The organism is Niabella hirudinis, from assembly GCF_051201075.1.
Taxonomy (GTDB): Bacteria; Bacteroidota; Bacteroidia; order Chitinophagales; family Chitinophagaceae; genus Niabella; species Niabella hirudinis.
Window position 1 is genome coordinate 44,138 of record NZ_JBPEHJ010000001.1, and the last position, 57,671, is coordinate 101,808.

40 protein-coding genes, 2 tRNA genes and 1 CRISPR repeat array (1 of these 43 cut by a window edge) are annotated in these 57,671 nt (G+C 44.3%); of the genes, 19 read left to right on the plus strand and 23 right to left on the minus strand.

The window, feature by feature from the left end:
• Nucleotides 1-47: 47 nt before the first annotated feature.
• Nucleotides 48-5,250: direct repeats of the CRISPR family, unit length 47 nt; unit sequence GTTGTGAATTGCTTTCAACTTTCGGATTAACTTTGATCTTTGACAAC.
• A gap of 97 nt (nucleotides 5,251-5,347) precedes the next feature.
• From GGU45_RS00220 to GGU45_RS00240, 5 genes are all read right to left on the minus strand, one after another.
• Nucleotides 5,348-6,211: an HIRAN domain-containing protein gene (locus GGU45_RS00220; RefSeq protein WP_435220908.1), complete on the minus strand. Its 864-nt coding sequence runs from the start codon at nucleotides 6,209-6,211 to the stop codon at nucleotides 5,348-5,350.
• Nucleotides 6,212-6,550 (minus strand): CRISPR-associated endonuclease Cas2, encoded by a 339-nt coding sequence (cas2, locus tag GGU45_RS00225; protein WP_435220910.1) that lies wholly within the window; start codon nucleotides 6,548-6,550, stop codon nucleotides 6,212-6,214. It abuts the gene before it with no gap.
• Between the two features lies 1 nt (nucleotide 6,551).
• Complete coding sequence (cas1, locus tag GGU45_RS00230; RefSeq protein WP_435220912.1) at nucleotides 6,552-7,460, minus strand: type II CRISPR-associated endonuclease Cas1; 909 nt, start codon at nucleotides 7,458-7,460, stop codon at nucleotides 6,552-6,554.
• A 3-nt stretch (nucleotides 7,461-7,463) separates the two neighbouring features.
• On the minus strand, nucleotides 7,464-12,728 hold the full coding sequence (cas9, locus tag GGU45_RS00235; protein ID WP_435220914.1) for a type II CRISPR RNA-guided endonuclease Cas9: 5,265 nt from the start codon (nucleotides 12,726-12,728) through the stop codon (nucleotides 7,464-7,466).
• 617 nt (nucleotides 12,729-13,345) lie between these two features.
• Nucleotides 13,346-14,503: a proline dehydrogenase family protein gene (locus GGU45_RS00240; protein WP_435220916.1), complete on the minus strand. Its 1,158-nt coding sequence runs from the start codon at nucleotides 14,501-14,503 to the stop codon at nucleotides 13,346-13,348.
• A 207-nt stretch (nucleotides 14,504-14,710) separates the two neighbouring features.
• On the opposite strand from GGU45_RS00240, the gene GGU45_RS00245 reads away from it, so the two are divergent.
• Nucleotides 14,711-15,220, plus strand: coding sequence for an acyl-CoA thioesterase (locus tag GGU45_RS00245; protein ID WP_435220918.1), 510 nt, complete (start codon nucleotides 14,711-14,713; stop codon nucleotides 15,218-15,220).
• A 6-nt stretch (nucleotides 15,221-15,226) separates the two neighbouring features.
• On the opposite strand, the gene GGU45_RS00250 is transcribed toward GGU45_RS00245, so the two are convergent.
• Nucleotides 15,227-15,787: an NADPH-dependent FMN reductase gene (locus GGU45_RS00250; RefSeq protein WP_435220920.1), complete on the minus strand. Its 561-nt coding sequence runs from the start codon at nucleotides 15,785-15,787 to the stop codon at nucleotides 15,227-15,229.
• 548 nt (nucleotides 15,788-16,335) lie between these two features.
• Here GGU45_RS00250 and aroQ point away from each other — a divergent pair.
• From aroQ to GGU45_RS00275, 5 genes are all read left to right on the plus strand, one after another.
• On the plus strand, nucleotides 16,336-16,761 hold the full coding sequence (aroQ, locus tag GGU45_RS00255; RefSeq protein ID WP_435220922.1) for a type II 3-dehydroquinate dehydratase: 426 nt from the start codon (nucleotides 16,336-16,338) through the stop codon (nucleotides 16,759-16,761).
• A gap of 13 nt (nucleotides 16,762-16,774) precedes the next feature.
• A complete protein-coding gene (locus GGU45_RS00260) occupies nucleotides 16,775-18,007 on the plus strand; it encodes an MFS transporter (RefSeq protein ID WP_435220923.1) in 1,233 nt (410 codons plus the stop codon).
• Nucleotides 18,008-18,997: 990 nt separating this feature from the next.
• Nucleotides 18,998-19,606, plus strand: coding sequence for a DUF4254 domain-containing protein (locus GGU45_RS00265; RefSeq protein ID WP_435220925.1), 609 nt, complete (start codon nucleotides 18,998-19,000; stop codon nucleotides 19,604-19,606).
• Nucleotides 19,603-20,622 carry a glycosyltransferase family 9 protein gene (locus GGU45_RS00270; protein ID WP_435220927.1) on the plus strand — a complete coding sequence of 340 codons (1,020 nt, stop codon included), beginning with the start codon at nucleotides 19,603-19,605 and terminating at the stop codon, nucleotides 20,620-20,622. The genes GGU45_RS00265 and GGU45_RS00270 overlap by 4 nt, the downstream gene beginning before the upstream one ends.
• A gap of 37 nt (nucleotides 20,623-20,659) precedes the next feature.
• The gene (locus tag GGU45_RS00275) at nucleotides 20,660-22,333 is read left to right on the plus strand and encodes a S41 family peptidase (protein ID WP_435220929.1); all 1,674 of its coding nucleotides are present in this window, start codon (nucleotides 20,660-20,662) and stop codon (nucleotides 22,331-22,333) included.
• A gap of 6 nt (nucleotides 22,334-22,339) precedes the next feature.
• Here the strand turns inward: GGU45_RS00275 and GGU45_RS00280 are convergent, their stop codons facing one another.
• The 3 genes from GGU45_RS00280 to GGU45_RS00290 all read right to left on the minus strand — a co-directional run bounded on the left by GGU45_RS00280 (nucleotide 22,340) and on the right by GGU45_RS00290 (nucleotide 24,372).
• Complete coding sequence (locus GGU45_RS00280; protein WP_435220931.1) at nucleotides 22,340-22,636, minus strand: hypothetical protein; 297 nt, start codon at nucleotides 22,634-22,636, stop codon at nucleotides 22,340-22,342.
• 44 nt (nucleotides 22,637-22,680) lie between these two features.
• A complete protein-coding gene (locus GGU45_RS00285; protein ID WP_435220933.1) occupies nucleotides 22,681-23,865 on the minus strand; it encodes a M20 metallopeptidase family protein in 1,185 nt (394 codons plus the stop codon).
• Between the two features lie 78 nt (nucleotides 23,866-23,943).
• The gene (locus GGU45_RS00290) at nucleotides 23,944-24,372 is read right to left on the minus strand and encodes an SPOR domain-containing protein (RefSeq protein WP_435220935.1); all 429 of its coding nucleotides are present in this window, start codon (nucleotides 24,370-24,372) and stop codon (nucleotides 23,944-23,946) included.
• A gap of 145 nt (nucleotides 24,373-24,517) precedes the next feature.
• Here GGU45_RS00290 and GGU45_RS00295 point away from each other — a divergent pair, with 145 nt between their 5' ends.
• The 5 genes from GGU45_RS00295 to GGU45_RS00315 all read left to right on the plus strand — a co-directional run bounded on the left by GGU45_RS00295 (nucleotide 24,518) and on the right by GGU45_RS00315 (nucleotide 26,477).
• Nucleotides 24,518-24,760, plus strand: coding sequence for a uroporphyrinogen decarboxylase (locus GGU45_RS00295; RefSeq protein ID WP_435220937.1), 243 nt, complete (start codon nucleotides 24,518-24,520; stop codon nucleotides 24,758-24,760).
• A gap of 7 nt (nucleotides 24,761-24,767) precedes the next feature.
• Nucleotides 24,768-25,835, plus strand: a complete 1,068-nt coding sequence (locus GGU45_RS00300; RefSeq protein WP_435220939.1) for a glycosyltransferase family 2 protein — start codon at nucleotides 24,768-24,770, stop codon at nucleotides 25,833-25,835.
• A gap of 40 nt (nucleotides 25,836-25,875) precedes the next feature.
• Nucleotides 25,876-26,118 carry a hypothetical protein gene (locus GGU45_RS00305; protein ID WP_435220941.1) on the plus strand — a complete coding sequence of 81 codons (243 nt, stop codon included), beginning with the start codon at nucleotides 25,876-25,878 and terminating at the stop codon, nucleotides 26,116-26,118.
• Between the two features lie 107 nt (nucleotides 26,119-26,225).
• Nucleotides 26,226-26,298, plus strand: a tRNA-Gly gene (locus GGU45_RS00310).
• Between the two features lie 93 nt (nucleotides 26,299-26,391).
• Nucleotides 26,392-26,477: transfer RNA gene (locus tag GGU45_RS00315), tRNA-Leu, on the plus strand.
• A gap of 228 nt (nucleotides 26,478-26,705) precedes the next feature.
• Here GGU45_RS00315 and GGU45_RS00320 read toward each other — a convergent pair.
• On the minus strand, nucleotides 26,706-27,836 hold the full coding sequence (locus GGU45_RS00320) for a TlpA family protein disulfide reductase (RefSeq protein WP_435220943.1): 1,131 nt from the start codon (nucleotides 27,834-27,836) through the stop codon (nucleotides 26,706-26,708).
• A gap of 303 nt (nucleotides 27,837-28,139) precedes the next feature.
• On the opposite strand from GGU45_RS00320, the gene GGU45_RS00325 reads away from it, so the two are divergent.
• The 7 genes from GGU45_RS00325 to GGU45_RS00355 all read left to right on the plus strand — a co-directional run bounded on the left by GGU45_RS00325 (nucleotide 28,140) and on the right by GGU45_RS00355 (nucleotide 35,592).
• The gene (locus tag GGU45_RS00325; RefSeq protein WP_435222011.1) at nucleotides 28,140-28,466 is read left to right on the plus strand and encodes an FRG domain-containing protein; all 327 of its coding nucleotides are present in this window, start codon (nucleotides 28,140-28,142) and stop codon (nucleotides 28,464-28,466) included.
• 582 nt (nucleotides 28,467-29,048) lie between these two features.
• Nucleotides 29,049-29,183, plus strand: coding sequence for a hypothetical protein (locus GGU45_RS00330; RefSeq protein ID WP_435220945.1), 135 nt, complete (start codon nucleotides 29,049-29,051; stop codon nucleotides 29,181-29,183).
• Nucleotides 29,184-29,366: 183 nt separating this feature from the next.
• On the plus strand, nucleotides 29,367-31,508 hold the full coding sequence (locus tag GGU45_RS00335; RefSeq protein ID WP_435220947.1) for a tetratricopeptide repeat protein: 2,142 nt from the start codon (nucleotides 29,367-29,369) through the stop codon (nucleotides 31,506-31,508).
• 14 nt (nucleotides 31,509-31,522) lie between these two features.
• The gene (locus GGU45_RS00340) at nucleotides 31,523-32,965 is read left to right on the plus strand and encodes an outer membrane protein assembly factor BamB family protein (RefSeq protein WP_435220949.1); all 1,443 of its coding nucleotides are present in this window, start codon (nucleotides 31,523-31,525) and stop codon (nucleotides 32,963-32,965) included.
• Between the two features lie 155 nt (nucleotides 32,966-33,120).
• Nucleotides 33,121-33,750: a hypothetical protein gene (locus GGU45_RS00345; protein ID WP_435220951.1), complete on the plus strand. Its 630-nt coding sequence runs from the start codon at nucleotides 33,121-33,123 to the stop codon at nucleotides 33,748-33,750.
• A 21-nt stretch (nucleotides 33,751-33,771) separates the two neighbouring features.
• Complete coding sequence (locus tag GGU45_RS00350; protein WP_435220953.1) at nucleotides 33,772-34,500, plus strand: hypothetical protein; 729 nt, start codon at nucleotides 33,772-33,774, stop codon at nucleotides 34,498-34,500.
• A gap of 63 nt (nucleotides 34,501-34,563) precedes the next feature.
• Nucleotides 34,564-35,592: a hypothetical protein gene (locus tag GGU45_RS00355; RefSeq protein ID WP_435220955.1), complete on the plus strand. Its 1,029-nt coding sequence runs from the start codon at nucleotides 34,564-34,566 to the stop codon at nucleotides 35,590-35,592.
• A 198-nt stretch (nucleotides 35,593-35,790) separates the two neighbouring features.
• Here GGU45_RS00355 and GGU45_RS00360 read toward each other — a convergent pair whose 3' ends face one another.
• Nucleotides 35,791-36,843, minus strand: coding sequence for a flavin monoamine oxidase family protein (locus tag GGU45_RS00360; protein ID WP_435220957.1), 1,053 nt, complete (start codon nucleotides 36,841-36,843; stop codon nucleotides 35,791-35,793).
• A gap of 329 nt (nucleotides 36,844-37,172) precedes the next feature.
• Between GGU45_RS00360 and GGU45_RS00365 the strand changes: the two genes are divergently transcribed.
• Nucleotides 37,173-38,720 carry a sulfatase gene (locus GGU45_RS00365; protein WP_435220959.1) on the plus strand — a complete coding sequence of 516 codons (1,548 nt, stop codon included), beginning with the start codon at nucleotides 37,173-37,175 and terminating at the stop codon, nucleotides 38,718-38,720.
• A 128-nt stretch (nucleotides 38,721-38,848) separates the two neighbouring features.
• Here GGU45_RS00365 and GGU45_RS00370 read toward each other — a convergent pair whose 3' ends face one another.
• From GGU45_RS00370 to GGU45_RS00425, 12 genes are all read right to left on the minus strand, one after another.
• The gene (locus tag GGU45_RS00370) at nucleotides 38,849-40,390 is read right to left on the minus strand and encodes a sulfatase (protein ID WP_435220961.1); all 1,542 of its coding nucleotides are present in this window, start codon (nucleotides 40,388-40,390) and stop codon (nucleotides 38,849-38,851) included.
• 76 nt (nucleotides 40,391-40,466) lie between these two features.
• The gene (locus GGU45_RS00375; protein WP_435220963.1) at nucleotides 40,467-41,930 is read right to left on the minus strand and encodes a RagB/SusD family nutrient uptake outer membrane protein; all 1,464 of its coding nucleotides are present in this window, start codon (nucleotides 41,928-41,930) and stop codon (nucleotides 40,467-40,469) included.
• Nucleotides 41,931-41,950: 20 nt separating this feature from the next.
• A complete protein-coding gene (locus GGU45_RS00380; protein WP_435220965.1) occupies nucleotides 41,951-45,016 on the minus strand; it encodes a SusC/RagA family TonB-linked outer membrane protein in 3,066 nt (1,021 codons plus the stop codon).
• Between the two features lie 73 nt (nucleotides 45,017-45,089).
• The gene (locus tag GGU45_RS00385) at nucleotides 45,090-46,118 is read right to left on the minus strand and encodes a FecR family protein (protein WP_435220967.1); all 1,029 of its coding nucleotides are present in this window, start codon (nucleotides 46,116-46,118) and stop codon (nucleotides 45,090-45,092) included.
• Nucleotides 46,119-46,170: 52 nt separating this feature from the next.
• Nucleotides 46,171-46,689 (minus strand): RNA polymerase sigma factor, encoded by a 519-nt coding sequence (locus GGU45_RS00390; protein WP_435220969.1) that lies wholly within the window; start codon nucleotides 46,687-46,689, stop codon nucleotides 46,171-46,173.
• A gap of 105 nt (nucleotides 46,690-46,794) precedes the next feature.
• Nucleotides 46,795-48,264 carry a sulfatase family protein gene (locus GGU45_RS00395; protein ID WP_435220971.1) on the minus strand — a complete coding sequence of 490 codons (1,470 nt, stop codon included), beginning with the start codon at nucleotides 48,262-48,264 and terminating at the stop codon, nucleotides 46,795-46,797.
• A 49-nt stretch (nucleotides 48,265-48,313) separates the two neighbouring features.
• A complete protein-coding gene (locus GGU45_RS00400) occupies nucleotides 48,314-49,912 on the minus strand; it encodes a sulfatase-like hydrolase/transferase (protein WP_435220973.1) in 1,599 nt (532 codons plus the stop codon).
• Between the two features lie 43 nt (nucleotides 49,913-49,955).
• Nucleotides 49,956-51,767, minus strand: a complete 1,812-nt coding sequence (locus GGU45_RS00405) for a RagB/SusD family nutrient uptake outer membrane protein (protein WP_435220975.1) — start codon at nucleotides 51,765-51,767, stop codon at nucleotides 49,956-49,958.
• Nucleotides 51,768-51,819: 52 nt separating this feature from the next.
• Entirely contained in the window at nucleotides 51,820-55,188 is a 3,369-nt protein-coding gene (locus tag GGU45_RS00410) for a TonB-dependent receptor (protein ID WP_435220977.1), read from the minus strand.
• Between the two features lie 174 nt (nucleotides 55,189-55,362).
• Complete coding sequence (locus tag GGU45_RS00415) at nucleotides 55,363-56,388, minus strand: FecR family protein (RefSeq protein ID WP_435220979.1); 1,026 nt, start codon at nucleotides 56,386-56,388, stop codon at nucleotides 55,363-55,365.
• Nucleotides 56,389-56,442: 54 nt separating this feature from the next.
• On the minus strand, nucleotides 56,443-57,021 hold the full coding sequence (locus GGU45_RS00420) for an RNA polymerase sigma factor (RefSeq protein ID WP_435220981.1): 579 nt from the start codon (nucleotides 57,019-57,021) through the stop codon (nucleotides 56,443-56,445).
• A gap of 224 nt (nucleotides 57,022-57,245) precedes the next feature.
• Nucleotides 57,246-57,671, minus strand: the 3' portion of a protein-coding gene (locus GGU45_RS00425; protein ID WP_435220983.1) for a glycosyl hydrolase family 95 catalytic domain-containing protein. It continues 1,857 nt past the right edge of the window; 426 of the gene's 2,283 nt are visible here — the last part of the coding sequence; its start codon lies beyond the right edge, outside the window; the stop codon is at nucleotides 57,246-57,248.

A 57,671-nucleotide genomic window follows, 5' to 3' on the forward strand; every position in this document is an offset into this window, starting at 1 on the left:
CTTTGATCTTTGACAACATATGGTCGCACATCTCTCGTTCATTATTAGTTGTGAATTGCTTTCAACTTTCGGATTAACTTTGATCTTTGACAACATATGGTCGCACATCTCTCGTTCATTATTAGTTGTGAATTGCTTTCAACTTTCGGATTAACTTTGATCTTTGACAACAAGATCCTACACCGCTGTTTTTAAGGTCCTGTTGTGAATTGCTTTCAACTTTCGGATTAACTTTGATCTTTGACAACCGAAGATTTTTTGTTTGATTTCGTTGCTTAGTTGTGAATTGCTTTCAACTTTCGGATTAACTTTGATCTTTGACAACTACCTGTCATTTCAGGCTTCCCATCACTTTGTTGTGAATTGCTTTCAACTTTCGGATTAACTTTGATCTTTGACAACAAGATCCTACACCGCTGTTTTTAAGGTCCTGTTGTGAATTGCTTTCAACTTTCGGATTAACTTTGATCTTTGACAACCGAAGATTTTTTGTTTGATTTCGTTGCTTAGTTGTGAATTGCTTTCAACTTTCGGATTAACTTTGATCTTTGACAACTACCATTTTGACAATAACATACGCTCGCGAGTTGTGAATTGCTTTCAACTTTCGGATTAACTTTGATCTTTGACAACACGTAACGTTGTGCGTTTAGACCGCACAATGTTGTGAATTGCTTTCAACTTTCGGATTAACTTTGATCTTTGACAACGCAATCAGACAAACAAACACGTCAAAGTAGTTGTGAATTGCTTTCAACTTTCGGATTAACTTTGATCTTTGACAACCAAAAGCGTTCGCCAGCGGCATTAATCTTGGTTGTGAATTGCTTTCAACTTTCGGATTAACTTTGATCTTTGACAACAGGAGCTGATGAAGGCCATGCGAAGGATCGGTTGTGAATTGCTTTCAACTTTCGGATTAACTTTGATCTTTGACAACAATTTTGAAGTTCGTTTTGAGCAGACGGTAGTTGTGAATTGCTTTCAACTTTCGGATTAACTTTGATCTTTGACAACATTAAGCTCCGTGGCAACACCCAGGCGCGGGTTGTGAATTGCTTTCAACTTTCGGATTAACTTTGATCTTTGACAACCGCCAGCCCCTGGCGTATCTATAGAGGTGTGTTGTGAATTGCTTTCAACTTTCGGATTAACTTTGATCTTTGACAACCAGAAAAGCATGAGCTTGTTGCAGACGTAGTTGTGAATTGCTTTCAACTTTCGGATTAACTTTGATCTTTGACAACCAAAACAATTTCAATGACGATACCCTTGAAGTTGTGAATTGCTTTCAACTTTCGGATTAACTTTGATCTTTGACAACTGGATCCATCCACTGTAACGTCCGATCATAGTTGTGAATTGCTTTCAACTTTCGGATTAACTTTGATCTTTGACAACGCGGTAACGGCGTTTACTTTTCAGGGGAGTGTTGTGAATTGCTTTCAACTTTCGGATTAACTTTGATCTTTGACAACTATTGTTCAACAAGATCGTAGTCGAACTGAGTTGTGAATTGCTTTCAACTTTCGGATTAACTTTGATCTTTGACAACAAACGGACATTACAATCATTTTAAACCGAGGTTGTGAATTGCTTTCAACTTTCGGATTAACTTTGATCTTTGACAACAATGTCCTGATCATCCAATCCCTTAACAGCGTTGTGAATTGCTTTCAACTTTCGGATTAACTTTGATCTTTGACAACAAACGGACATTACAATCATTTTAAACCGAGGTTGTGAATTGCTTTCAACTTTCGGATTAACTTTGATCTTTGACAACAATGTCCTGATCATCCAATCCCTTAACAGCGTTGTGAATTGCTTTCAACTTTCGGATTAACTTTGATCTTTGACAACCAGGTTAAAAAAATAGATAGTATCATGTTAGTTGTGAATTGCTTTCAACTTTCGGATTAACTTTGATCTTTGACAACATCAATCAACAACGGTTGCTCAATATATTAGTTGTGAATTGCTTTCAACTTTCGGATTAACTTTGATCTTTGACAACTGGGAAGCCAAGTGCACATCAAACATAAATGTTGTGAATTGCTTTCAACTTTCGGATTAACTTTGATCTTTGACAACCGACAATCGCAGGAGATACGCCAGTCACAGTTGTGAATTGCTTTCAACTTTCGGATTAACTTTGATCTTTGACAACTATTCCAAACTTGTTGAAAAGAAAATACTAGTTGTGAATTGCTTTCAACTTTCGGATTAACTTTGATCTTTGACAACCCTGCACTTCCTGTTTCTTTACGCAGTCGTGTTGTGAATTGCTTTCAACTTTCGGATTAACTTTGATCTTTGACAACGCTATGTAAAAGAAATTGGATGTACGATAAGTTGTGAATTGCTTTCAACTTTCGGATTAACTTTGATCTTTGACAACTTAGCTTCATTTTCTGCGATCTTCACCTGGGTTGTGAATTGCTTTCAACTTTCGGATTAACTTTGATCTTTGACAACTATTCATGAAGCATACATTAATTGAAACAGGTTGTGAATTGCTTTCAACTTTCGGATTAACTTTGATCTTTGACAACAGCAAATTGCTGATTATTATAAGACGACACGTTGTGAATTGCTTTCAACTTTCGGATTAACTTTGATCTTTGACAACGAACTTTTTGAGGACAGCCTATTTACCAGGGTTGTGAATTGCTTTCAACTTTCGGATTAACTTTGATCTTTGACAACCTTTAATCTTGTTTGTGCTATACTTATCAAGTTGTGAATTGCTTTCAACTTTCGGATTAACTTTGATCTTTGACAACGCAGCCTCTTCATTATTGATGTTTTCCCTGGTTGTGAATTGCTTTCAACTTTCGGATTAACTTTGATCTTTGACAACTTGCCGTCAAACGCCCAGTCACCGATATGGGTTGTGAATTGCTTTCAACTTTCGGATTAACTTTGATCTTTGACAACCGGGGCCACGGATTGTATATTTTCGACCGTGTTGTGAATTGCTTTCAACTTTCGGATTAACTTTGATCTTTGACAACCAGTGTATGACTGGAACATGGAACGCCTGAGTTGTGAATTGCTTTCAACTTTCGGATTAACTTTGATCTTTGACAACCAACAACATCGCCACGCTCATTGTAGTCATGTTGTGAATTGCTTTCAACTTTCGGATTAACTTTGATCTTTGACAACACCAATAATATAGATACTCATAATATAGAGGTTGTGAATTGCTTTCAACTTTCGGATTAACTTTGATCTTTGACAACCCTCTAAGATAACGGCGGTTACCGATAAGAGTTGTGAATTGCTTTCAACTTTCGGATTAACTTTGATCTTTGACAACAATATACGGTCTTTTCGTATAATAAAACAAGTTGTGAATTGCTTTCAACTTTCGGATTAACTTTGATCTTTGACAACATGCTATCGGCAATCTCTGCCGGAGCCATAGTTGTGAATTGCTTTCAACTTTCGGATTAACTTTGATCTTTGACAACAAAAACAAAGTAAAGCTGACCGATAATCAGGTTGTGAATTGCTTTCAACTTTCGGATTAACTTTGATCTTTGACAACCGCTTGCAGACTCAATCGTAAGGGAAATAGGTTGTGAATTGCTTTCAACTTTCGGATTAACTTTGATCTTTGACAACAGGAGGTGGCCGCACAGCAAATGGGCTATAGTTGTGAATTGCTTTCAACTTTCGGATTAACTTTGATCTTTGACAACAAACAGCCTAAACAAAACATGAACAATAAGGTTGTGAATTGCTTTCAACTTTCGGATTAACTTTGATCTTTGACAACCTATGGTTAAACGCTAAAACCAGAACACAGGTTGTGAATTGCTTTCAACTTTCGGATTAACTTTGATCTTTGACAACACGTGGCTTCCTTTGCCTCTTTTGATGCCAGTTGTGAATTGCTTTCAACTTTCGGATTAACTTTGATCTTTGACAACTGCTTTTATCGAATGGTAAAACCGAAGGAAGTTGTGAATTGCTTTCAACTTTCGGATTAACTTTGATCTTTGACAACGTCGGAACTGCAACCCGGTTTTGCTACGGGGTTGTGAATTGCTTTCAACTTTCGGATTAACTTTGATCTTTGACAACTGAACGATATGCCGGCTGCCAGCTACACAGGTTGTGAATTGCTTTCAACTTTCGGATTAACTTTGATCTTTGACAACAAAGCCAATGAAAGGAATGGTTATTCCTGGGTTGTGAATTGCTTTCAACTTTCGGATTAACTTTGATCTTTGACAACTATTATACTTATTAAGAACAAACAGTCCGTGTTGTGAATTGCTTTCAACTTTCGGATTAACTTTGATCTTTGACAACTTCGCTGACGGACTTCTCCATAGCAAGAATGTTGTGAATTGCTTTCAACTTTCGGATTAACTTTGATCTTTGACAACATAAAGGATTTAATCTGCCTGACTACATCAGTTGTGAATTGCTTTCAACTTTCGGATTAACTTTGATCTTTGACAACCGACCATCTTCAATATCTGATGGTCTCGCAGTTGTGAATTGCTTTCAACTTTCGGATTAACTTTGATCTTTGACAACCCGGTAGAAAGTAATTACATCCATGAACTAGTTGTGAATTGCTTTCAACTTTCGGATTAACTTTGATCTTTGACAACCCGCAGTAAGCGCAGCGTCCGCCGTATTTAGTTGTGAATTGCTTTCAACTTTCGGATTAACTTTGATCTTTGACAACGGATTCTTGAGTAAAGAGGCGTTTGATAAAGTTGTGAATTGCTTTCAACTTTCGGATTAACTTTGATCTTTGACAACATAATACCGGGGGCAAACTTTACCATTGGTGTTGTGAATTGCTTTCAACTTTCGGATTAACTTTGATCTTTGACAACTAAGCCTGTGGATAAAACACTTTAAAAGCGGTTGTGAATTGCTTTCAACTTTCGGATTAACTTTGATCTTTGACAACACCCCGAAGAAGTGGCAGTTATGGAAGAAAGTTGTGAATTGCTTTCAACTTTCGGATTAACTTTGATCTTTGACAACCGAAAAAAAAGAAGACAGAAAAAACAACTAGTTGTGAATTGCTTTCAACTTTCGGATTAACTTTGATCTTTGACAACAACCGGAACGCATCAACTCCAACGTTAGAGGTTGTGAATTGCTTTCAACTTTCGGATTAACTTTGATCTTTGACAACTGGTTAGTGGTATTTTGCTGAACTACCTGTGTTGTGAATTGCTTTCAACTTTCGGATTAACTTTGATCTTTGACAACGCGTTTGGTCAAAACCCGCAACAGTAAAGGATTTCAGGTTGTCAACAGGATAAAAAAACGGGTTGAATACCCGTTTTTTTATTTCCTACCCTTCATTTTATACAAACCTGATTTCATAAAATAGCCGGCCGGCCTTGTCAAAAACACCTATCACTTTCTCGATGCGATACGACAGCTCAGCCACCCGGTTTACATTGGCTACCATGTAGCCGCGTTCATCAAACACATTATTTAAGACAATCGCATTGTCTTTTAATACGCGGGTTAACGCATCTTGCTTTAAATCGGCTGGCAGCCGGTTCTCATTTATAAGCATACGACCTTCAGTGATTATTTCCTGCAAATTCCGCCCGGACTCAAAATCATCATGTAAAATGGTATAAATATGATCATCTTTTGAATTTTCGACCATTGCCTCATAAAATTCTGAAGCATCCATAACGACATCATCATCTTCCTCCTCCTCATAATAAATGTTTACAACCCTATCCTCCGTCAACTTCAGAGTCCGGTACCGGGGCGTCTCTAATTGTGTCAAATACAGGGCCGATTCCGGCAAAGCTCCCGTTATCTCTTTTAACACATAAACGGCGACATGTACATTCTCCCAGGCTTTTGCTTCTTTTTTCAGGTGCGTTATTTCTGCCTGCATCTGAAGCACTTCGGCATCCATGAGTTTACTAAGCAGTTCATTATCCTCCCGGGGTATATACCCAATTCTGTGCTTATTGAAATGCAGGGCTATTGCTGAGGTATCAAATTGATTTTCCGGCTCCCTCACCATCTGGAGCATATCGCCCTCCTGCATCTGATCCAATAATCGCATTCCTTCATAAAACCGGAACCCGCGCACAAAACTCTGCAGCAAATAGATCCGGTGATATTGCTTTACGATACCTCTGGGCAGCACCGAAAGGCCCAGGAAACCAACTACTCCCCTAATAAAATCAGTCCTTCTCATTTAAAACAGTTCTAATTGGTGCGCCGGCAACGGCGACTCCGTCGCCTCCTTGCCGTTAAAAATCTCCATTTGTCCAAATTGTTTATCGGTAATACAGACAATGCCGATATGCCCTTTTTCCGGAAGGATCTTTTTCACCCGTTGTACATGCACTTCCGCATTCTCCCGGCTCATACAATGGCGGATATACATGCTGAACTGGAACATGTTAAACCCATCGTCAAGGATCCGCTTCCGGAATTTCGCATAACGTTTCCGGTCAATCTTTGTTTCCGTAGGCATGTCGAACATAACAATGACCCACATAATCCGGTAAGCATTTAACCGTTCAAAATTCATTTTAAACAAATGAAGGAGCCAATACAGGATACAGCAGCCGGCGGCTGGCGCCCTCAAAACATCTGGCCAGACTGGCAGTTGTTCGCTGTACCGCATTCATCAACGGACTTTTTTCATCATCGATGACCACATCCATTGCCGGTATGCTCAGCAATTGCTGTTTCATAGACGGGGTCATATCCAGGAACTTCCCATTACTTCTTACAATATCATACACCAGTTTATCCACGTAAGGCCGGTAAGGCTCCATGATATCGTCCGCCAAACAGTAGGCATTGTACTGGTTCCTGTGAAAAATGCCCAGGGTAGGCAACAACCCGCTGCCTACCAAATTTCTTGCCACGATGGCGCGCAGCACTGCATAGCCATAGTTTAATAAATTGTTGGGCGCCTCCCCTTCCCGAAACCGTTTAAAACCCGGGAACAGGGGAAACACATTTTTCCAGTAATACCCGGCAGCCTGGGCCTCGCAGTTATCACTGTCGCCACTTTTTACCTTAGCAGCCAGGTTTAGTAAGGTTTTATTGGGTATCCGGTACAATGCCAGCAGATTGGCCTGGTTTTGTATTTTAGCGGTTACGGTCTGCTGCCACAATTGCTTCTTCAGCGGTACGGAAGCATCCACCTGCAATTGAAAACGCTGGCTTTGCAGGGTATGCCCATCTAAGTTCAGCATGAGGCCGGTAGGCAAATGGATATCATCGCAGGTGATCAGCGCTACATTATTGGCCAGCAGTTTAGCGATCACACTATGCGTAATAGTGATCTGCTGATGATCCAGGATCAGCACCCCTATATCTTCAATGGCTGCCGTCTTTACCTCGCCGGTATCCGCCAGCTCCACCAATAATTGCTCATTTTTGGTTTTAAGATAGGCCGGGTTACCGAAGTATAGAGTGCGTTTGATCATTGGTTATACTTTTGAGACATTACCTAATCTGTCATTTTTAAGTTTAATACACCTTGTTTTGATCATTACTGGCTTACCATCTTTATCAAAAGTGCAATTGTTATCCATAAAATCCTGCAATCTTTCACTTTTACTATTCGTTCCATTTTCATTTTTAACTATTTCCGCAGAATTCGAATATGGAACAAAATGAGCTTCCTTTTCAGTGCAACTAACAAACTTATAAACCCTATTTATCTGATTAATACTTAATGAATTAAAATCAACATTACTTATATTCTGTTGTTCTTCTTCCATAGGTATATATACCAAATCATTAGGTGACAATATCATACTATTGCTGGTATCGGCTACAGCAGTATTTAGGTTTAGAAGTTTCCCCTTTTCCTCATTTATTGCAACCCTAAGAGTTATTGTTTCGTAATCAATACTATAGTCATTTTTAGTAATTTTAAAATGAAAATTACCTCCTGTTTCTACCCATTTATGATTGTTTGATTTTTTCTTTCCTATGGTGAATTTAAGCGAAGCACTTTCCGCAATAGGCAACCTTTTCACCGGAATTTTTCTGTTTCGGTTAAATTCCTCTATTGCTTCCATTGAGAATGCTTTATCTATATCGTTGTCATTATCACTCAAATGAAGCAATAGGTCATTTCTTAATTTTAAATCAGCTATTTTATAAATTCTGTTTTTTACAGCATCTAAAGTCGGCAACGCTCCTGCCCCTGCCCTTACGCAAAGGTTTGTGATAGGCTGCCTTTTTCTATATTTTGTATTTACAACTTTGAAATCAGCATACTCAACACTCTCACCATCAATGGAAATAGGGCTTTTAGACAAATACTTTTTTACTTCTCCTACTTTATTGTTGTGCATTCCCAACGCTTCTTTCACAGCATCTTTAATTCGATCATCCTTTATTAAATCAGCTCTTCCTATATTGTCAATGATTTTTAATCTGTCATAGTGCAAAGCTATTTCCGCACTTGGGTTGTCCGTATGCAACTGCACCCTAACGCTCCAATGTTTTTTGTTTTCATTTTTTTGACTAATAAATTCTTTAATTGGCTTTCTGTTTTTGTCTAATCGCAGTTCTCCATTTTTATCGTAATAGCTTTCATATTTGTTAGATGATTTTGAAACCAACTTAAAATCGCTCTGGAATGAAACCACGCAATGCTCCAGTGTTTCTAACACTACTTTTTTGTAACTTCTAATTACTGAATCTGAATAATTATTTTTCCAATTCATATCCACAACAGACGCCTTCTCATTTCCTTGTGTTTCATCCAATCGATAGGAACCGGGCAACATATAAAACCACTTTTTCTCATTTGGGTTTTCCTTGTCAGGCACACTGTACATTATCTGTCTTTTTATACCGGCTCGCTGGGCTTTTATCGCCCCTATTTTTTCTTTCCTTTTATTGGCAATTCCCGAATTTATATTGTTGATATATTGCACATGGTTTTCTGTGCACAAGGCCACAATCAAAGCATCCAAAGCGTGATGGCGATGGTCTAATCTTTTTAGTTCAAAATTCTTGTTTTGTTCTAAAATGTATTTTACATTAACATCGAAATATTCGTGACCGCTTTTTGAAGTTTCAAATACTCCAAAATTTTCTGAGTTATCAAGTTTGTTTAGCCGCACAAATCTTGGCGTTAAGAGTTCTGTCCAAACCTGATTAAATTTCCATTCTTTTTTCAGTTTATCCGTAATTGCCCCGGAAACCGGAAGCAAGTTTTTAGAACGAAATTCTATTTCGCCTTCTTCTCTCACAATATGACTAAGCAACTCCATTGCTTTTTTGGCAACATGTTTTGCATTATTCATTTGGCTATCGGTAAAGCCTGTTGGAACTTCTTTAGAAAGAAGAATAAATCTTTTGGCTGCACTGAATTGGGTTTTTACTAAACTCACGTAAGTATTTTCATCAACAAGCTCAAAGGTTACATTCCCGTTCAATTTTTCATCAAAAATTGTATGTGTTTTTCCTCCAAACTGCGATATAAATTCTCTGGCGGTTTTATCGGATTTAAGCCTGTTTAAAAAAGCCTCGCAAACTATTTTATTGTTTAACGAATCATTAGTTACGGAAGCTCGCGGCAAAATATGGTCAATATTGTACTTGTTTCCATTGAACAAATCACTCAGCATAATGGGTTTGTTTGTATATGGCGACATATACCCTTGCTGAATCCAAAGTTTGTATTTTTCAAAATCTGCCTTGCTGATTCTTTGTTTTTTCAGTATGCTTTCAATTTCTTTTTTCTCAAACTTTTCTTTATTGTTCATATAGAAATCTTTTTCCGAATGACTTCTTGTTTTTGCACCTTCTTCTACAATTTTCAAGCGCTCAAAATGGTCTTGATTTCCCCTTCTTGCATTATAAGGCGATTGGCTTAAAAACTCGTCGAGTATATTTTTTAATCGTTCATTTTCAGCTCTGCTATTCTTTTGTTTTGTAGTAATATCCTGTTTTTCTTGATTGGATTTTTGTAACTCTCTCGCTACTTCTAAATGAATTTCCGTGAAGAAATTTTTAATCGAATCTCCATAAAACTCCCATATATCTGCTACCACTTTCATCGTTTCTTTCAAAACTTTTTCAGCAACCGGATTGTTTAGAGAATGATGTTTTAATTCTGTGTTTATCTCATCTCTTATTTTTTGCGGATTGTCCCAATATTTTGCTTGTGCTAATTCTGAATGTCTTCCATAAATAAAGTATGAAGACTGCGTTAAGTTTAAAAAATTAAAATCTTCAATGAACCTGAAATCTTTAAAAGTATTAAAAAGTCCTTTTGGATAAGGCAATTCTCTCAATTTCTGATTCACTTCACTTACAACAACCTTGCCGTAATCAACGTCTTTTGCAGACCAGACAATTTGATTGCTTTTTTCGAGAATTGTCTGTGCTCTATCGAGATATTTTTCCTGCCAACGTTCATCAGATTTTTCTCGCGTTAAAAAGTTATCGCCAACTCTCATTACGGAAAGTAATTTGCGAAGCGATTTAACAGAATACGCAGCATATTTTGAAGAAAATTTAGGATAGTTCTCAAAGTCTTTACATAAATTTTCAAACACTTTTTCTTCTATATTTTCGTCTTTAAAATATTTAGTAAAAAAGTTTTGAATGCTCGTCTTTCCGAATTTTGGATTGTTTATTTCTTTTATTTCGTTAGCCTTTTTTCTTTCATTTTGATTGACGGAATACAAATAATGCCACAATTCAATTTCCTTTTCCTGCGACATAAAAGTGTCAAAGTCTTTAAATCCGCATCTTTTAAATCTTATCTCAAAACTTTTTCTAGTTTCGTTTCCCTTTAATTCTTCTTCTGCCGGATAATTCCATAAAATTTTCCATTCGTCTTTTTTCCCAATCTCTAATCCAAATTGCTTTTTACAAAACTTTAAAAAATCAGTTAAAGTAACTGTCGAACGTTTGTTAAAATGTTCAAACAAAGCTTTGTAATCTTCTGGCATAAAATATTGGGAAGTTATATCAATATTCGTTACAGATTTCCCTTCTTCATCTTTTGCCTCTAACTGTATCAACTTTATATTGTGGATTTTATCCCAAATCCTAAATTCCTGGAACAAAGGGTGTGAAGCAGATACTGCCTTTTTGTAAACAGGAATTTTAGTTAATTCACCTGTGATAGTATTAATATCTTCTTTCCAATAATCAATTTCATATTTACATTCAGAAATTCCCAGTTTTTTGGATTTTAAAGGTCTTTGATACAACAAAATGTCTTCTATCAACAAATGAGCAATGGCATTTTTATTCGCTAATAAAGCCTTAGAATGTCCTTCATTATTCGGATACAACAGCTTTACGCATTTCTCAAAAACAGATTGATCCTCTAAATTTTTATGAAATTCTCTCTGAGTGGCGACAATCTGACTGAGTTCTTCTCTATAAAACTTCCTGTCAATAGTTTGAAAAAGTCCACCGATTATTTTGGTGCGTTCACCCGTTTTTGTGTCATTAACTAATACATCATAAATTTTCGGAGAAATATAGTGTTTTGCACTTCCGTCATTATTTACATAACCTTTGTCTATATTGAATTTAGCAGCATCCTTCTCTGTTTTTTTCTTCAATAAGGTCCAATCTTTGCTTCCTTCGCTATTAAAATCCGGTATTTTTATACTCGGAATAATTGTTTCAGGACTTCCCTTGTAATCGAATTTATTTGAAACAACAAATAAGTTTTCAATTGTTTTATTTTTTTCTGTTATTTCTTGTGCTAATTTCTGATAGGCTACATTGAATTTCTTTTTCTTCTGTTCTTTCCTCCAACCATTTGTGTAGATGAAATCATATTTATGTTTGGCATTCTTGTCATCAATTTCAGAGTGTAGTATATTGGCAAGTTTCAACTCATACAAATCGCTGATTTGATATACAGTCTTTCCTTTTTCAATATTCTCCGACTCATCTAATTTTGAAACTTTTACAACTTCTTTTATATCACCTTTAAATGTTAGTTGTTCTGTTGTATATTCTTTATAGGTAAACCTTTCAGCATCGTTGAGAACAACCTCATAAAAAACACCATTCTTATCGAATTTTTGCTCTGAACTAACCACCTGCAAATCCAATAATTCTTTTATCTCATCCGATTTTTCATCATTATTTTCAATTTCCTCTAATTCCGCTCCTCGCTTTTGATTGTAACTTAGTAACACCCAAGCCAACTCTTCCAAAGAGATTTTTGCCTTGAGAGCTTTTTGCCGTAAATAATAAATTGTCCAATCTTTTGGAACTCGTTCGCCTTTTTCATTTTTAATGCTGGGATTTACCTTTTGTAAATCTTTTATCATTTCTTCAAAAGCCTCTTCAAAATAAAATGTGTGTTTGTTCTCACTATTTTTTGTAGGCAAATAGGCTATTTTAGGTTCCGCTTCATTCTTGAACTGTCCGCATCTCTTGCCGTTTCTTTCAAAATCAATTTCAATATTGTAATGTTCAGGCAATGCTTCCAATAAATTCAAAACTAGATGCAAGCGATCTCTTCTTAATAAATACCGTTCTTTGGTAATTCTTGCCCGGTGCAATTTTGTTCTGTTACCGGCAGCACTTGTAATTTTTTGCCCCGCATTAAATTTTGAAAACTCCTGGCTATCCATCGGAATAATACGTGAACCGAGCCCAATAATTCTCAATAGCTTATTTTTATAGTCTATTTCAATCAAGGCCCATCCAATTGAATTAGTACCCAAATCAAGTCCAAGAATCGTTTTACTCATAACTTTCAATTAATTACCCTAAAAATAAAGAATAAATTTTCCCAATTTTACGGTTTTCCGTATCCTCCTCATTAAAAACAGTTGTATATTTGTATCTGAAAGCAATTCACAATAAGGATTATTCCGTTGTGAAAACATTTGGGTTGCTCCTTGTCCATAATCAGGGAGTTTTTTTATGCCCTATTCGCCAGATCCTTGAATATTCAGTTTAAAGCGAAAACAGAAAATATCAATGGTTTGCAATTGGCCGACCTTGTTACTTATCCGATAGCCAGGTATGTTTTGGAGCCCGATAGGCTAAACCCTTCCTTTGAAGTATTTAAAAGTAAATTTTATAACAAGGGCGGCAAACGTTATGGGTTAAAAATATTCCCGTAAAAACAAAGCCGGATTGCTCCGGCTTCATTCCGATTGGGGACACCCCGATCCAAATTTGTTATTGTAAAGGTAAGAAATTATCCCGAACATCTGGAAGCAGTTCACCATAAGAATTAGCGGCCCCGGAAAAAAACAGGGCCAGCCCCCCATCATTCGCAGTAACGCGGAATGCGGGTGCATGGCACAATATAGGATCCATAATCCTCTATATTGGAAGGAGTACCGGTTTTATACCCCCCTTATTTCCGGCGCTGCAGCTCCTTTTTGATAAGCCCCAGCTCCCGGCCGGTTTGCCCTTTTACCGATGTGTTTTCCTGGGCGCGGCGCATAAGATAGGGCACTACATCATCAATGGGGCCAAAAGGCAGGTATTTGCTTACGCTGCAGCCGGCAGCGGCCAGGTTAAAGGTAATATTATCGCTCATCCCATAAAGCTGGCTAAAATGTACATGCGGATGATGAAGGGGCACCCGGTGTTGCTGCAGCCATGCCACGGCATCCAGGTTGCTTTTTTCATTATGGGAGGCAATCACCAGCGCAATGCGGTTCAGCCGCTCCAGGCTAAACTGCACCCCGGCATCATAATCGCGGTCGGAGCTGGCCTTATCCGGCTGTATGGGCGATGCATAGCCCCTGTCTGCCGCCCGGGCGCGTTCTTTTTCCATATAGGCGCCCCGCACCAGTTTTACCGCCAGCAAAAAGTTGCGTTCCGCCGCGGCATCATAACAGTCTTTTAAAAACTGCAGCCTGTCGTGCCGGTACAATTGCACGGTATTATAAATAACCGGAGTTGTTTTATTAAAACTATCCATCATCAGGATCGTAAGCGCATCTACCGGATCCTGGATCCAGGTTTCTTCCGCATCAATCAGCACACCCACCTTTTTTTCGGCGGCCCGCTCGCAGATCCGCAGCAGCCGGGTGCGCACCCGGTGCCATTCTTCTTTTTCGGCAGTCTCCAGCTGATCGGTTACCTGCAGGTACCGTTTGATCAATGTTCCGCTGGCGGCCGTCATCAGTCCGTCAATCTTTTCGAGCAGTGCAAACCTCGAAAAGCCGGTCACCTTTACGCTCATAAACGGAATATTGGATTGGGTGGCGGCATAATCGATAACCCGGATAAATTCATCCGCGGCATGATCGTATTCCTTTTCAGAATCCTCCCCCCCTTCTACCCCATAGTCCAGGATCACCTGTACCTGGTACTGCCCCAGCCGGGCGGCCACTTTGGCGGTTTCCTCCAGGGTTTCGCCGCCTACAAATTGCTTAAAGATGGTGCTGCGTATGAGCCCTTTTACGGGTAACCCGCTTTTGATGGCCCAGGGGGTGAGGCGGGTGCCCAGTTTTACCAGGGCCGGTTGCCCCATCATTGAAAAAAGCAGCCTGGCCTGTTTCAATTCCCTGTCTGACTTGTATTTGAATGCGAATTCCGTGTTATCAAATGATACCGGTAGATTAGTTTCCTGCATATAACTTAAGCGAAATATCCGTCAAAGGTAAGGGCGCTTTCTCTTTTCAGTTACAAAAAGATTGGCCCGGCGCAACCGTTTGAGCAGCGGTTTTCCTGTTTAACCGTATCCTGTTACTTTTGCAAAAAATTTAAAATGGCGAAAAATCCTGCAGACAGCCTGATTGTAATGACGGAACTGGTATTGCCCAATGATACCAATACCTTTGGTAACTTAATGGGCGGCCGCCTGATGTACTGGATGGATATTGCAGCGGCCCTCTCGGCCCAGAAACACGCCAATCTTCCGGTAGTAACGGCATCTGTTGACAATATCTCCTTTGAGAACCCTATCCGGCTGGGCAATTCGGTACATATAGAAGCCCGGGTTACCCGTGCGTTTAATTCCTCTATGGAAGTGCACCTGCTGGTACATGGCGAAGACCTGGTGCACCGCCACCGGTATAAAAGCAATGAGGCCTATTATACCTTTGTAGGGCTGGATCCCGATGGAAAACCGGCCGCCGTGCCAGCGCTGGAGCCGGTAACGGAAAACGAGCGCCTGCTTTTTGAAGGTGCATTGCGCCGCCGGCAGCTCCGGCTTATACTGGGCGGTAAAATGAAGCCCACTGATGCGGCAGAATTGCGGGCCCTGTTCCAGATTTGATGCTTATTACCTGGTTCCATTGATTTCGGATACCCAATCCGCATAGGCGCTCAGGAACCGCTCCAGAAACTGATCCAGCCGCTGCCGGTCTGCCGGCTGTGCTTCATTAAAACAGGCGGCTATATTACTGAGGTAGGCCTCGGGCTGCTGCATCATGGGCAGGTTGAGGAATACCATGGCCTGCCGCAGGTGATGATTGGCGCCAAAAGCGCCCAGCCCCCCGGGGGTAACGCTGGCTACCGCTCCGGGTTTGCGGTTCCACACACTTTTCCCCGATGGCCGGGAGCCCACGTCAATGGCATTTTTGAGGAGCCCGGGAATGGAGCGGTTGTATTCCGGCGTTACAAAAATAATTCCGTCCTTTGTCCGGATGGCCTCCCGGAACCGCTGCCAGGGCTCCGGCACTTCGGGCTCAAGATCTTCATTATACAGCGGCAGATTGCCGATTTCAACGATCTCCAGCTGCAGCCCCGCAGGCGCCAGACGAATCATTTCCTCCGCTACTTTACGGCTGTAAGAGGCGGCCCGCAGGCTTCCGACCAACAGGCCTATTTTTTGAATGCTCATAGTAAAAGCTTTGGTTAAAAGTAAATGAACCGCTGCAGAAAACAAAGTATTGTATCATGAACCGCAAAGGTCAAAAACATTGGATGACCTTCCCCTGGTCCTTGCGTGAAATAAATCACTGGGGCCACAAAGACCCGAAGGCTCAAAGAAACACGAAGAGGTTGAACGGCAACACCGCGTCTTTGCGTGAAATAAATCATTGAGGCCACAAAGCCCCGAAGGCCCGAAGAAACACGAAGAGGTTGAAAGCGACACTGCGTCTTTGCTCCATTGCGTCCTTGCGTGAAATAAATCATTGGGGGCCACAAAGACCCGAAGGCTCAAAGAAACACGAAGAGGTTGAACGGCAACACTGCGTCTTTGCGTGAAATAAATCGTTGGGGCCACAAAGCCCCGAAGGCCCGAAGAAACACGAAGAGGTTGAAAGCAACACTGCGTCTTTGCCCCGTTGGTTCCCTGCGGTTTAAAACCCAACCGCTAAAATTTCAATTCCAAATACACGGTTTCCTGCTCCAAATGTCTATATTAGCCCCATAAAAGTTTCACTCATGCATCTTGTAATTATCAACGGACCCAACCTTAACCTGCTGGGCAGGCGGGAACCGGGCATCTATGGCAGTTCCAGCTTTGAATCATTTTTTGAACAGCTGAAACAAAAACACCCCGAAATCCGCTTTGATTATTTCCAGAGCAATATCGAAGGCGAACTGGTAACCGCCCTGCAGCAATACGGATTTGAAGCAGACGGTATTATCCTGAACCCCGCCGCCTATACCCATACTTCGGTAGCCATTGGCGATGCCATTGCCTCTGTTAACACCCCGGTAGTGGAAGTGCATATCAGCAATGTGCATGCCCGCGAAGATTTCAGAAAAATATCCCATGTAAGCGCCAAATCCGCCGGCAGCATCATCGGGCTGGGGCTTATGGGGTATGAGCTCGCCGTTCAATATTTCCGGGATTTTAAAAAATAACCCTTCGCGCTATATGAACCAGCAAAAAAATGCGTCCATCCTCAGCCTTACCGTAGTGGTGGCGGCACTGGGCTACTTCGTTGACATTTACGACCTGCTTATTTTTGGCATCATCCGCATTCCCAGCCTGAAAGAGCTGGGCCTTACGGCCGCCGAGATCACCACCAAGGGAGAATGGATCCTTTCCGCCCAGATGGCGGGACTGCTGATTGGCGGTATTTTATGGGGGATCTGGGGCGATAAAAAAGGAAGGGTGAAAGTGCTCTTCGGGTCGATCCTGATTTACTCAATTGCCAATATCTGCAACGGGTTTGTACAAACGGTGGAGCAATATACCGCCATCCGTTTTTTTGCGGGGATTGGCCTGGCCGGGGAGCTGGGCGCCGGCATTACGCTGGTGGCAGAGTTATTACCCAAAGAAAAACGCGGCATCGGCACTTCCATTGTTGCGGGCTTTGGCGTGCTGGGCGCTGCCGTTGCCTTTTTTATAAAGGAGGAATTTCACTGGCGCACCTGCTACTTCATCGGCGGCGGGCTGGGAATTCTTCTGTTACTGCTCCGGATATCGGTACTGGAGTCGGGCCTTTACAGCCGGATGCGCAACAGCGAAGTAAAAAAAGGACAATTCCTGATGCTTTTTAGCAGCCGGGAGCGTTTTTCCAAATATATAAAAAGCGTTTTTATAGGGCTGCCCACCTGGCTGGTGATCGGGATACTGATCACATTCAGCAGCGAGTTTGGCAGGCAATTCGGAATTACCGGTGATATTGATCCCGGCCGGTCCATTATGTATGCCTATATCGGGCTGGCCCTGGGCGATATTATGATCGGGCTGGTAAGCCAGTGGCTCAAAAGCCGCAAAAAAGCGCTGTACATCTTTTATGGCCTTACGTTTATTTCCATACTCCTTTACTTTACCACGCAGTGGAACGGTACCCCCGGGTGGATGTATACCCTCTGTTTTTTCCTGGGCTTCAGCATCGGGTTCTGGGCTGTTTTTGTTACAGTGGGGGCCGAACAGTTTGGCACCAACCTCCGGGCTACGGCCGCAACCACCATTCCCAATTTTGTAAGGGGCCTGTTGCCGGCGATCCTTTTCCTGTTTAAGGAAATACGCGGCATCGGAACCCTGGGCTATGTAAACGGCGCCATTATTACTTCGGTTATTGTGATGATCCTTTCTACCATTGCCGTTATTACCCTGCCCGAAACCTTTCATAAAGACCTGAATTATGAAGAGGTTTAAGGTTCAATGTTCCAGGTCAGATCCGTTTCATACCCGATGATCCATTGCCTGTTGACCAACTCAATGTTGTTTCCTTAGCACCTGGACGTCCAATATATTGCTCACTCCCGATGCATCGCATAGGCGTCAAGTTAGCATGCAAACTGTACCCGCCGCATAGCGGCAGATAAATATTGTAAGAGCGGGTTTCAACCCGTCTCGCTATCCACACGAAGGGTTGAGAGCCGCCAGCCCGAAACATCTGCCGTGCCTATGGCACTCAGATCTGCCTTTTCGCCGCTAACATCGCGCTGAAGCACAACGTTCTAAAATCTATCCGGGGCTATGCCCTTCAAAGCCTTTAATAGCGCAGATTTGCCGGCATGCTTACATCCCCTTAACCTGACGCCAATGCGATGTACCGGAACACAAACTTTTATCCCGATTTGTCGCATGCACGCCAGGTTAAGAACAGGTCTGTTACCATGAAATGTAGTACGGGTAAGCCTTTCAGACCCCAAAGATCGCATCTTTTTATGGCAAACAGGCGCAGCGCGCCGCTGACCCTTATAACGATGAGCGTCCAAAACCTCCCGTAGCCGCAGCGCGGCGGTAATTTCCTGTGCACGGCTTGTACAAACCGCAATCATTACCGGTGCGCTGCACCTTTATTGCCCGTATTGTTGCTTACTAACAGGATCAGCGCTGCGCTGCAGCTCCCAAGGGGCAAAATCAACCCGACGTGCATGATGCGCCAAACCCAATACGCTTCCCGGTTTTACGTCTTCGGGGCTCAACATCTGGCTTAAGGAAACGGCATCGAATAGTTAATAGGCAATAGTTAACAGATCATCGGGTGTAAAAAGGCCATCTAACCTGAAACTTTGAACGTTAAACCTGAAACCCGCACTTAAGTAAACGACATTGATTGACCATTAACTATTCCCTATTTCAAATTTTCAAATTCTAATCCCGGTAGCTTACATTTGCGGGATAACAATAAATTTGATTATGCGTACGGCAGACTGGATCCATATTTTTCAGCAGAGTATTACCGATTATCATCAAACAGATCATGTTGATACACCGGTTCAAAACCCTTATCCCAAAGGAGGACTGGAGTTCCTGATGTATGAGAAAAACTGGATTGACACCGTACAGTGGCACCTGGAAGACATTATCCGCGATCCGCAGATAGACCCGGTGCAGGCACTGGAAATCAAAAGAAGGATCGACAGCTCCAACCAGCACCGTACGGATATGGTGGAATATATCGACAGCTGGTTCCTGCAGCAATACCATAATGTGTTGCCGGCTGCAGATGCCTCTTTTAACACGGAAAGCCCGGCCTGGGCTATTGACCGCCTGTCGATACTGGAATTAAAGATCTACCACATGCAGCAGGAAGCAATAAGGCCCGATGCATCGGAAACACACCGGGCCGCCTGCGCCGCAAAACTGGATACCCTGCTAACCCAGCGCAGCGACCTTTCTGCAGCTATTGATGAGCTGCTCCGCGATATTGCCGCCGGCAAAAAATACATGAAAGTGTATAAACAAATGAAGATGTACAATGATGAAAGCCTGAACCCCGTTTTATACCAGCAAAAAAAAGGATGAGCGCCGCACCCGCACATATACTGGCTCTGCGGTTTTCGGCCCTGGGCGATGTGGCCATGACCGTTCCGGTTTTGAAACAATTGCTGGCGCAAAACCCGGCATTGACGATCACCCTGGTGTCCCTGCCCTTTCACCGCCCGCTTTTTGAAAACATAGAACGGCTGCATTTTTACGAAGCCGATATCAAAAAAGATTTCAAAGGCATTGGCGGACTGATCCGGCTGGCCCGAAAATTAAAAAACGACATCCGGTTTGATGCGGTTGCCGATCTGCATGATGTGCTGCGCACCAAGATCATCCGTAATTTTTTAGGCCCCGCGCCCCTGGCTGTTATTGACAAAGGACGGAAGGAAAAAAAGGAGCTGACAAGACCCAAAAACAAAAAACTGCGCCCGCTCAAAACTACGTTTCAACGCTATGCGGATGTGTTTATAAAGCTGGGAGTGCCAGTTGACATCAGCTGTCAGACATTAGAAATCAGAAATCAGAAATCGGACATCAGAAATCGGACATCTGCCCGCATCGGCATTGCTCCTTTTGCCAAACACGCGGCAAAAATGTACCCGCCGGATAAAATGAAGCAGGTGGTGCAGCAACTGGCAGATAACAGCCATCATACCTTATTTCTATTTGGCAGTAAGGCCGAAGCCCCGGTACTGGAACTGTGGGCGGCGGAATTTAAAAACGTACAGGTTGTGGCCGGCCGTTTTACCTTTGCCGGAGAGCTGCAGCTGATGGCCCGCATGGATGTAATGCTGACCATGGACTCTGCCAATATGCACCTGGCTTCGCTGTATGCGGTGCCGGTGGTTTCCGTTTGGGGCGGTACCCACCCCTGGCTGGGGTTTTATGGCTGGGGGCAGGATCCTGAAAATGCGGTACAAACCGATCTCCCCTGCCGGCCATCTTCTGTTTTTGGAAATAAGCCCTGCCCGGTACACGGGGAGGCGGGCTGTATGCAGGAAATTACACCGGAAATGATCGTTGCCCGGATTACAAAAATTTTAGATAGGTAATGGAATTAATGCCTATCTTTTCAAAAAATTACACGCCATGTTTTTGAGCAAACCCGTTGTGAGTGCATTCCTGTGTGTTTTGATTTTGCTTGCTTCATGCCGTCCGAAAGACAATATTGTTCCGCCAAAGCCCACCGGCGTTACACCGGAACAGCTGGCGGACTCTCTTTATTTATATGCAAAGCAGGCTTATTACTGGAACAGCAGCCTGCCGGATATTTCCTCCTTTAATCCCCGGCGGTACGCAACTGCAGATACCCTTGGCGGGCTTGAAGACGAACTCTACCAGATTTCAAGAACGGCGCTCAATCCCGCAACGGGCTTCCCTTATGAACAGTACATCAATTTTAGCACCAACCTTCCAGAAATCAATGTTTGCAAATATTCCTATATCCTTCCTACTGAAGAAACCGTATCCGGGGGGGCATCCGCCTTTGCCATCACCAACCAGGCAACGGTAAAGAATATTAAGATGACGCTGGACGGTAAAGAGAACAACCTGGGTTTTGTGCCGGCCAGTATTCCTGTAGACAATACTGATGATACCAAAGAAAAGATCCCCTATCACAACGGGGATAGCAGCGTTATTTTTGTAAGAGCGGTTACCAATGGATCCCCCGCATGGAATGCGGGATTGCGCCGGGGCGATATTATTTCAAAATTCAACGGCAAAAGTCTGAATGCCGATAATGCAGCCGACCTGGCGGCGATCAATAGTGCCATTAATGCAGCCTCCATCACCCTTACCATTTACAAGCCCAGTACCAATACCAGCAAAGATCTTAGTTTTTCTAAAGCGGTTTATTCTTTTAACCCGGTTTATAAGGACACCGTTTTAACCATCGGCAGCAAAAAAATTGGTTATATCGCTTATAAGTCCTTTACCCAGGAGTCCAACTCCAAACCGGTGCTGGACGCTTCCTTTGCTAAATTTTCAGGCATCACCGATATTGTTGTGGACCTGCGGTACAATGGCGGCGGCTATGTAGATATGGCAGAGTATTTTGGAGAACTGCTGGCCCCGGCAAATGCCAACAGCAAAGTGCTCTTTGTAGAATATTACAACCAGCTGATGCAAAACGGGCAGGCCACCATTCTTAAAAACCAGCCCGTATATGGCGCCGATGGAAAGGCGAAGGGATATAGTTATTTTGATGTAGACTATACCCCCGGAAGCAATACCACCTATGTTTTAAAGAAAGGGCCGGTGAACAATAGCAATGAAATAAAAAATATTTATTTTATTGTGAGTGAGGCCACCGCATCCGCCAGCGAATTGCTCATCAACAGTTTAAAACCCTATTTCAACACAACAACACTTATAGGCGCCCGGTTTGAATACGGCAGGGCCAGTACTACTTACGGAAAGCCGGTTGGTTTTTTTGAACTGAGGATCGGGAAGTACAGTGTTTACATGGCAAATTTTGAAACGAAAAATGCCCAGGGAACGGGCGGGTATTATACCGGTATGCCGGTAAATATACAATCCATAGACGATATCCGGTACGACCTGGGCGACCCGAATGAAACCTGCTTTTTAAAGGCAATCCGGGCCATTACCGGCGATCCGCTCTATAAGCCGGCGGCTGCCGCCCAAAGATCCCTCGGCAGCATTTCGGCCACAACAGAAAGTACCATGAATTTGAAGGGGCGTATCAGCATAGGCTCCCCCGCCACCATCAACGGGATGTTTGCCCGGCCCCAAAAATAATAGCGTTTACTTCAGATCCTTTAAGGCAGCGGGGCTGGCGGAGCGCATGCCGGGGTTTGACAGGCTGTCTATTTTAGGATCGCGGGTGTTCCGGTCCTTCAGCGCATCTTTTGCGGCCGGCTTTGAAGCGGCGGTCTTTTTTTTCCTGCTGAACCAGCATTTTTTCTTTTGCTGTTTTGCCGGCGCCGGCTGTCCGGTAATTTGCGTTTGCGCAGGTGTTGAAGGCTCCTGTTTCACCTGTCCGTTTACGGATAAAACCATCACAAAAAACAACGACAATGGCAGAATTTTTTTCAGGATCATGACCGTTTTTTTTAATAGACGAAAATAAAAACGCCCCTGTGTATTTATTTTGTTAAATCGGCGGAAACCGCCAGCCAGGCCATCATACCCATGCCCAGCTCAATGGCGTCTTCATCAACATTAAACGTAGGCGTATGCACCCCTGCTGTAATGCCCCGCTCCTGGTTCATAACGCCCAGGCGATAAAAACAGCCGGGTATCAGCTGGGTATAATATCCAAAATCTTCGGCGCCCATGCGGATCTCCGTTTCCCCTACCTGTTCGTTACCCGCATAATTCTTTGCCAGTGCGGCGGCTTGCAGACTCAGGGCTTCATTATTATAAACGCTGGGATAGCCCACATCAATATGCAGATCCAGGCTGCCGCCCATCCCCGTTACCAGGCCTTCCGAAATGCTGCGGATGATTTCGTGCGCCTCAAACCGCCACTGCTCGTTCATAGCACGAAAAGTTCCTTTCAGGCGTACTTCACCGGGGATTACATTGGTAGTAGTGCCGCCGTTAAAGGCGGTAATGGATAGCACGGTAGGGTTTTGCGGATTGTTGCGCCGGCTGATTACCTGCTGCAACGCCACCACCAGGTGGGAGGCGATGAGGATGGGGTCAATACAAAGGTTGGGGGCGGCCGCATGCCCGCCTTTTCCTTTTATCGTAAAATAAAGCTCATCGGCGCTGGCCATTACTTTACCGCCACGAAAACTGAGTTTGCCAACCTCCAGTCCGGGATGCACATGCAATCCAAAAATGGCCGCGGGAGCGGGATTTTCCAATACGCCTTCTTTGATCAGCAAACTGGCTCCTCCCGGGTTCTTTTCTTCCCCCGGCTGAAAAATCAGTTTAACCGTTCCCTCCCACTGGTCTTTTATTTCATTCAGGATTTTTGCCGCACCCAGCAGGCAGGCGGTATGTACATCATGGCCGCAGGCGTGCATCACCTGTTCATTAACCGACCTGTAAGGAACATCATTTAATTCCTGTATAGGCAGGGCATCCATATCGGCCCGGAGCGCAATTACCCGCTTTTGGGGGTTGCGCCCCTTTAGCAGGCCAATGACGCCCGTGGCGGCTTTTACTTCAAAAGGAATCCCAAGCGCTGTTAATTGCGCCTGTATATATTTTGAGGTTTCAAATTCCTGGTAACTCAACTCCGGGTGGGCATGCAGGTAACGGCGCACTTCTATTAATTCAGGCGCATACTGCTTTGCCAGTAACTTCACTTGCTCCTTCATCCCGCAAAAATAACTGATAATATGAAGCGTGTAAAATGAAAAAGAAGTATTTGTTTAAGAAAGAGAACTTGCCGGTATTTAGTCCTCACTTTCCCCGCTATCGGGGTCTACCTCCACTACATCGCTCATGATAAATACGCCGTTGGGAAACAATGCGGCCAGCTTTTTCTGATATACCTGGGCATCCTGCCAGGATGTAAAATTCCCTGCTTTCACCTTAAAATAAGGCGACTGGTGCCACATATAGGGCTTCAGCTCCGGGAATCCGGAATAGATTTTGGTACGGGCGGCAATCGCCTCCGCCTTATTATTGGTGCTGATCACCAGGATGCGGTAACCGGGAGCCGTTCTTCTTTTGGCCGAATTGCGCGTAGACAAATTATTAACCTCTCCCTGTTTTTTGATCAACAGGTCGATCCTCGGGTCTTTATACACCGCCACACCGCCGGACTGCGCCATTAACCCGTAACACAAAAACACCAGGAAAAAGGAAAAAACGTATTTCATATCTTTCAAAATATCCATTAATAATGGCCGTTCAATGGTACCGGAACAACTATTATACCAATAGATTGCCCCGATCCGGAATAAGTTGCAACAAAAATAATGCTACAAATGGATAACTTTATTTTTTTGAAATTTTTAAACGGCTATGAACGATTTTGTTGAATATATCGGCTATTTAGCTATGACCTTACTGGTTATTTCCTTTATCCCCAAACAATTGAAGGTGATCCGTGTGATCAATTTTGCCGGTTGTATTTTTTTTGTGGCCTATGGGGTGATGCTGGGATGGAAATGGCCGATCATCCTATCCAACGGGCTCATCGCTGCAATCCAGCTTTATCACCTTTTTGTTAAAAAAAACCCGGTACCCGAAGATAAAAAGGCTTGATGGTGATTTGCTTGCAATATTTTATGAATCTTTGCAGCCCATGATGATCCCGTCTGTTGCTATTGTTATTTTAAACTGGAACGGTAAAAAATACCTGGAGCAGTTCCTTCCCGGTGTTGTACAAACCCGGTATGGCGCCCTGGAGGTAGTAGTGGCCGATAATGGATCTACCGATGACTCTATCCAATACCTGGAGGCGCATTTTCCACAGGTGCGGATCATCCGGTTCCGGGAGAACCATGGTTTTGCCAAAGGCTATAATCTTGCCCTGGAGCAGGTTTTGGCCGATTATTATTTATTGCTGAATTCCGATGTGCAGGTTACGGAAGGCTTCCTGGATCCTCTTTTAAATATGCTGGAAGCCAATCCCGGGCTGGCCGCCTGTCAGCCAAAGATCCTGTCGTACAACCACCCTGCTTATTTTGAGTATGCGGGCGCGGCCGGCGGGTGGCTGGATCATTTCTGTTATCCATTTGCCAGGGGCAGGGTATTTGATTTTACGGAAACAGATGAGGGGCAGTACAACCGGGCGGAGCCGGTATTTTGGGCCAGCGGGGCCGCATTATTTATCCGTTCAAAGGTATTTCATGAAGCCGGCGGCTTTGATCCCTATTTTTTTGCGCACCAGGAGGAAATCGATCTTTGCTGGCGCATCCAGCTTTTGGGGTATACGATCAGCTCCTGCCCCGCCTCTGTAATATACCATGTGGGCGGCGGCACGCTGCCAAAGGGAAATTCATTGAAGACCTATCTTAATTTCCGCAACAACCATATCATGATGTATAAAAACATGTATGGCTGGCGCCGGATCTATGTTATTTTGCTGCGGGCCGTGCTGGATGGCGTATCTGCTTTTAAAAGCCTGCTGGGCGGCGACGGGGGCTATTTTGTAGCCGTGGCCAGCGCCCACCTCTCCTTTGTGAAATGGATGCTGGTTGATCAAAAGAAAAGCGTATTTCCTCAAAATAAAAAAGCCCCCCTGCAGGGTTTTTTGAAAAAGAACATTGCCTGGGAACATTTTGTGAAGGGGAAAAAAAAGTTCTCCGAAATTGTTGACAAAGAAGTGACAAATTAATGAATAGATCCTTATTTTTGCCGTACAATATTGATACAGAATGGAACATAATTTTGACGCTGAGCAAGTAAAAGAGCAGGAATACCAGGAAGAGTTAAAGCAAAGCCAGAAGAAGGATTTCAAATTCAGCTGGGTTTCCAGTTCCCGTTTTTTATTCTATCTCCTTTATGCATGCTTCTTTTTATTAACCTGGGGAGGCTGCTACCGTCTTTATACAAAGCGTTTTGAAAAGCCGGCTGTTCATGTTCAGGAAAGCACTTTGTACACTCCAAAGTATAAATAAAAAAAAAGTTGCCGATTTTTTTTGTAGTTAAAAAAAAACTCTTATCTTCGCAACCCCTTAAGTAACAAGCTGATACTTAAGAAAAAAACAAAGAAGTTCTTATAAAAGCGGAAGTAGCTCATTTGGTAGAGCACGACCTTGCCAAGGTCGGGGTGGCCGGTTCGAGCCCGGTCTTCCGCTCATAAAAAAGGTCCTCTCAATAGAGAGGATTTTTTTTGGGCTTCGGTCTTCAACCTGTTTGAAACAGCCGGATAAACAGTTCTTAAGATTATTGCCCTGGTGGTGGAATTGGTAGACACGCAGGACTTAAAATCCTGTGGGCAGCAATGTCCGTGCGGGTTCAAGTCCCGCCCGGGGCACTGATTATCAATCAGATAAAGAGGTTCGCGCAAGCGGGCCTTTTTTGTTTTAGAGACATTTGCAAACAAACTTTAACGGCAAGAGTGTTTAAACCGGCCAGGGGCGGTCAATTTCACCGGCGTTTGCAATAACTTCCAAAAGTTACAAAAATTAAAATTACTTAGCCCAAATCAGCTTCCGTTTTTGCAAAATGATGTGAAAAATGATATTTCTAATTTTCACGTAGTTCATTTTTCAAAGCGATCAGCAAGTATCTTTTTTAGCGCAGAAAGATCAAAATCTTTTATTTTATCCCGATCGTAAATAGAAATCCCTTTTTCATCTATCAAATAAAGTTGGGGAACATAAACTCTACCCAACAAATTGCAGATGACATCGCTAAGTACATTTGTCCACGCTGCGGTATATCCCTCAACAGCCTTTGTGAACGCGGCAGAATCTTGATCAACGCTAAAGGAAATAAGTTTGAAATTTTTATTTCCATACAGGTTATTAATTTCCTTTAAAGAAGGCATCTCCTCAATACAAGGTTTGCACCAGGAAGCCCATACTTGTATAAGTACATAATTGCCTTTTAATTTTGAAAGTTCTATTTTATTGCCATGTATATCATTTATCAAAAAGTCAGGGAAATTTAAATTAGAACTGACAACTATCTTGTTTCTTAGAACACTCACGGTGTGCTCTGCCGATTTTGATTGTTTATATTTTGCAGGTAGGATATTATTATAGATTTCGAGTAATGTATCTGGTGAAGATAAATCTGTTTTAATAATATCTTTTTGAAAAAGCCAAAATGAAATGTAATATTCGGGAAATTTCTTAACAAATGCAAGCTCCCTATACAGCACGGAATCTGATAAAGAAACCGCCTTGTTTCTAATGGAGGTATCAATTCCAAATAAATGTTTATGTTTCTGAATAAAGCTCTTTCGAATATCAACCTTTTCTTTTACAAAAAGATCAAGTTCCGCTCCTCCTAATCTTTCATAAGTAAATATATTAACAGATTTCTTTTCGTCAATTGCGTAAGATTTAATGGAATCTGGAAGTGCATTCAAGTATAGTTCAGAATATCCTTTCTTAAAAAAAACATTCTTTGTTACAAACATGGTATCGTTCTTTTTGTATTCAATTGAAACATACCCATATAATGCCAACAAAATGCCGGACCAGCTTGACGTGCTTTGAAGATTAATTTTATGCTCATTAATTCCATCATTCAAGGTAAGTGAGAATTTATCGACATTTAGATTTTTTGAAAAAACAAAACGTATATACGATGAATCAGCTGAATAAGCAAAAAGACTTACAAATACTAAGAGTGATATCAACGTGGCTTTTAAATAATTCTTCATTTTTTCACTATCATTTAAATCCAAAATATCAAAATTCTTAAAGAAAGGCTTAGGCAGGTTTTATCCTAACCAGGTTTTATATTTGCCATTTCCAATTCATTTATCCAGTACAAAACAAAATTTAGATTGTTTTAACTCCAGTTTTTGCAGAATTTCGAAATTATGCAATTATTGGCTAATCAAGACTTACTGTCTACTCTTTTCAACTAGTATTTATCGCCGGCGATTTAGCACCATCTCATATTTCCTATTGACAATACCTCAAGTTTATAAAACTCCGGATATAAGTTGTAAATAAGTCAAATAACATATTATGTTGTTTATTTTCATCATTTTTATTATGAGTTACCAACAAGGTTACTGGACTGGTCTTATAATGTATCAACAGCTGTATATTTTGCCTGCTCGGGTGTTTTTAGAAAATATAAATGGTCTAGCCCTGAGTATAAAAAAATTTACCTGGATGATACAAATTCGCAAAACCGGTTTATGGTGATCATCCCGGGCTTGACCCGGGATCTGTTCTTGTTTCAGCATCTATTGACGAACAATCATCTTCAGATGCCGAAACAATCCCGATCGCCATCGCATGAGCGTCAGGTCAGCATGAAAACTGTACCCGCCGCATAGCGGCAGATGAATATTGTAAGAGCGGGTTTTAACACGTCTCACCATCCGGACGAAGGGTTGAGAGCCGTCAGCCCGAAACATCTGCCGTGCCCATGGCACTCACATCTGCCTTTTCGCTGCCAACGTCGCGCTGAAGCATGACGTTCTAAAATCTATCCGGGGCTATGCCCCTCAAAGCCTTTAATAGCGCAGATTTGCCGGCATGCTACATCCTCTTAACCTGACGCGTATACGATCGCCATCGGGACGGCATGACAAAGCAGCGACTTTTGATACAGCCTCTTATTATAAATTACTCAGCCTCTACCTCTAATTCATTTGCCCAAAACACCAGTCTTTGACCTTCGTAAAACTCTCAGTGTTCGTTCATAGCACATTCAATAAAGGAATCGTTTTAGCGACAAACTCGGGACTTACTTTAGCTACCCAAATATACTTTTATAGCACTAAATAATAAAAAAATCATCTTTTTTAATGATTGTTCCGGCTGGTATCCGGATATATCTTTACGTTGTTAAAGAACAAATAAAAGTATCGTTGCCCGGAAATAATACAAATTCTTTATTATAAATCATTAATTCAATGACCAGGAAATTTCCAAATGGACAGGACTGCAAAACGATTGCCATTATCAGTTGTCTTACTCCTGTTGACTGGATAATAGCGTATATAATATATACCAGCAATACATCGGCATTTGCCGTTTATCGCCTGTAGGAAACCTGACTGCTGATGCTTTTTTCCCTTAACCTTTATGTTATTCAAAGCAGGCTTTTATCTATTCCTTATATCGGCTTATCGAGGAAAAACATAATTGTTTTTTGCCAAAATAGTATAAAGCGGCCACGCCACATTAGCATCATACAAGGAACACCCTTCACCAAATAAAACTTATACTTAATGAGACAATATACCTCCCTGCTCCCCCTGTTGCTTTTGAGCATGGTTGCTTTTGCCCAGCAAAAAAACCCCACCTCGGTAAAAGAAATACAGCAAAAGCAAAAGGAAGCGCAGGCCGCCCTTGATAAGCTTACCCCCGAACAAAAAAAAATGATGGAGCAAATGGGGTTTTCCACAAAAGTCCCTTCAATGTCTACCGGCTTTACCGATGCACAGGTTGCGATGGCTGTTGAGGGTGACGCCGTTCCCAAAAGGAACGGCGCAATTATTGATGCCATTCCGAAAATAACGCTTACAGCCGCAACGCTTCAGGCCTACATCAAAACGTTGAATGATTATATTGAAAAAAATGTTGCCGACAATGCGAAAATATTCGGCCAGCAGGTGTATTCGGCATTGAAGAAAAATAAATATGATGCAACTGCTACCGGTAATGCAGCTATTGGTTACTGGGCAAGTGGCAACCCGGAAATTGCCGTGTATCTGATGGGCAGAGCCTCTGCAGATGATGATTCCGATGCAGACCTGCTCAGTAATTTTGCCGCCGCGCTCAGTATGGGTGGCGCACCGCAAAAAGCAATTCCTTTATTGGAATATTTAAACAAACAATATCCCGATAACACCACTATTCTCAACAACCTGGGGCAGGCATGGTTTTATTTGGGAGACGTGGACAGAGCCAACGAAAAGCTGGATAAAGTAGTAAAAGCATTTGTTTATCATCCGCAGGCAAATTATACACAATGCCTGATACAGGAAAGCAAGGGCAACAAGGCACAAGCGATTGAGAAAATGAAAAATTCATTGGCCTACAGCTACTCAGTGGATAAAATAAACGAGTTGCGCAGGCTGGGCTACTCTGTAAAAGGCAGCGATATGCGCGTTCCCTTTCATCCTGACCCCGACCCACTGGGGCTGCATAATTTCACGCGGCCGGATGCCCCCACTTCTTATGATGAGGAACTAAGGCTTGGTGCAGATTGGGACGCTTTTCAAAAACAGGCATATGAAAAAATAAATGCACTTAGCAAACAGGAGCTGCCCTACCTGCAAGCTAATAATCAAAAGGCGCAGCAGACATATCAACAATATCAAAATGCCAAGGGTGATTTAAGTAAACTAACTACCACCCCCACACAAAAAGAAAATATTTACCGGAAAACGGCAGAAAAAAACCTGCAGGAAATGAGTAAGGACGGGGGCATCGCCTATCGTTTGGAAACAGCCAAAAAGCAAATTGATAATTTGAGGAATGATTTTAACGCCAAAAACGAAGCGGAAAGAAAAAAACTCGAAAAAGCAAACAAGATTATTGCGGAAACTGAAACCGAATATGCGCGTAGAGGCGAAAACATTGGTTATAATACTTGTGTAGTGCAAAAAAAATACAGTGAGTGGGTATATGAAAATTACAATAAACCCCTGGAAGAAGCCTACAAAAATTACCTGCACCAGATGTATATTAACATCAACGAAGAGTTGTATTGGAGGCAATTTACAGAAGACACTCCGGTATTTGAAGCTGCAAAAATTGGTGCAAAAAAGAAATGGCTGGCAGCCCTCGCCAACACAAGATATATAGCTACTGACAAATATGGAAAGTGTGAAACGCCCAAAAGCAAAGATTCCCGCTACAAGCTGGCCGATTTTGATGACAAGCACTGTGTCTATAAATCAGTGCTTGATTTTGGCGTATACAAACAGATAATAGAATGTGGTAAAATGCGGGTGGAATTTGATGCAGGAAGGCTGAGTGGCAACTTTAATTTCAAAGCCGGAGATGATGGCAGAGATCACTTTGATAATGCCACGTTAGAAGCTACTGTTATAGACAAATCCATTTCAACCAACAAAGGTCCGCTGCAGATAGGCGCTTCAGTAAAAGCCGGCGTGGGTGTAACGTTTACCAGTCATGGTATCGAAGATGTATACGCCACCGGCGAAGCCAAAGTAACGGTAAAATCAAACATTATTGAAACGTTTGATCAGCATATATCCGAAGCTAGTGGCGGCGATAAAAGTCAACCTGGAATGGGCGATGCACAATTGAGCGACAAAGGCGTTGAGATAGGCGTTTCGGGGAAAATGAGCCTTATTTCCGGTAACACCTCCTCCAATATTTTTGTAAACACCCCCCAATAACAAAAAACATAGATATGAAAAAAATAACTTTCATCCTGCTTTTTTCATTGTGTGTAGTCTGTATCCCAAAGGCACAGACGCCCAGTGACGCGCCCGATGCAAGAGCAGCCGCTATTGCCCGCCTGCAAAAAGCCGCCAGCTGCAAGTCATGTACCGGGTCCCCGGCTTTGTTTATGCCCTATGGAACCAGTTGCAACAGCCGCGAATTTCAGGCGCCGCCCATCCTTGCTGCTCCTAAAAAACAATGGGAAATAAACCCCGGATGGTGGGGCGTTTGGACGCCGGTCCTCATTGGCAACCTGGTGCTCACCGGTAGTTGCAATAACGATGATAACGCCGGGCTTTCGGCTATTGATAAACAAACAGGAAAAACGGTATGGCGTATCGGTAATATCTGCGCAACAGGTAACCGGCGTGGTTCAATGGGCAATATAGCGCTCTATGAACTGCCCTCCGGTGAAGCATTGCTGGTATACCCCCGGGAAGATGGCGGACCTACGGATTACTATGTAATAAATATAAAGACCGGAAAGATCGTACGTACCCTTACCCCGGCAAAAACAGGGACGCTGCGTTACAGGGGCGGGATATTTACGACACTCAATCAAAGCCCTAAAGAAGGCAACAGCTATATCACCGCGCTCAGCGGTGACTTGAACAATATTCTATGGCAAAACAGGGAATTTAAACTGGCCATGCCCGACAAATCAGACCCACTATACACGCCTACGTTCAGTGCTCCCGCTTCATGGGGCGGTATCCTGTTTCAAACCGCCAGGAACAAGGATCAGAGCGAACCGTTTACACGACAGCTGCAAGCCATAGATCTTAAAACAGGAAAAACGCTTTGGCGACATACCGCGCAACCGGTACTACTTAAGCGAAATGAAAAATCCTATCGCTCAGACGATGGCATTCCCATGATAGCCGACGGAAAGGTAATCATCAGGGTGCAGGCAATGTCGTGGCCCAATGCATACGCTACGGGCTTGCGGGCATTAGATCCTAATTCAGGCAAGATCCTGTGGACCACCCAACCAGTGCCCGGCTTGCACATTTTTAATCACGTGGCAGCCTGCAGTATGCTGGTAACGGAAGTACAGCTAAGTGGTAAAAAGGAACTATGGGGCTACCGGCTTAACGATGGAACGGTAGCCTGGCGGCGCGTTATTTCCAAAAACGCACAACTGATGACCTCCTCCGGAGGCGCCTTCTATGTAGGAGAACGCCTGCTGGACAATGAAAACAACTATAAAGACCACTTACTGCAGGGCTTTGATGGCCTGACAGGAACCTTGCTTTGGACGGGCAGTTATCCTGATCATTATTTTGGCCTGGGCAATTCCAGTAACAGCTGGGATATCGAAAACCCAAACGCCGGCACCCCCGTTTGGGCTATTGACCGGGATGGTGCTATATATGGTGTTACGCTAAGAGGCGTCTTTAAATTGAAATAAAATTTTTTCGGATTATTGATAATATAATTCCTGATGGCCTGCAATGCTCTTTCATTTCTGATTATGCGACCATAAAACCCGCAAAATCATTTTTTTTAATGATTACCGGGTTTTTCTTACCAACCTAATTTCACAACCATTAAAACCAACAAACAATGAAATCTACTTTTCTTTTCCTATTCACCTTTACCGTTACCAGTCTTTTAGCCCAAACGCCCGCCGGCATCTACGCCAAAATAACAAAAGGCGATGGAAGTCGCATCAAAGGCACCTCCGTTACCCGCCTGTACGAAGATCAGTTCATTGTATCCGGCCTCGCAGGCGGTGTCGACAACACGGCAACAGTAGAATTGGAAGTGCCCACAAGTGGCTATATGGCTACGTTTCGGACAATGATGAGCGCTGCCACCGCTTCTACCAAGACGCCCATTGCAAAACAACCTTCGGCCTCCATTGCGAAAGCTGCAGGCACTGTACTAAATAGTGTGCCTCAAAAACCAATGACCTTGCAAGCTGTACAAAGCTTTCCTATATCGAAAATAGAAATTACCATAACAACCCGGCTTGTTGCTGATATGATGCCGGTGGTAGCCCGGAAAATTATTTTGGAAAACGCAATCGTGGAAAGCTGTACCGATAATATTGCAAGCGGTACCAGCAAAATAAAATTTAAAGCCAACCGCATTGGCTGGCTTTACAATAACTGGGGACGGGACGCAAAGCTTAGAAATACCGACAAATCGGGCTGGGACACAATTACTGGCACATCATGGACAAATTTTTAAACCATTATAAAATTAAAAATCATGAAACCTTTTATCTTTCCGGCATTTATGCTTCTGTCATTTGCCGCCAACGCGCAGCAAAAAACAGGTTTACCTGCATCAACCAAACCCATCATAACCAACACCAATATTACCATGAGGCCCGTTACAACCGGCAGCACGGCGTTGCGAACAACACCAACAACCTCCGCCGTCCAGGAAAAACCAAAACCAGGAAGTGGCAATACCTCGCCATCATCCTCCGCTCCTGGCCTCACCGATGCGGATTATTTTTTAGCCGTGGCGAGAGTTACAATAAAAACCGCGGGTGATAACAAAGAAAAATTATCAAAGATGATGGTGAGTGTGTACCCGGCAGCCGGTGATGACAATTATCAAAAAGGCTACACATTGGAGAGCTGGCCCGAGGAGCTAAAAGTATGGAGCACTACCAATTTTACACTACCAAGAAGAGCAGGCTTTGAACAGGCCTTCAACAGCCTGGCCCATTACAGACAAACAGGTGTAATGCTGGATGTATTGTACAACACCGTTGGCAATGGACTATTTTACATCTCCGATGCCTGGAAAATACAGGAAGTAAGCGTCACGCTTGAATTTAAAGATAAAAACGGTAATCCGCACCCAACCTATGGATCAAAAACACTCTATTTCCCCGGTGTGTACCTGGACTTTTACAAATGGAAGGTTTACTATAAAACAGACCCGTATTTCAACACCCTTCCGCCAACAATTGAAAACAGGCAGTAATTTAAAAATTCATCTACATGAAAAAATTCTCGGGTGGAAACATCCAGGCAAAATAATAGACAAATGAGAAAAATAATATCGTTCCTGCTGGTTACTCTTAGTTGCGGGGCAGTGTACGCCCAAAAGCAAACCTTCGATGTGATATCCTACACTCTGCCCAAAGGCTGGCAGCAAAAGGAAGTTAATGGCGGCAGGCAACTGGCAATTACTGACGGCAAAACAGGCGAATATGCAATGGCATTGCTCATCAAATCAATTGCCAGCAACGCATTAGCCAATGACAACTTTACGAATTACTGGAACACAATGGTAAGAGCTGCCGTAACGATTTCAGAAGAACCCGCTATGCAAGCTCCGGTAAATGAAAATGGCTGGGATATTGTTTCCGGCAGTGCCGGCTATACCGATGGCAGTAATAAAGGAGTGGCAACCTTGTTGTCTGCCACAGGCGGTGGACAAACGGCCGCCCTTGTTGCAATGACGAACACAAATAAATATCAACCCGACTTGCTGAAATTAATCAATTCACTGGAACTTTCAAAAGCTGCACAAACCGAAACCGGCAATTCAGGTTCTGCAACTACAAATACTGTGAACAATACATCTATTTCGGGTTTATGGACGAGCTACGTCATTGAAAAAAATGCTTACCAGCAAGTTACAGCAGGATACCTGAGAAAAGAATATCTTTTTAAAACAGACGGCACTTATATTTTTCGTCTTAAAAACTGGCTGGTTTTAAATAAGGATATTATATTCATCTACGAAACGGGTACTTATTCAGTAAATGGCCATCAACTAACCATCATACCCAATAAAGGCAGGGGTGAATTTTGGAGTAAAGCAAAGAGTGGAAAGACTGATGAATGGGGCGGCTTGGTAAAATCAACTGATTATAAACCAGAAAAAGTTACTTATACCATTGAGTTAATAGAAGACCCAACCTATGGCAACAGCCTTGTGCTTAAACCCGGAAGGCCTACCGAAAGAGATGGCGGCAAATTTAATGCGCCAGGCGACCCTTATGAATTTCACTATTCATTTCGCAAACCGGAGTCCCTGATCGATAACCCTCCGGGATTTAAAAAATAGCGTAATGAAAAATCTCATTTTACTGCTTGCACTATTGTTTTGCAACAACAGCATTAATGCACAAAAAGAGCCACCCACTCCTGCACTGGCACAGCAGACAATTTGCCCCAATTTCCTGGCAGTACTTTCGCCTGCTTGCTCTGCATTTTTTGCTTGCATATTGGCGGGGCTAAAATACAATAAATGGTGTTACTCCTTTCAGAACCTTGCGGCAATAGATTGAGCGGCAATAACGGCACCTTCCATATAACCCGGAAATTCAGCAGCAGTTTCTGTTGCAGCAAAAAACAGTTTTCCGTTCATATAGTCTTGCTGTAATAACAGGTGCCCATTGTATTGGTGCGGGCGTTGGATGATCTGGTTGCCATCCAGTATAAATTCGTCTGACCAGACCTTATCAAAATAAGCCGTAGGCCTTAATGCCTGTTCCCCCAACAACTCTGATAACTGGCGCAACACAAACTCTTTTCTTATCTCCGGTGTATAGGAAGCTGCACCACCGCCCAGGAACCCTGTAAAACCAAATTTATTCTCTTCAAAATTGGTGTGATCGTACATCTCCGTAATAATCCCGGCGTGGCTGTATAACATGCCGGAATATCCCTCGTTTCGCCAAAACGGAGCACTGTACTCCAGTGTAAATTTGACGGCTCCAGCCATCCATGTTTGTACGTTAGGTAAAACCGCATCAAGTGCTTCAGGCAGCTTTGGCGAGCATGTTATTTGCTTTGCTACTAATTGCGGTGGTATGCAAATAACAACCTTGCCTGTTTCCACAGTTTTACCATCAGATGTTTCCAGGACGACACCGTTTGTTGTTTCTTTTACCGTCTTCACTTTTGTGTTAAGCAAAACAGCATCGTCCGGCAGCTTTTGCGCCAGCCTATCAATGAGCATTTGAGTACCGCCAACCAGCCGGTAAGACGGCGTTTCCGCTTCAGGCACAAAAAATTTTTGCGGTGGCTCAAATGATTTGGTCTGAAACAGTGATATCCCTTTTGAAAACTGCGGGTATTTCTTTAGTCCCAATTCTCCAATCAAGGCCAGTAAATTGGCATGCACATCCGAAAACCAGGTGGCGCCCAATTCCAATGGCGTTCCGGCAGCGCCCTTAATGGTCTGTATTCTGCCTCCCAATCGCTCCGAGGCTTCCAGTATGGTGATCTTAATACTCTTTTTTGATAATAAGTAAGCTAACGCAAGTCCGCTTAATCCTCCCCCTACGATAATAATTCTCTGGTCCAAACTCATTCTGATAATATAAATTGATTTAAGGTACGAAATTCCCTAATTACCTCCTTATTTTAGTGGATACCTGAGAAAATTTATGGTACTTATGCGCAGGAAGAAGCAAAAGATCTAACTAATGCTGTAGCTCAATACTTTGATTCTTTTTCTCCTTTACCTATTGTTTAAAAGAGGCAAAGAAAAGATCATTGTATTGAATCCTCAAAACGCTTGTGCTGTTCCGGCGAGGAAAATATTACTTATATTACACATTTTAAATGGGGTAAAAATGAATGCCGGATCAGCCCCCGTTAACAGAAATAAACAGTAATGATTCACTAAACAGTTCCGTTATGCGCAGGTTTTTCTTTTTTCAGTTGCTCTGTTGGTGTGTTGCGGCCCTGCAATTAAACGCGCAGGCAAAACCCAATGTTGTTTTTATCTTCATTGATGACCTTCGGCCGGATCTGGGGTGTTATGGTAATGCTGTGGTAAAATCGCCCCACCTGGATCAGCTGGCCGGCAAGGGAGCGCTTTTTACCAATGAGTATGCAACGGTTCCAACCTGTGGCGCCTCAAGATTTGGCTTGCTGACCGGGAGATATCCTGCTGAAAAAGCGGCATTGGGCAATGAAGCGGCTGAAAAAATCATTTCCGGAAAACCACAAGGGGCCTCCCCGGAAACTTTTATAGAACAGTTCAGGCGAAATGGATATCATACAGTGGGCATCGGCAAGATCAGCCATTCTGCAGACGGGTATCTCTATGGCTATACAGAACCCAGAAGCAATAAGCCGGAGCTGCCCAATAGCTGGGATGAGATGCTGTTCAATGCAGGCAAATGGCAAACCGGGTGGAATGCCTTTTTTGGGTATGCCGATGGCTCCAACAGGCAGGGAAAAAAAGGACAGGTAAAGCCCTACGAAGCGGGTGATTGCGATGATGATGGCTACCCGGATGGATTAACCGCCAATCTGGCCACCGAAAAGATCCGGACGCTGGCACAATCTAATCAACCGTTTTTCCTGGGCATCGGCTTCTTTAAGCCGCACCTTCCCTTTACAGCGCCCAGGCGTTACTGGGATTTATATGATGAGGCCTCCATCCCGCTTACACCTTCGCCCAATATACCGGAAGGGGTAAACCCGGCAAGCCTGCACCAAAGCGGTGAGTTTAACCAGTACAAATCAGGAGATGAAGCAGCCAGTCTATCCACCCCCCTTTCGGACAACTATGCCCGAAAATTACGGCATGCTTATTATGCAGCTATAAGCTATGTGGATGCACAGGTAGGGAAAGTACTGGAGGCGATCCGGAAGAACGGACTGGATAAAAATACAATAATTGTGGTATGGGGCGACCATGGCTGGCACCTGGGCGATGACCGGGTATGGGGTAAGCACACCGTCTTTGAATGGTCGTTGCGCAGCGCCTTCATTGTAAAAACACCCGGTAGTAATAACGGGGTAGTGCGTAATGAAATAGTAAGTGCAGCGGACATTTACCCCACACTGATGGAATTATGCGGGCTCAAAATGCCGTACAGGGGAGATGGCGAAAGTTTAGCAAAATTATTGCAGCAGTCCCCTGTCCCTTCATGGAGAAATACGGCCATCAGTTATTTCAATAAAGGAATTTCGATCCGCACTCCCCGGTACAGGTACACACAATATTTCCGGGAGGCCACCCCGGTTATTGAACTGTATGACCACCTGAGCGATCCCCGGGAAAATAAAAACAGCGCCGCTGAGAATCCGAAAATCGTAGCAGAAATGCAGCAGAGATGGCAAAAAGAAATTGAGAACGCAAGGAAGATCTATAAAGCCAGGCAGCGTAATAATGGCACAGACACCCAAAAAGCAATGGGAAATACAACCCGGTTGGTGAAGCAGCTATCCTGATCATTATGCAGTATATCATTCTTCTTCGCGGTGTAAATGTTGGCGGCAGAAATCTGAATACGCTGGAAAAAATACTGGCCCGGTGCGGTCAATAAGATATTTCCTGCCTGCTATTCGGCGCTTTATTGCTACAATTTTTCGCCGGGATAAGGGACTGTTTTACCGGTTGATTTTTCAACGGGCATTTGCGCGGAACGCTCTTTTAATGTTTTGCCTAAAAGCAGCGCCAGCTTTTTAACGGTTTCTTTATTCCCCTCTGCCTGGTCATTGGCTTCCCGAAGATCTTTGGAAAGATCGTACAATTCAAAACTTTGGGTGCGCATACGGTAAATCAGTTTCCAGTTGCCATAGCGCATGGCGGTATAGTAATTGATGCCAAACCGGGCTTCCTGGCCAACAGGGATATTGATCCATTTGTTGGGATAATGAAAGATCAGCGGCCGCGCTGTCACCAACGCCTGCGGGTTTCTTAAGAGCGGCACAAAGCTCCGCCCATCTACCTGCTGGGGCAACTCCGTACGGGCAGTTTTTGCCATCTCAAGAATTGAGGGAAAAAAATCTTCAATCATTACCGGCTGCGCATTTGTTGTACCCGCCCGGGTGATTCCCGGCCATTTAACAATCATCGGCTCCCGTATTCCGCCCTCGTATACCGAGCCTTTTCCGGAGCGAAGCGGGTAATTATGTGTATTGGCCGCTCCTCCCCGCTGGTGATGATCAAGCCCGCCATTGTCGCTCATAAAAATAACAATGGTGTTGCGGGCAACATCCTTTTTTTGGAGGTAATCCATAATATCGCCAAGGCTTTTATCCATGCCTTCCACTAAACTGGCATAGGCAGCTTCGATACTGTCGAGGCCGGCGTTATAATATTTTTGTACAAACCGGGGATCGGCCATGATGGGCGTATGCACGGCATACTGGCACATATTTAAATAAAAGGGTTCTTTCCTCCTGATAGGATTTTCCAGCGCTTTAAGCGCCTCAAGGGTCAGCGCTTCCGTTAAAAAGGTATTGGTATCATAATATTCTTCGAGATCCGGAACAGCCTGCATCTGCGCTTTTCCCGGCATATTACCGTAACGCTGTTCCGACAAATAGCTCTGCGGGTGCCCGCCGGAGTGGCCGGCAATATTTACCATAAAACCCAGGTTATAGGGATTTGCGCCCGGTGTGCCTGCAGCCCCCCAATGTGCTTTACCCACCTGTATGGTATAATACCCCGCGTCTTTAAGCAGTTGTGGAAATGGGGTTGCATACACGGTGCGATCGGTACCCGGCTTGCTGCTTAACCCGTTCCGGTTCCAGTTTAAGGGTTCAAACTGATCGTCTTTCGCATCGGAGTCCACATTTTTATTGGGCGAGGTCCAGTTGGTAACCCGGCTGCGTGCGGCATTCATACCCGTAAGCATGCTGGTGCGCGATGGCGTACAAACAGGTTGTGCATAGGCATTGGTAAATTTTACGCCATCCGCAGCAAGCCGTTCCATATTGGGCGTATGATAACGTTTGTTCAGCGGCATTATACTATCTGCAAAGGGAACGGATGTATCCATCCAGCCCATATCATCTACTAAAAAAACGATGATATTGGGACGTGCGCCGGTTTGCGCGATGCTTTGCTTTACCATCAGGACAAGCAGCAGCAACATGATCTTTTTTACTTGCATATCTTCAAAGTTATTCTAAAATTTAAATGCTGTTTAAAATAAAAACAGTAGAACCCTACCGGTTATATACCGTCTTTTAATTATAGCCGGGGTTTTGCTCCAGGCTGGGATTGGCATCTGTTTCTGATTTTGGAATGGGAAACAGGGTTTTATAATCCTTTGCATTGGCGGCGCCCCTGGCCAGGGCTCTTGGAATCAGCTGCCCCTGGCGGATGAGGTCCATCCGTCTTTTGCCCTCTGCTACAAATTCCCAGCCCCTTTCCTGCAATACCAGGCTCCGGAACGCTTCCTTAGAAGGAACATCGGCCATCGTATAATCCGGTACGCCCGCCCGCCGCCGCACCGCGTTGAACAAATCCAGGGCTTCGGAAGTTGGTCCGTTTATTTCGTTAAGGGCTTCTGCGCGGTTTAATAAAACCTCTGCATACCGGATCACGGGAATATCATTTCCGTGGGCTTCCGAAATAGCATTGGGGTCCGGCACATATTTGAAACACCGCACTGCCTTGCCGGCATCCGCCGGGTTCAGCAGGTCGTGTACCACCCCTTTCAGATCCGTATAGCCAAAAAGAAACCACTGCAGCCGCTTATCATTTGCGTTATAGGTTTTTACCCAGCTGTTATATATGCAAAACTGCGCCCCGTAATTGAGCCAGTTACTTTGTACGGGATAGTTAGGCGGAAATGCATGGGGCATGTATACGTTTCCATGCAGGGTGGGCAGCGCCGGACTGGTAAATACCACTTCTTCATTTTGTTCGTTGGCTACAGCAAACATATTTTTTATATCTCCCGTAAATAATTTATATATTTTAAGATCCATAACCTGTTTATTTACGTCCGCTGCCTGCTGCCATTGGCGGGAGTTAAGATAATATTCTCCCAGCAGGCCCCAGGCGGCGCCCCTGGTTGCTTTTCCCCAGAGGGGTTGTGTTACCGGCAGATCACTGGCGGCCGCCTGGAATTCGCCAACCAAAAATTCATTAAATTCTTCGGGAGTAGCCCGCCTGGGCGAGAGGCTTAGTGAATCTGTAGTTGTAACCAGTGGCACGGTTCCAAAAAGCTGCCACAGGAAATAATAATCGGCGGCGCGAATAAACCGCGCTTCCGCCCGATACTGCTTTTTTACGTCCTCCGGCAGGCTTGCTGCTTTATCTACATTATCCAGCAGCGAGTTTGCATTGCGGATGCTGATGTAGTATTGTTGCCACACACCAGAAAGAAATCCTTCCTGCGCATCCCAGTTATAGGTCATGTACAGGGTGGCAGCGTTTTCAAAACTGCCGCCCCATTCCCACATAATATCCCCGGGAAATTCGTTGAAAGTATACATGCGTTCCCGCATGGCCGATGTTACCTCCATATTGTTATAGGCAGCATTTAATATGCTATTGAGCCCTTCCTTTGTTTGTACAAAAGTGGCAGGGTCATACTCGGTAAAAACCTCTTCCTTTAAAAACTTGCTACAGGAAGTAATGGCCAGCAACACTACTGGCAACAGGCAATAAAGCCGGGTATAATATTGTATATTTCGATTCATGGTCATTATATTAACAGGGATTAAAAAGTTATATTGGCTCCAATGCTGAATACCCGCGCAAGGGGATAATTATTATAGCTGCTTTTGGCAATGCTGCTGCCATCGCCGGTTTGATTGGCAGCCGGATCGTACCCTTCAAATTTCGTAAATGTAAGCAGATTGTCGCCGGTTAGTGTTAGAACCACCGACTTAAATACCCGCGAATGCATCATGGGGATATTGTAGCTCAGGTTTATATTCTTCAACCGTAGATACGATGCATCCTGGATGCTATAGGAATTGATCATTTTACCGTTTCCAAAATACACGGCATAGTTTACGCCCGAAGGATAAGCAGCCCCGGCCCTTTCCGGCGTCCAGCGCTCAACATAGAACTTGCTCATGATATTCCGGTTCAGGTTAATGGGATACATGGCTTCCACGATGTTCCCATTAAAGGTTTTGATACCATTTACCCCAAGCCAGTAAATATTGAGCGTAAAATTCTTATACGAGAACGTATTATTAAAACTGAAGGAATATTTTGGATATGGGGTTCCCAATACCACGCGGTCGCTGGCATTGATCACGCCATTATTGTCCTTATCCAGGAATTTGGGCCAGCCCGGTTTAGCATCCGGCTGTGCAGAGCTTTTTATATCTTCCCCCTGCTGAAAGATACCGGTTACCGAGTAACCATAGAGCGCATACATAGGGTAACCTTCCTTTACCAATGAAAAACCGGGAATGTTAGCAATGATTCCTCCCGATATAATTTCCCCGATATAAGGGGGCAGTTCAGTAACCTTGTTATTCAGCGTGGCAAACGTAACATCGGTTGTCCAGCGGAAGGGTCCTGCTATATTTACGGAGTTCAGCGTTACATCGAGCCCCTTGTTGCGTACATTTCCAAAATTTGTGAGGATGGTCGAAAAACCGGTTGTGCGGGCTACGGGCTTATTAAACAGCTGATCGAAGGTATTTTTAATATAGTATTCCACGGAACCTGATATACGGTTTTTCAACAGCGCAAAATCAAGGCCTAAATTATATTCTTCGGTTGTCTCCCATTTCAGATCGGGGTTTGGAAGCCTTGCGGGCTGTGCACCATTTACGATTTGCCCGCCCAGTACGGTATTTCCCCCCGCAATATAGGTAGGTATGGTGGCAAAATTTCCGATCCCCTCATTTCCCATTTGCCCGTAGCTTAACCGCAGCTTCAGATCGTTCAGCACAGAAACGGGATCCATAAACGATTCCTGGATGATCCGCCATCCCAGTGCAACAGAGGGGAATAAGGCATATTTATTTTTATCCGAAAAGCGTGAGGTTCCATCCCTGCGCAGCGTTGCCGTAAAAAGATATTTGTCTTTGAGCGTATAATTCAGGCGGCCAAATAAGGATTGCAGGGCCCGGGATGTTTTGGACGAGGCCACGCGTGCCGATGTGGCATTTCCACTTTGCAAAAGATCGGTATTGGTAATATCCGAAAGAAACCCGGTGGCATAGGAATACTGCGTGGTGGTAAGGAATTTTTCCCAGGTAGCGCCTCCTAATGCGGAAAAATGATGCACCCCAAACCTTCGGTCGTAGTTCAGCGTCCATTCACTGAGCCAATAAGTTTGCGTACTGCTGCTGATCTCACCAATGCCTCCGGAAGCCAATCCTTTTTGGGTGATCCGGCCGGTGTAATTATCATTCCGCGTATTAAAAAGGTCGCCCCCGAGCCTTACACGGGCTTTTAGCCCATTGAGTACTTCATACTCTGCATAGCTGTTCCCGTAGGTCCGGTTGTTCCGCTCCCGGTAGTCGTACCCGTAGGCAAGGGCAACGGGATTGTCCAATGCAATGGTTGGATTTACATCGTAGCGGCCATCTACATTCTTATCCGGACTGATGGAAGGATCAAACTGGATGGCAGCGTTAAGCGGGTCAGCGTTCTCACCCCCGGAATTACTTTCGTTGGCTATTTTATCTTTTACATTCACACTTCCGTTGATGCTGATGCCGAACTTGAATTTATCATTGGGAGTAACCTCCAGGTTGGCCAGCGCATTGTATTGTTTTATACCCGAACTGATCAGGATCCCATCCTGGTTAAGGTATCTTAGGGAAGTATAATACTTTACCTGGTTTGATCCTCCGCTTACGGAAACCTGGTGATTGGACGCCCATGCGTTTCTAAACAACTGATCCTGCCAGTTGGTGCCGGCCCCGGCCTGAGCGATCTGTTCGTTTGTAAAAGGAAGTTGCTGGCCCAGGTCTTTATTAATATCATTAAGGTATTGCATATACTGGGTTGCATTTAGTACACGGAGCTTAGCCGCCGGGGTTTGATAGGCCCAGTAGGTGTTGTAGGCGATCCGTAGCGGGCCACCCTCTCCTTTCTTTGTGGTGATGAGCACCACGCCGTTTGCCGCCCTTGTGCCATATATGGCCGCAGCAGATGCATCTTTTAACACTTCCACGCTTTTGATATCAGCCGGGTTAAGATTGGAGGTGCTTTCTACCGGAACGCCGTCAATGACCATAAGCGCTGTATTGCTGCTGTTAATAGATCCCACACCCCGGATGCGAATGTTCAGGTTTCCCCCGGGCTCGGCATTGGCCTGGCTTACCTCCACACCTGCCGCCTTACCGGATATCAGCTGTAGCGCATCGGTAGCAACTCCCTTGATAAAATCTTTTGAGCCGATGGAAGTTACCGATCCCGTAAGATCACTCTTTCGCTGCGTACCATAACCCACTACCACCACTTCATTCATAGTGTTTTTTAGCAGTTTCAGCCGGATGAGCAACGAGCTGTTTTCCCCGGCTGACAGGGAGTAATTCATTACCGAATCCGGTATATAGCCGATATGTTCAAAAAAAAGATGGTACTTATGCCCTACCTGGAACTCTCCGATAGAAAATATGCCATCTGCGCCGGACGCCAATGATCGTTTTTGTCCGGATACAGCATCCTGTACCGTTATAGTGGTGGAAGCGAGGCCCTCTCCCATTTCAGACAATACCTTTCCCGAAACGGTAGCCGTGGTTTGGCCGGCAACAGCTATTGTAATACAACAGCATGCCAGCAGCAAAAAATGTTTAAACTTTTTGTGCATAGTTGGTTTTTTTAATATAAACAAGCGGTCAGGGAGTCATTAGTTCTCCCGTACAAGACCCATCCAGGGGCCACTACCTTCTTAAAAAGATTGTATCATTACTTTTTTCATACGACAATTGGTTTATTTCGCAGATGGCCTGAATAAGCACCCGCAGCGAATCGTTATAAAATATCTTACCTGTAATAGTGGCATTGTATATAGACGAGTCTGCCACCATAATCTTTATATTGTAACGGCTTTCCAGCTTGGCAAAAACATTTTGCAGGCTGGCATCGCTAAGCTGAATTTCGGTATTGGTCCATACAATAGTGGCGGGGCTATCTTTTTGTGGTGCTGATAGTGGCTTTGCTTTACCTGCGGGCCGTTGCGCTACGGTCAATACATGAACCCCTCCTGTATTTTTATCAACAGTACAGGTTTGCCCGGGCATGAGAAACACCGTATCCATTTTAAACCCGGCTTCCATACTGAAGACATATACCCGGCCGTGTGTAAGCGAAATATCAATTTTATTATCCGGAAAACGTTGTACCCAAAACTCGGTTCCGGTAGCCGTAGTATTGATACCGTTGGCTATCACCCTGAAAGGGTGGGCTCCATCCTTTTTTACCCTGAAATACACGGCTCCATTCATCACATTCAATACTCTGTTTACCGCAAAATCGGATTGATAATATATGGCGGCACCCGGCTGCAGAACAATTCCCGAACTGTCGGGTAATGTATAATTTAAAATGGCGGCGGTATAATTTTTTACTGTTTTGCCGGTGATCGCAGCTGCCCCCGGTACTGTTTTTTTCCCGTTGATAAGAAAAACAGCGCCCAGCCCTAAAATCCCTATAATGCAGGCCGCAGCCATCCACCTGGCCACCAGGCTCATTTTCATCGTTTTTATACCTGGTATACGACCTAATACTTTACGCTTTATGACATAGGGCGTCTCTATTAATTCTTCCGGCAATAAATCTTCTGTAAGCTGCACACGGTCAAGCGCTGTTTCATTGCTTTCCAGGTACTCAAATACTGCTTCTGCATCAGTATAATTGCTGTTATTGGCTAAAAAATCGTTTATTTTTTCTGGATCGGGATGACTCTCCATATCAACCTGTACGTTTGAAAAAGAAAAATTCCCTACCCCTGCTAAAAATATTTTATCCTGCTGTAATCAGGGAAAGCACCGCATAAAATGCGAGCATTTTTCTTAACTGCTTCAATGCTTTTTGTATATGTGCATCTACCGTTTTTACCGATATACCAAGATCACCGGCAATTTCTTTATATGAAAACCCCTCCACATAGGCCAGTGTAAATACTTTTTTGCGTATGGGAGGCAGCTTGTCTAACGCTATCTGCAATGTATGGGTAAGCTCAAAGCTATTAGAAGTCTGGCCGGCATTACTGTGTTTACTTAATTCCGCGGCAATGCGCCGCTGGTGAGCCTCTTTGCGTAACCAGTCGATATACACCAGTTTTGCCTTTCGGTTGAGCTGTAATTCTGTGGGCAGGTCAGCTGTAAATGAAGCACGGTATTCCCAAAATTTTATAAAACTGAGTTGTGTAAGTTCCTGCGCAATTGCCTCTGACCTCGTCTTTTTAAAAAAGCCGGAGTATAACCTGTCGTAATTCTGATAAAAAACAGATTCAAAAAAAGAGGCATCAAACCCATTCATTCATGCTAAAATAGCATTTTTCTGATTCGTGAGAACAGCAATCAGGACAATGCCATAACATTTTAATCTGCATCCAAAAACCAATCAAATGCCAACGGCTTTGGCCTACCGTCGGTTTTCAGAAGCAGCATCGAGCGCCTCACGCAGTTCTTTTACTTTTTGCGGGTACTGTTTGGAAACCTCTTTTTTCTCCGGAAGATCCCGGGATAGGTTAAAGAGTTGCTCCGGGCGCTTTTTTGAAGCGGGTATGTATTTCCATCCTTCTTTTACAATTGCAAGATCGTTATACCCCTCCTCCACCAGCACCGTACGGCCGCGGGGGTCCGTGCCCATCAGGGCCTTTATGTGATTCTCAGCATCGGGGGCTTCTCCTTTCTTAACAGGCACTTTCAGATAAGAGGCAAAAGACGTCAGCAAATCCATCTGGCTTACCAGGGCATCCGAAGTGCCCGGCTTTACTTTACCCGGCCAGTAAACAATAAAAGGCACGCGGGTGCCGCCTTCGTAAATGCTGGTTTTCCAGCCCCTCAAAGGGCCTGCCGGGCGATGGCTCCCTACCTTTTGCTCCGCCTCATCGGCATAACCATCATCGAGCACCGGGCCATTGTCGCTGCTAAAAATGATCACCGTATTCTTTTCTATTCCCGATTGCCTCAGCTGTTTTGTAATTTCACCCACTACCCAATCCATTTCCAGTATGGCATCTCCGCGATACCCCATGGTGCTCCTGCCCTTAAACATGGTTGCGGGCATGCGGGGAACATGGATATCATTAATGGCATAATACAGGAAGAACGGCCCGTTCTTATGATCATCGATAAACTGCTGCGCTTTTGTAAGAAAAGTGGGGGCTAACTCCTCATCAGTCCAGCGGGCCTGTTTGCCGCCCTTCATAAACCCAATGCGCCCAATACCATTTACGATCGTGGCATTATGGCCGGCAGAAGCCTGAAGCTTCAGTAACTCCGGGTGCTCTTTGCCGGTGGGCTCATCCCCAATCTTAGTCCGGTAATTCACCTCAATGGTATCATCCCCGGGCAGGCCCACCACTTTGCCATTCTCCATAAAAACCGTAGGCACCCTATCTGCCGTGGCAGGAAAAATAAAGGAGTAATCAAACCCTGTTTCGTTAGGACCGGGCCTTACAACTTCATTCCAGTTTTTTTGCGTGGTTTCACCAAGCCCCAAATGCCATTTTCCTACAATACCTGTTTTATACCCGGCCCGCTTAAATACGCCCGGCAGGGTTATTTTATCAACCGGAACGATTAATGGGGCATCGCCGGGCAAAATATTATGTCCCCTATCCCGCCAGGGATACTCCCCCGTCATAAGCGCATAACGGGAGGGCGTACAAGTAGCCGAAGTACTGTGCGCATTGGTAAACCGCATTCCCTTTTGTGCCAGGGCATCTACATGAGGCGTTTGAATCTGCCGGGCACCATAACAACCCAGATCACCATAGCCGAGGTCATCTACATAAATAAGGATTACATTGGGCTTTTGCTGGGCCGCTGCATTTAATAAACAGGCCAGCAGTACAACAACAACACCGGGTATCCGCTTTAATCTCATTATTATATAGTATTTAAAAACTTGTTTAACCTTTCCTCCAGGGATGGCCTTACCTGACTACAACGGGGCGGGTATTTTTTTCATCAGAAAACCATCCATTATTCAGGTCTCCGTCGCATTTCTCCGTCAGTATCGCTGTAAGCGCCTTTACCCGTTCGGGATATTTTGCCGCCAGGTCATTTTTTTCTTTATAATCCTGCGGCAAATAATACAGCTGAAATATTTTGCGCGAGGCGATATAACGCAACTTCCATCCCTCATCCGTTACCAGCATCGGGCCCATAAAGGACGCTACGGATATCGACCCATGTTTTTTAGTTGGAGCTGTCTTGTTTTTTTGCAGTTCCGAAAAATAAGAAACCCCGTCCTTTTTATCTTTAAGCGGCACGTTCAGCATTTCGGCCATCGTAACCAAAAAGTCATAGTTGGTAACCAGCTTTTTACTAACCGCACCTTGCTTAAAATGCCCGGGCCAGCTTACAAACAGGGGCACTTTTACACCTCCGTTCCAGTTGCTTCTTTTTAAACCGGCCATGCCGTGGTTGCCATCAAATATATCGCCGCCCAGCTCACTGTAATATTTGTCGGTAATATTATTGTACAGCTTCCCCGTTTGCATATTCCGGTAGGGCTTTTCCACCCTTCCCTTGTAGGCGGTGTATAGCTCATGACCGTTATCCGATGCAAAAACGATGATCGTATTTTCTGCAATTCCCAGCCGCACCAGTTCTTCTTTAATAACCCCAAGGTCATCATCCAGTCTTTTTACCATGGAGGCATAGGCTTTTTCGATGGTTGTCAGTTCCGGATTAAGTGCCAGCTCGGGGTGTATTGCAGGTATCGATACCGGCCCATGGGGCAGTTGTGAGGGATGGTAGAGGAAGAAGGGACGGTCTTTGTTCTTACGGATAAATTCCAGTATTTTTTGCAGGAAAAGATCCTGCGAGTATACCAGCTTCCCGTTTTTATCCCAGCGATCATGTTCCTGGAGCGAGTCGGACCCCCACTCCCCCGGCTTCCCTGCATCCGGATGGGTGTTGCCCGGTATCTCAATACGCTTGCCATTCTCATGCTGAAACACAGGATAAAATCCATGGCATTGCTGGTGGTCGTAATAGCCATAGTGATAATCCCATCCATGATGGTTCAATTGTTTTTCGGTGGTGGCAAATCCATAATCCAGCTTACCTACCTGGCCCGTTACGTAGCCCGCCTGCTTAAACACCTGCGGCAGGTATTGCACATCCGGCTCCACGCCGATGGCTTCATTAACGGCATCCTGAACCTGCTTATCTGTATACTTACCCGTTGCTGTTTGGGTATAAATGCCCGCCCTGGTTAACACATACTTTCCCTTACGGCAGTCGCTATAGCCCGTTAAAAAAGTGGCCCTCGAAGGAGCGCAGTATGCGCTTGAATAGCTGTTTTCAAAAACAGTGCCCTGCTTTGCAAGCCCGTCTATATTGGGTGTGGTAAAAAATTGTTGCCCATAATAAGAAAGCATGCCGGCGCCCATATCATCTGCCAGAATGTAAATTACATTGGGCTTTCCGGCGGGCCTGCTTCCTGTTTTTTGGGCAAAAAGGGAAGATACCATCAAAAGAAAAACAAGCAGGACAACAACACGGATTCTTTCACTAAAATTCATGATCTTTTTATTAAATAAAATAGCTGTTACTGTTTCGAAAGGCCTACCATCCCGGGTTTTGCCCCAGCTGCTTGTTTAAAGTTACTTCATTCGTCGGTATCGGGTACAGGTAATAATAGTCCTTCCATCCCTTTCCCTGTGACAGGGGATCGTCAATCCGGTAACATCTTCCGGCATCGGCTCCTGAAGCCACCCATTTCAATGCAGCAGGCATACCGGCTTTGGGCATACGAACGCCGAGCGGCTGTGTGTTAATAAAATATTCGGCGCGTTTCCATCTCCTGATATCATCAAAGCCAAAACCGTCCCCCATCAGTTCCACCATCCGTTCTCTTCTTATTTCCCAAAGAACGGGCGGCACTTCCGGGTCCCTGTTGGGATCAAAACCTGCCGTAATATCGCCTACCACCATATTGGCTACATGGGCTCTCGGCCGCAGTTTGTTAATGGTTTGATCGGCAACTATCTGATTAAACAATCCTAATTCATACATGGCCTCTGCATAGTTTAACAGCACTTCCTCAATGTAAAAAATGGGGGCATCGGTAGTGGAAAAGGTGGCTCCGCTCAGTACATTGGTTCCGGTGTTATAAAACATATACAAATAATAACCGCAGTTATTGGACATGGGCGCCAGGGAACCTGTAGCCCCGGCAATATGCGGGACGCGGTCAATGGTAAACGGCTGCCAGGTTTGTACCGGAAACTGCCGCAACCCCGTGGGATCAATCCCATTCATGAGGTCGATATACTCCCGGTCAACGGCATTGCCGGTATGCGTCCAAAATACGTTTCCGCCCGGCACCCGGTTTACCTTATAAGGAGGTATGATCCGGTATAGCAGGCGGTAATCGCGGTTGCGGAATTCATCGTTCATCGTAGCGGCGCCTTTATACATGGAGCTGGTACCAATCGGTTTTCCATCCGCACAGAGGTAGCGCTCCAGCGTACGGGCATGCATTTCCGTATAGTTGTTTCCTCCGCGTTCGGCCCGGCTAAACGACTGCATGATGACGTTGGTGGAATACTCTTTAAAAAGAATCATGCCGGGGTAAGTGCGCAGATCTTCGGTAGACCAGCGGTGTTGAAAATTGGGCGCCACTACCGGGTAGGCGGTCATCAACAGTGAAGAAGCACGTTTGCATTCATTGAGATAATTTTCGGCGCCCTGCAGGTTGTGATATTTACGCCAGGTACCTTCGCGCAAACCAAAACGGGAAATAAGCGTCAACACGCAATTCCTGTTAATGGTATTGTCGCCATCTCCGGAGGGTTTAATATTTTCTTCAGCAAATTTCAGATCCCGGAGGATGTTTGCAGCCACTTCATCCCTTGGCGTACGAGGCCCGTAAATAATATCGGTCTGGTTTTCTTCCACCACCGTTTCAAGCCAGGGCACATCGCCGTATTTTGAAAGCAGGTCCATATAGCGATAGGATCGAAAAAACAGGCCTACTGCGCGCCAGTGTTTCTTTTCAGCGTCCGTCATGGAGGCCCCATCTATATTGCGCAGCATAATGTTTACCTTTCTTATATAGTCAAAGTTCCAGCCGCCGGGTGGCGTTTCTGCCGTAACGGTTTGCCAGGCCCAGCGGTTTCTTCCGTTGGAATTGTATAAATAATTTGCTTCAATATCTCCTTCGGCTATGGTGCCCAAACCTCCCGATATACGCTGCAGATGCAAATTATCGGTAAAGATTTCATATAAGGACCAGGAGTAGGTTTTAAAATTGTCGTATGAAATAAACGCAGTGCCCTCTGTAAAGGCATCTTTTGGCAACTCATCCAGGTATTTATCACTGCAGGATGAGGCTGCCAGTAAAAGCAATAATATATAGAGATTCAATTGTTTCATTACACTGATTTTTTAAAGTACAAATACGCTGTTAGCTACAGCAGCTGAACGCCTACAGGCCAATGTTAATTCCAAACGCGTGGGTCACAAAATGCGGGTACTCCCAGCCCAGAGATTCAGGATCGATGCCCTCGATGAGTTTGGAGAACGTGAAAAGATTTTCGCCGCTATAAAAGACCTTTACATTTTTCAAATGGCCTTTTGTAATAAGATGTGCCGGCAGCGTATAGGAAAGGGTTATGTTCTTTACCCGCATATAGGCGGCGCTTTGCAAAAAACGGGTCTGCACACGTTGGTTGGCGCCGTGTGATTCCTGCGCATTCTGATAAATCCTGCCATACCAGGCATTGGTATTCGTGGGCGTCCAGTAGTTGAGCTCATGAGCATAAAACGTAGAAAACTGGCCGGCATGAGGGAACATGATATCTCCGCCAATCCAGGCATCACGCTTTGCCACTCCCTGTAGCATAAACGACAGGTTAATGCCCTTCCAACCGGCAAAACCATTAACGCCGTAGCTAAAACGGGGACTGTCATTACCGATGATCTTACGATCGCCGGGGTTTGAAAGCGTGTTATCGCCCTGGTCGATCCGGTTCACCGAGTTTGTTCCATCCCGGAGATTTTTATATTTGATATCGCCCTCATGCGAGATCACCCCGTTAATGGAAACTACTCCTTCTTTAAGCGTTCCATTTTCGTTAAAATCATCTGCTGTATAAAACCCGTCTGTCACATAGCCCCAGATCTCCCCTATCTGCTCACCCTCATAGAATGGCGCACTTAACAGTTTGGTTTCATTTTTATATTTTGTAATAACCGTCCTCGAATCGTATACATTAAAACCCAGCCCATAATTAAAATCACCGGCTTTGTCGGTCCAGTTCATGGTCAGCTCCCAGCCATTCGTTTTCAAATCGGCAGCGTTCTGATAAGGTGCTTTCGCCCCGGCCACGGCCGGAAAGTCCATCCCCGGAGCCAGCATACCAAGCGTTAATCTTTTATAAATATCAAAGGAAGCCGTCAGCCGGTTTTGCAAAATGCCGATATCCACTCCCCCGTTGAGCGTGCGCACTTTTTCCCAGGTATAGTTAGCCCTCACCATGCCCGGTGGGCGCAGGGTTTTAGGAGTAATGCCGCCATAAATCCAGGCTGCGTCATAGGGCGCCATTGTAGGTAAAAAGCCATAATTTGACACATTCTGATTGCCCAGCTCGCCCAAAGAAGCCCGTAACTTAAACGTTTGAACGGAGGAGGAAAGGCCTCGTGCAAAATCTTCCTTAGCAATATTCCATCCGGCGGAAACGGAAGGAAAGAAACCGCCGCGGTAGGCAGACGGAAACTTTGAGCTCAGATCGTAACGGCTGTTTAATTCCAAAAAGTACCGCTGCGCATAGTTATAAGTAATCCGGCCAAATACACCGCGAAGTGTATACCGATCAAAATCATCACCCGTTTCGGGCGGTGTTGACCCCGAGGCCCCGCCCAGGAAGGGCAGCTCATTACTAATCATATTAAAAGCTCTGGACCATTGCAGTTCATAATTACTCGCCTCCTGGTTGAAGCCCCCAACGGCAGCAAGGTTATGGGCCCCGATTTTCAGGGAGTAATTGGCATAAGCGTTTATTGAGGTATAGTCGTTCAGCGTTTTTTGCACATAATATTGGGTGCTGGGGTCAGAGGGATTCAGCGCATCCTGTAACCCCTGGTGCAACACAAAATAATTATTGTAGCGCTTATTGTTGGCATCACTGTGCTGGTAGGTGTATTCAAAAGTGACCTTGAGATTTTTAACCGGGGCCAATACCGTACGGGACAGCAGGCGCACATCATTGGTAACCCAGCTTTGTTTGCTGGCATTTTCGATTAGATGCTTCGGGGTATTTACTTCATAATTAACGCCATTAAACGGCAGGGAATCATTGGGGTGATAAGAGGGAACATTCGTCTTCCAGAAGCCACTGTTTTGCCCGGCGGCATTTGGGTAGGTTCTGAAACCGGAAGCATATTTAACATCCAACGCAGAAGACAGCCACTTATTTATTTTTCCATCCACAAAAGTGGCCACATTGGTTTTTTTGAACAGATCCTTGTCGGTTATTAATACCCCATTATCTGCCGACCGGCCCAACGATAACCGGTAGCTGATATTCTGACTGCCTCCCTGTACCGACAGGTTATGCATTTGCTGAAACCCGGGCTCAATCATTTCACCGATCAGGTCAGTTTGCTTCAGAAAATATTTGGTGCCATTTACGTCTGTCCATCCCAATGGGTATTTTGACGGATCGGCTTTATATTCATTGAGCAGGGTTTCCCAGGTATCAATATTTTGACCAGACCAGTAGGCCGTATATCCCATATCCTTTAAACCCTTCACTATTTGTTCGGGCGTTGCAACCCGGGGCCGGTTGTTCACTTTATTAAAGGCAAAATTTCCGGAATAGTCAATGCTGATCGTTTCATTCTTCTTTCCCTTTTTTGTTGTGATCAGCACCACACCAAAGGAGGCCCTGGCCCCATAAATAGCGGCGGAAGCAGCATCCTTTAAAACCGTTACCGTTTCTATATCATTAGGATTGAGCAGGTACAGATTCGCCTGTACCACTCCATCCACCAGTATCAGCGGCGCTCCTCCATTTATAGACTGGTATCCGCGAATATTAAACTGGTTTCCTTCGCCCGGCACTACGGATGAAGAGGTTGTAAACCCTGCGATAGCGCCCTGTAATGCAGCCCCAAGGCTGGTCACCGGCCGATCGCCCAAAACCTTCTCCATCTGGATCTGCGCCACGGCACCCGTTACATTTTCTCTTTTCTGAGTACCATAGCCCACTACCACAATCTCATCCATACGACCTTCAAGGGCCGTTAATGTAATTTCGATAGAAGGCTGATCTGAGATGGTGATCTCCCTGGCTTCATAGCCGATCCTTGAAAACACCAGTACATCTCCTTTTTTGACATTTAATGAAAAACCGCCATTGGCCGTGGTGGAGGTTCCGATCTTTGAATCTTTAACCGAAACAGAAACACCCTCCAGCGGCTCGCCACTCGCATTTCTTACAACCCCTGTTACCGGAGGCAGCGGCTTTTTATCCGGATCTTCAAGAACAATGATTGTATTGCCCCGCTGGCTGTAGCTGAGCTGCGTTCCAGCCAAAACATTATTTAACACATCAGAAAGCGATTGCCGGCCCGATGGCACTTCCACCTGCTTATAGGGAGCTACCTGGTATTCCGGATAAGCAAACCGAAACTCAGTTTGCTGTTCAATTTGTGTAAAAACATCTTTTAAGGTTCCCTGCTGCAATGTTAGGGAAACCGTAGTTTTCCTGATGTTCTGCCCGAAGATATTCCGGGCCACAAGCACATTTAATGTAAGAAACAACATCGAAAGTGTAACGAAACTCAATCGCATCAAATAGACAATTTTCTGATAGCGCACGCTATTTTGCGCTTCCTTTAATAAAAATAAGCACTGAAAGGCATCTTTTTTCATACCTTTAATTGGATTAAAATGTGAACAATAAAGTTTTAATTCCCGGCTGTATTAATTCGCGGTTAATGCAGCCTTTTTAGTTTTAGTATCGTTTCATTCCTGATTGCAGCCATCGCCGCCTATATAAATTGTATTTAAACCTTTTTTTTGCCAGCTTGCGTTTGTGATCATACACAAAATATCCAGGCAATCCTTCAACGATTTCCCCGTTACATCGGCGGTAAAACGGCAGTGTGCCAGCTTTTCATTGGCCATCTCAACATCTACGCCGTACTTGTCAAATATCATCTTTCGCGCTGTATCCCAGTTTGCATTTCTAAATACCAGATCTTGTTTGGTCCATTCGCCAACAGCATCCGCATCTACATTTTTTTGAACAGGCTTTACCTGTTCTACCGGCGATTCTTCCATGGCCAGGTAATTGCCCTTCACCAACGTTCCCAGCTTCCGGTGGTTTGCAGCCACTTCCACCTCTACTTTACCCCGGACAACGGCTACCTCAAATTTTTTAGCAGTTGTATTTACATTAAATGCAGTCCCCAGCACCCGGATACTGTAACTACCGGAACGAACGATAAAAGGCCTGCCGGTATCATGGGCTACATCAAAATAAGCTTCTCCTGTTAAATGCACAGACCGGGTGGCGCCTGTTAAAAAAGCCGTATCATAAATGAGCGTGCTGTTCTTCTTTAATATCACTTCCGTTCCATCAGGTAATGTTACAACCCTGGTATCCGTTTGAACCGGCGCTATCGTATTTTGCACCTGAACAGACGGTAACCCGCGGCTATTCATTACCGCATTTCTATAAACCAGGTAACCGGAAGCAAGAACAAGCACTACCGCTGCGGCCGTCATATATTTTTTGAATGCCGGAATTTTGGGGGACGGCTTCCGGATTTTAGTATGCAACCGCTGGTAAATCCGTTGCCATTGATCATCGGGCAGCATATTCTCCTTTTGCTCCACACGCCAGGCTGCGGCAAGCCCTATCGACAGGCGTTCATCGTCTGTTAATTCTGCAAGCAGCGACCAAAGCTCATCCAGTTCCGGTTGTGTGCAGGCACCATCAATATATTTTTTGAAGAGTAACTCCAGCCGATGGGGATTCGATGACATTTTTTCCTCTTTATGAGAATAAAGACGACTCGTTTGCCGGAATAGGACTATTGGTCAAAAAAAGATTTTTATGCCCAAAACAAACCAGCAGGCATCCAGCCATAGTTTTTTCCGCAGCGGCTCCAGGATTTTAATCGTTTGTGAGATCGTGTTTTTTACCGTGTGCTGTGAAATGTTCAATTGATCGGAGATCTCTTTATGGGACAGGCCGTCAACCCGGCTCATCATAAGAATATTCTTTCGTTGCGGGGAAAGACCGCTCAGCAGTTTCTCAATTATTTCTCTTTGCTCCAACGATGCAGATAAACCGGAGTTCATCCCCCGTTCCTCCAACAGCTCCCTTTCAAGGATTTCCTGAATCTTTTTATCTCTTGCCATCTTCTTCAGGTAGTCGAGCCCTTTTCGTTTTGAAATGATGAATAAAAAATCATCCATATCATTTATATCCCGCAATTCAGCTCTTTTTTGCCAAATTTTCAGAAATACGTCTATCGTAATTTCTTCTGCTACTTCATGACTTTTTATAACCAGGAATGCAAACCGGTATACTCTTTCCCGGTATATCGAAAAAAAATCCCGAAACGCAGCCTCATCGCCGTTTGCTACACGTTCATATAACTGTTGGTTGTGCAAGCTATTTTAATAATACGTTTTTATACATTCCGGACAAAATTAGGAAACCTGTGCTCAAAAATGCGCGCATATTGCCGCCCCGGATAGCGATACAATACCGGGGCCACTGCTGAGCAACACAATTTCATTGTGCGTCCTCTCAATCTCAGGCCGGCTTGCTGCTTCCAAACGGTCATCATTTCAACAGTAAAAGCACCGGCTTTATGATGCAGCCCTTGCTTATTTTACTGGTTAATGACAATTACCTGTCCTTTTTTTAAAGTGGCCGAAAAGACCCCGTTGGGTTTTGCCGTAAACGCCTGGCGGGAGATGCCCTTGCAACGCCAGTTTTCAAAAGGCAGCCGGATGTTTAAAACACCTCCTTTTTCTGCCCGTATTGTAATGGCAGACAGGCTTCCCGCTTCTTTTTTTGCAGAAACAATAAATGCGCCTTCCGTCCTTAAATTACTGAACGCAACATTCTTCCAGCTGGCGGGCACTGCAGGAAACACTTCTATATAGCCGTTCCGGCTTTGGAGCAATAATTCGTGTACTCCCTGCGCAAATGCAAAATTACCCTCCAGTGTAAAAGGCCGGTAGGTAAACCCGGAGTATTGCCCCCCTTTTTGATCCCCATTCAGATGAAAGCTATTGGGCGAACAAAAGTTCGA

What these genes read in the sequence shown, in the direction of transcription:
- GGU45_RS00220 (WP_435220908.1), bottom strand. Translation starts at nt 6,211, where the DNA reads ATGAGAAGGACTGATTTTATTAGGGGAGTAGTTGGTTTCCTGGGCCTT.
- cas2 (WP_435220910.1), bottom strand. Translation starts at nt 6,550, where the DNA reads ATGAATTTTGAACGGTTAAATGCTTACCGGATTATGTGGGTCATTGTT.
- cas1 (WP_435220912.1), bottom strand. Translation starts at nt 7,460, where the DNA reads ATGATCAAACGCACTCTATACTTCGGTAACCCGGCCTATCTTAAAACC.
- cas9 (WP_435220914.1), bottom strand. Translation starts at nt 12,728, where the DNA reads ATGAGTAAAACGATTCTTGGACTTGATTTGGGTACTAATTCAATTGGA.
- GGU45_RS00245 (WP_435220918.1), top strand. Translation starts at nt 14,711, where the DNA reads ATGGCGAAAAATCCTGCAGACAGCCTGATTGTAATGACGGAACTGGTA.
- GGU45_RS00250 (WP_435220920.1), bottom strand. Translation starts at nt 15,787, where the DNA reads ATGAGCATTCAAAAAATAGGCCTGTTGGTCGGAAGCCTGCGGGCCGCC.
- aroQ (WP_435220922.1), top strand. Translation starts at nt 16,336, where the DNA reads ATGCATCTTGTAATTATCAACGGACCCAACCTTAACCTGCTGGGCAGG.
- GGU45_RS00260 (WP_435220923.1), top strand. Translation starts at nt 16,775, where the DNA reads ATGAACCAGCAAAAAAATGCGTCCATCCTCAGCCTTACCGTAGTGGTG.
- GGU45_RS00265 (WP_435220925.1), top strand. Translation starts at nt 18,998, where the DNA reads ATGCGTACGGCAGACTGGATCCATATTTTTCAGCAGAGTATTACCGAT.
- GGU45_RS00270 (WP_435220927.1), top strand. Translation starts at nt 19,603, where the DNA reads ATGAGCGCCGCACCCGCACATATACTGGCTCTGCGGTTTTCGGCCCTG.
- GGU45_RS00275 (WP_435220929.1), top strand. Translation starts at nt 20,660, where the DNA reads ATGTTTTTGAGCAAACCCGTTGTGAGTGCATTCCTGTGTGTTTTGATT.
- GGU45_RS00280 (WP_435220931.1), bottom strand. Translation starts at nt 22,636, where the DNA reads ATGATCCTGAAAAAAATTCTGCCATTGTCGTTGTTTTTTGTGATGGTT.
- GGU45_RS00285 (WP_435220933.1), bottom strand. Translation starts at nt 23,865, where the DNA reads ATGAAGGAGCAAGTGAAGTTACTGGCAAAGCAGTATGCGCCTGAATTA.
- GGU45_RS00290 (WP_435220935.1), bottom strand. Translation starts at nt 24,372, where the DNA reads ATGAAATACGTTTTTTCCTTTTTCCTGGTGTTTTTGTGTTACGGGTTA.
- GGU45_RS00295 (WP_435220937.1), top strand. Translation starts at nt 24,518, where the DNA reads ATGAACGATTTTGTTGAATATATCGGCTATTTAGCTATGACCTTACTG.
- GGU45_RS00305 (WP_435220941.1), top strand. Translation starts at nt 25,876, where the DNA reads ATGGAACATAATTTTGACGCTGAGCAAGTAAAAGAGCAGGAATACCAG.
- GGU45_RS00320 (WP_435220943.1), bottom strand. Translation starts at nt 27,836, where the DNA reads ATGAAGAATTATTTAAAAGCCACGTTGATATCACTCTTAGTATTTGTA.
- GGU45_RS00330 (WP_435220945.1), top strand. Translation starts at nt 29,049, where the DNA reads ATGACCAGGAAATTTCCAAATGGACAGGACTGCAAAACGATTGCCATT.
- GGU45_RS00335 (WP_435220947.1), top strand. Translation starts at nt 29,367, where the DNA reads ATGAGACAATATACCTCCCTGCTCCCCCTGTTGCTTTTGAGCATGGTT.
- GGU45_RS00340 (WP_435220949.1), top strand. Translation starts at nt 31,523, where the DNA reads ATGAAAAAAATAACTTTCATCCTGCTTTTTTCATTGTGTGTAGTCTGT.
- GGU45_RS00345 (WP_435220951.1), top strand. Translation starts at nt 33,121, where the DNA reads ATGAAATCTACTTTTCTTTTCCTATTCACCTTTACCGTTACCAGTCTT.
- GGU45_RS00350 (WP_435220953.1), top strand. Translation starts at nt 33,772, where the DNA reads ATGAAACCTTTTATCTTTCCGGCATTTATGCTTCTGTCATTTGCCGCC.
- GGU45_RS00355 (WP_435220955.1), top strand. Translation starts at nt 34,564, where the DNA reads ATGAGAAAAATAATATCGTTCCTGCTGGTTACTCTTAGTTGCGGGGCA.
- GGU45_RS00360 (WP_435220957.1), bottom strand. Translation starts at nt 36,843, where the DNA reads ATGAGTTTGGACCAGAGAATTATTATCGTAGGGGGAGGATTAAGCGGA.
- GGU45_RS00365 (WP_435220959.1), top strand. Translation starts at nt 37,173, where the DNA reads ATGCGCAGGTTTTTCTTTTTTCAGTTGCTCTGTTGGTGTGTTGCGGCC.
- GGU45_RS00370 (WP_435220961.1), bottom strand. Translation starts at nt 40,390, where the DNA reads ATGCAAGTAAAAAAGATCATGTTGCTGCTGCTTGTCCTGATGGTAAAG.
- GGU45_RS00375 (WP_435220963.1), bottom strand. Translation starts at nt 41,930, where the DNA reads ATGAATCGAAATATACAATATTATACCCGGCTTTATTGCCTGTTGCCA.
- GGU45_RS00380 (WP_435220965.1), bottom strand. Translation starts at nt 45,016, where the DNA reads ATGCACAAAAAGTTTAAACATTTTTTGCTGCTGGCATGCTGTTGTATT.
- GGU45_RS00385 (WP_435220967.1), bottom strand. Translation starts at nt 46,118, where the DNA reads ATGGAGAGTCATCCCGATCCAGAAAAAATAAACGATTTTTTAGCCAAT.
- GGU45_RS00390 (WP_435220969.1), bottom strand. Translation starts at nt 46,689, where the DNA reads ATGAATGGGTTTGATGCCTCTTTTTTTGAATCTGTTTTTTATCAGAAT.
- GGU45_RS00395 (WP_435220971.1), bottom strand. Translation starts at nt 48,264, where the DNA reads ATGAGATTAAAGCGGATACCCGGTGTTGTTGTTGTACTGCTGGCCTGT.
- GGU45_RS00400 (WP_435220973.1), bottom strand. Translation starts at nt 49,912, where the DNA reads ATGAATTTTAGTGAAAGAATCCGTGTTGTTGTCCTGCTTGTTTTTCTT.
- GGU45_RS00405 (WP_435220975.1), bottom strand. Translation starts at nt 51,767, where the DNA reads ATGAAACAATTGAATCTCTATATATTATTGCTTTTACTGGCAGCCTCA.
- GGU45_RS00410 (WP_435220977.1), bottom strand. Translation starts at nt 55,188, where the DNA reads ATGCGATTGAGTTTCGTTACACTTTCGATGTTGTTTCTTACATTAAAT.
- GGU45_RS00415 (WP_435220979.1), bottom strand. Translation starts at nt 56,388, where the DNA reads ATGTCATCGAATCCCCATCGGCTGGAGTTACTCTTCAAAAAATATATT.